This is a genomic window from Mucilaginibacter ginkgonis, assembly GCF_009754905.2.
Taxonomy (GTDB): Bacteria; Bacteroidota; Bacteroidia; order Sphingobacteriales; family Sphingobacteriaceae; genus Mucilaginibacter; species Mucilaginibacter ginkgonis.
In genome coordinates this window covers 2,012,860-2,070,530 of record NZ_CP066775.1, presented here as the reverse complement: position 1 = coordinate 2,070,530, position 57,671 = coordinate 2,012,860, and the positions used below count along the sequence as shown (strand labels likewise).

53 protein-coding genes (2 of these 53 only partly in view) are annotated in these 57,671 nt (G+C 44.5%); 21 read left to right on the top strand and 32 right to left on the bottom strand.

Translation table 11 applies throughout. The annotated features are described in order from the left end of the window. Nucleotides 1-377: the end of a M48 family metallopeptidase gene (locus tag GO620_RS09640; RefSeq protein ID WP_157526127.1), read on the top strand. It extends 424 nt beyond the left edge of the window; only the last 377 of its 801 coding nucleotides appear in the window; its start codon lies beyond the left edge, outside the window; the stop codon is at nt 375-377. Next, a complete protein-coding gene (locus GO620_RS09635; protein ID WP_157526126.1) occupies nt 377-1,120 on the top strand; it encodes a YqjF family protein in 744 nt (247 codons plus the stop codon). The genes GO620_RS09640 and GO620_RS09635 overlap by 1 nt, the downstream gene beginning before the upstream one ends. Here the strand turns inward: GO620_RS09635 and GO620_RS09630 are convergent. From GO620_RS09630 to GO620_RS09615, 4 genes are all read right to left on the bottom strand, one after another. Continuing rightward, complete coding sequence (locus GO620_RS09630; protein ID WP_157526124.1) at nt 1,092-2,360, bottom strand: anthranilate synthase component I family protein; 1,269 nt, start codon at nt 2,358-2,360, stop codon at nt 1,092-1,094. The two genes, GO620_RS09635 and GO620_RS09630, sit on opposite strands and share 29 nt — an antisense overlap. A gap of 140 nt (nt 2,361-2,500) precedes the next feature. Beyond that, nucleotides 2,501-3,778, bottom strand: a complete 1,278-nt coding sequence (locus tag GO620_RS09625; RefSeq protein WP_157526122.1) for an adenylosuccinate synthase — start codon at nt 3,776-3,778, stop codon at nt 2,501-2,503. A gap of 108 nt (nt 3,779-3,886) precedes the next feature. Beyond that, complete coding sequence (locus GO620_RS09620; protein WP_157526120.1) at nt 3,887-4,357, bottom strand: Fur family transcriptional regulator; 471 nt, start codon at nt 4,355-4,357, stop codon at nt 3,887-3,889. A 111-nt stretch (nt 4,358-4,468) separates the two neighbouring features. Beyond that, nucleotides 4,469-6,694, bottom strand: a complete 2,226-nt coding sequence (locus GO620_RS09615) for a RelA/SpoT family protein (protein ID WP_157526118.1) — start codon at nt 6,692-6,694, stop codon at nt 4,469-4,471. Nucleotides 6,695-6,779: 85 nt separating this feature from the next. Here GO620_RS09615 and GO620_RS09610 point away from each other — a divergent pair, with 85 nt between their 5' ends. The 3 genes from GO620_RS09610 to bshB1 are packed head-to-tail and all read left to right on the top strand — an operon-like array spanning nt 6,780 to nt 8,620. Next, on the top strand, nt 6,780-7,391 hold the full coding sequence (locus GO620_RS09610; RefSeq protein WP_157526116.1) for a DUF4294 domain-containing protein: 612 nt from the start codon (nt 6,780-6,782) through the stop codon (nt 7,389-7,391). Between the two features lie 3 nt (nt 7,392-7,394). Continuing rightward, nucleotides 7,395-7,901 carry a glutathione peroxidase gene (locus GO620_RS09605; protein WP_157526114.1) on the top strand — a complete coding sequence of 169 codons (507 nt, stop codon included), beginning with the start codon at nt 7,395-7,397 and terminating at the stop codon, nt 7,899-7,901. Beyond that, a complete protein-coding gene (gene bshB1 / locus GO620_RS09600) occupies nt 7,898-8,620 on the top strand; it encodes a bacillithiol biosynthesis deacetylase BshB1 (RefSeq protein WP_157526112.1) in 723 nt (240 codons plus the stop codon). The genes GO620_RS09605 and bshB1 overlap by 4 nt, the downstream gene beginning before the upstream one ends. Here the strand turns inward: bshB1 and GO620_RS09595 are convergent. The 4 genes from GO620_RS09595 to GO620_RS09580 all read right to left on the bottom strand — a co-directional run bounded on the left by GO620_RS09595 (nt 8,610) and on the right by GO620_RS09580 (nt 12,624). Further along, complete coding sequence (locus GO620_RS09595) at nt 8,610-9,050, bottom strand: hypothetical protein (RefSeq protein ID WP_157526110.1); 441 nt, start codon at nt 9,048-9,050, stop codon at nt 8,610-8,612. The two genes, bshB1 and GO620_RS09595, sit on opposite strands and share 11 nt — an antisense overlap. A 156-nt stretch (nt 9,051-9,206) precedes the next feature. Next, the gene (gene lat, locus GO620_RS09590; RefSeq protein WP_157526108.1) at nt 9,207-10,538 is read right to left on the bottom strand and encodes an L-lysine 6-transaminase; all 1,332 of its coding nucleotides are present in this window, start codon (nt 10,536-10,538) and stop codon (nt 9,207-9,209) included. 143 nt (nt 10,539-10,681) lie between these two features. Next, nucleotides 10,682-11,563: a 1-aminocyclopropane-1-carboxylate deaminase/D-cysteine desulfhydrase gene (locus tag GO620_RS09585; protein ID WP_157526106.1), complete on the bottom strand. Its 882-nt coding sequence runs from the start codon at nt 11,561-11,563 to the stop codon at nt 10,682-10,684. After that, complete coding sequence (locus GO620_RS09580; RefSeq protein WP_157526104.1) at nt 11,563-12,624, bottom strand: DUF6588 family protein; 1,062 nt, start codon at nt 12,622-12,624, stop codon at nt 11,563-11,565. Before GO620_RS09580 ends, GO620_RS09585 begins: the two co-directional genes overlap by 1 nt. Nucleotides 12,625-12,736: 112 nt before the next feature. On the opposite strand from GO620_RS09580, the gene GO620_RS09575 reads away from it, so the two are divergent. Both GO620_RS09575 and GO620_RS09570 read left to right on the top strand, forming a co-directional pair. Continuing rightward, a complete protein-coding gene (locus tag GO620_RS09575; protein ID WP_157526102.1) occupies nt 12,737-13,780 on the top strand; it encodes an RluA family pseudouridine synthase in 1,044 nt (347 codons plus the stop codon). Between the two features lie 19 nt (nt 13,781-13,799). Then, a complete protein-coding gene (locus GO620_RS09570; protein ID WP_157526100.1) occupies nt 13,800-14,642 on the top strand; it encodes an aminotransferase class IV in 843 nt (280 codons plus the stop codon). On the opposite strand, the gene GO620_RS09565 is transcribed toward GO620_RS09570, so the two are convergent. The 3 genes from GO620_RS09565 to GO620_RS09555 all read right to left on the bottom strand — a co-directional run bounded on the left by GO620_RS09565 (nt 14,643) and on the right by GO620_RS09555 (nt 17,759). Continuing rightward, nucleotides 14,643-15,434, bottom strand: a complete 792-nt coding sequence (locus GO620_RS09565) for a DUF3050 domain-containing protein (protein WP_157526098.1) — start codon at nt 15,432-15,434, stop codon at nt 14,643-14,645. Nucleotides 15,435-15,514: 80 nt separating this feature from the next. Next, complete coding sequence (fmt, locus tag GO620_RS09560) at nt 15,515-16,432, bottom strand: methionyl-tRNA formyltransferase (protein WP_198173592.1); 918 nt, start codon at nt 16,430-16,432, stop codon at nt 15,515-15,517. Nucleotides 16,433-16,487: 55 nt separating this feature from the next. Continuing rightward, a complete protein-coding gene (locus tag GO620_RS09555) occupies nt 16,488-17,759 on the bottom strand; it encodes an exo-beta-N-acetylmuramidase NamZ family protein (RefSeq protein WP_157526096.1) in 1,272 nt (423 codons plus the stop codon). An 84-nt stretch (nt 17,760-17,843) separates the two neighbouring features. Here GO620_RS09555 and GO620_RS09550 point away from each other — a divergent pair, with 84 nt between their 5' ends. Further along, the gene (locus tag GO620_RS09550; protein ID WP_157526094.1) at nt 17,844-19,064 is read left to right on the top strand and encodes an ABC transporter permease; all 1,221 of its coding nucleotides are present in this window, start codon (nt 17,844-17,846) and stop codon (nt 19,062-19,064) included. On the opposite strand, the gene GO620_RS09545 is transcribed toward GO620_RS09550, so the two are convergent. The 8 genes from GO620_RS09545 to GO620_RS09510 form a co-directional block, all read right to left on the bottom strand. Further along, on the bottom strand, nt 19,065-19,811 hold the full coding sequence (locus GO620_RS09545) for an outer membrane beta-barrel protein (protein ID WP_157526092.1): 747 nt from the start codon (nt 19,809-19,811) through the stop codon (nt 19,065-19,067). It lies immediately after the preceding gene. Nucleotides 19,812-19,814: 3 nt separating this feature from the next. Beyond that, on the bottom strand, nt 19,815-21,188 hold the full coding sequence (locus tag GO620_RS09540; protein WP_157526090.1) for a hypothetical protein: 1,374 nt from the start codon (nt 21,186-21,188) through the stop codon (nt 19,815-19,817). Next, a complete protein-coding gene (locus tag GO620_RS09535) occupies nt 21,185-21,736 on the bottom strand; it encodes an RNA polymerase sigma factor (protein ID WP_157526088.1) in 552 nt (183 codons plus the stop codon). Before GO620_RS09535 ends, GO620_RS09540 begins: the two co-directional genes overlap by 4 nt. Nucleotides 21,737-21,897: 161 nt before the next feature. Continuing rightward, complete coding sequence (locus GO620_RS09530) at nt 21,898-22,338, bottom strand: hypothetical protein (RefSeq protein WP_157526086.1); 441 nt, start codon at nt 22,336-22,338, stop codon at nt 21,898-21,900. 61 nt (nt 22,339-22,399) lie between these two features. Continuing rightward, nucleotides 22,400-23,206, bottom strand: coding sequence for a nucleoside triphosphate pyrophosphohydrolase (gene mazG / locus GO620_RS09525; protein WP_157526084.1), 807 nt, complete (start codon nt 23,204-23,206; stop codon nt 22,400-22,402). A 108-nt stretch (nt 23,207-23,314) separates the two neighbouring features. Next, nucleotides 23,315-23,989 carry a tRNA (5-methylaminomethyl-2-thiouridine)(34)-methyltransferase MnmD gene (mnmD, locus tag GO620_RS09520; protein WP_244139393.1) on the bottom strand — a complete coding sequence of 225 codons (675 nt, stop codon included), beginning with the start codon at nt 23,987-23,989 and terminating at the stop codon, nt 23,315-23,317. Nucleotide 23,990: 1 nt separating this feature from the next. Continuing rightward, complete coding sequence (locus GO620_RS09515; RefSeq protein WP_157526080.1) at nt 23,991-25,325, bottom strand: rhodanese-like domain-containing protein; 1,335 nt, start codon at nt 25,323-25,325, stop codon at nt 23,991-23,993. A gap of 112 nt (nt 25,326-25,437) precedes the next feature. Further along, a complete protein-coding gene (locus GO620_RS09510) occupies nt 25,438-27,489 on the bottom strand; it encodes a M13 family metallopeptidase (protein WP_244139392.1) in 2,052 nt (683 codons plus the stop codon). A gap of 206 nt (nt 27,490-27,695) precedes the next feature. Here GO620_RS09510 and GO620_RS09505 point away from each other — a divergent pair, with 206 nt between their 5' ends. Then, the gene (locus GO620_RS09505; RefSeq protein WP_157526078.1) at nt 27,696-30,353 is read left to right on the top strand and encodes a valine--tRNA ligase; all 2,658 of its coding nucleotides are present in this window, start codon (nt 27,696-27,698) and stop codon (nt 30,351-30,353) included. 85 nt (nt 30,354-30,438) lie between these two features. Continuing rightward, complete coding sequence (locus GO620_RS09500) at nt 30,439-32,412, top strand: ATP-binding protein (RefSeq protein WP_157526075.1); 1,974 nt, start codon at nt 30,439-30,441, stop codon at nt 32,410-32,412. On the opposite strand, the gene GO620_RS09495 is transcribed toward GO620_RS09500, so the two are convergent. Beyond that, a complete protein-coding gene (locus GO620_RS09495) occupies nt 32,392-32,862 on the bottom strand; it encodes a type I restriction enzyme HsdR N-terminal domain-containing protein (RefSeq protein WP_244139391.1) in 471 nt (156 codons plus the stop codon). The genes GO620_RS09500 and GO620_RS09495 overlap by 21 nt on opposite strands. A gap of 67 nt (nt 32,863-32,929) precedes the next feature. On the opposite strand from GO620_RS09495, the gene holA reads away from it, so the two are divergent. Continuing rightward, nucleotides 32,930-33,952, top strand: a complete 1,023-nt coding sequence (holA, locus tag GO620_RS09490; RefSeq protein WP_157526278.1) for a DNA polymerase III subunit delta — start codon at nt 32,930-32,932, stop codon at nt 33,950-33,952. 7 nt (nt 33,953-33,959) lie between these two features. Here the strand turns inward: holA and GO620_RS09485 are convergent, their stop codons facing one another. From GO620_RS09485 to GO620_RS09475, 3 genes are all read right to left on the bottom strand, one after another. Beyond that, the gene (locus GO620_RS09485) at nt 33,960-34,151 is read right to left on the bottom strand and encodes a hypothetical protein (RefSeq protein ID WP_157526073.1); all 192 of its coding nucleotides are present in this window, start codon (nt 34,149-34,151) and stop codon (nt 33,960-33,962) included. Nucleotides 34,152-34,248: 97 nt separating this feature from the next. Further along, nucleotides 34,249-36,429, bottom strand: coding sequence for a TonB-dependent receptor family protein (locus GO620_RS09480; RefSeq protein WP_198173590.1), 2,181 nt, complete (start codon nt 36,427-36,429; stop codon nt 34,249-34,251). Nucleotides 36,430-36,497: 68 nt separating this feature from the next. Further along, nucleotides 36,498-37,052, bottom strand: coding sequence for a hypothetical protein (locus GO620_RS09475; protein WP_157526069.1), 555 nt, complete (start codon nt 37,050-37,052; stop codon nt 36,498-36,500). Between the two features lie 75 nt (nt 37,053-37,127). Between GO620_RS09475 and GO620_RS09470 the strand changes: the two genes are divergently transcribed. Next, a complete protein-coding gene (locus GO620_RS09470) occupies nt 37,128-37,937 on the top strand; it encodes a methyltransferase, TIGR04325 family (protein ID WP_157526067.1) in 810 nt (269 codons plus the stop codon). Between the two features lie 41 nt (nt 37,938-37,978). After that, complete coding sequence (locus GO620_RS09465; protein ID WP_157526065.1) at nt 37,979-38,389, top strand: EVE domain-containing protein; 411 nt, start codon at nt 37,979-37,981, stop codon at nt 38,387-38,389. 120 nt (nt 38,390-38,509) lie between these two features. Here the strand turns inward: GO620_RS09465 and GO620_RS09460 are convergent, their stop codons facing one another. From GO620_RS09460 to GO620_RS17325, 5 genes are all read right to left on the bottom strand, one after another. Then, nucleotides 38,510-39,046 (bottom strand): pyridoxamine 5'-phosphate oxidase family protein, encoded by a 537-nt coding sequence (locus GO620_RS09460; protein WP_157526062.1) that lies wholly within the window; start codon nt 39,044-39,046, stop codon nt 38,510-38,512. Between the two features lie 459 nt (nt 39,047-39,505). After that, complete coding sequence (locus GO620_RS09455) at nt 39,506-40,891, bottom strand: exonuclease domain-containing protein (protein WP_198173589.1); 1,386 nt, start codon at nt 40,889-40,891, stop codon at nt 39,506-39,508. Between the two features lie 484 nt (nt 40,892-41,375). Next, complete coding sequence (gene yidC, locus GO620_RS09450) at nt 41,376-43,193, bottom strand: membrane protein insertase YidC (RefSeq protein WP_157526060.1); 1,818 nt, start codon at nt 43,191-43,193, stop codon at nt 41,376-41,378. Nucleotides 43,194-43,211: 18 nt separating this feature from the next. Continuing rightward, a complete protein-coding gene (locus GO620_RS09445) occupies nt 43,212-44,822 on the bottom strand; it encodes a CTP synthase (protein WP_157526058.1) in 1,611 nt (536 codons plus the stop codon). 233 nt (nt 44,823-45,055) lie between these two features. Continuing rightward, nucleotides 45,056-45,178: a hypothetical protein gene (locus GO620_RS17325; protein WP_262895005.1), complete on the bottom strand. Its 123-nt coding sequence runs from the start codon at nt 45,176-45,178 to the stop codon at nt 45,056-45,058. Nucleotides 45,179-45,187: 9 nt separating this feature from the next. Here GO620_RS17325 and GO620_RS09440 point away from each other — a divergent pair, with 9 nt between their 5' ends. Then, nucleotides 45,188-45,718 carry a transposase gene (locus GO620_RS09440; RefSeq protein WP_157526056.1) on the top strand — a complete coding sequence of 177 codons (531 nt, stop codon included), beginning with the start codon at nt 45,188-45,190 and terminating at the stop codon, nt 45,716-45,718. 271 nt (nt 45,719-45,989) lie between these two features. On the opposite strand, the gene GO620_RS09435 is transcribed toward GO620_RS09440, so the two are convergent. Beyond that, nucleotides 45,990-47,324 (bottom strand): peptidoglycan DD-metalloendopeptidase family protein, encoded by a 1,335-nt coding sequence (locus tag GO620_RS09435; protein ID WP_157526054.1) that lies wholly within the window; start codon nt 47,322-47,324, stop codon nt 45,990-45,992. Nucleotides 47,325-47,755: 431 nt separating this feature from the next. Here GO620_RS09435 and GO620_RS09430 point away from each other — a divergent pair, with 431 nt between their 5' ends. Both GO620_RS09430 and ccsA read left to right on the top strand, forming a co-directional pair. Then, a complete protein-coding gene (locus GO620_RS09430; RefSeq protein WP_157526052.1) occupies nt 47,756-48,166 on the top strand; it encodes a cytochrome c maturation protein CcmE domain-containing protein in 411 nt (136 codons plus the stop codon). Nucleotides 48,167-48,169: 3 nt separating this feature from the next. Beyond that, nucleotides 48,170-50,644: a cytochrome c biogenesis protein CcsA gene (gene ccsA, locus GO620_RS09425; RefSeq protein WP_157526050.1), complete on the top strand. Its 2,475-nt coding sequence runs from the start codon at nt 48,170-48,172 to the stop codon at nt 50,642-50,644. 121 nt (nt 50,645-50,765) lie between these two features. Here the strand turns inward: ccsA and GO620_RS09420 are convergent, their stop codons facing one another. The 3 genes from GO620_RS09420 to GO620_RS09410 all read right to left on the bottom strand — a co-directional run bounded on the left by GO620_RS09420 (nt 50,766) and on the right by GO620_RS09410 (nt 53,683). Continuing rightward, nucleotides 50,766-51,128, bottom strand: a complete 363-nt coding sequence (locus tag GO620_RS09420; RefSeq protein WP_157526048.1) for a DUF2200 domain-containing protein — start codon at nt 51,126-51,128, stop codon at nt 50,766-50,768. Between the two features lie 14 nt (nt 51,129-51,142). Continuing rightward, nucleotides 51,143-52,141 (bottom strand): N(4)-(beta-N-acetylglucosaminyl)-L-asparaginase, encoded by a 999-nt coding sequence (locus tag GO620_RS09415; RefSeq protein WP_157526046.1) that lies wholly within the window; start codon nt 52,139-52,141, stop codon nt 51,143-51,145. 204 nt (nt 52,142-52,345) lie between these two features. Beyond that, nucleotides 52,346-53,683, bottom strand: coding sequence for a dihydroorotase (locus GO620_RS09410; protein WP_157526044.1), 1,338 nt, complete (start codon nt 53,681-53,683; stop codon nt 52,346-52,348). 357 nt (nt 53,684-54,040) lie between these two features. Between GO620_RS09410 and GO620_RS09405 the strand changes: the two genes are divergently transcribed. The 5 genes from GO620_RS09405 to GO620_RS09385 form a co-directional block, all read left to right on the top strand. After that, a complete protein-coding gene (locus GO620_RS09405) occupies nt 54,041-55,381 on the top strand; it encodes a DEAD/DEAH box helicase (RefSeq protein ID WP_157526042.1) in 1,341 nt (446 codons plus the stop codon). A 100-nt stretch (nt 55,382-55,481) separates the two neighbouring features. After that, nucleotides 55,482-55,754, top strand: coding sequence for a hypothetical protein (locus tag GO620_RS09400; RefSeq protein ID WP_157526040.1), 273 nt, complete (start codon nt 55,482-55,484; stop codon nt 55,752-55,754). Nucleotides 55,755-55,760: 6 nt separating this feature from the next. Next, nucleotides 55,761-56,090, top strand: a complete 330-nt coding sequence (gldC, locus tag GO620_RS09395) for a gliding motility protein GldC (protein WP_157526038.1) — start codon at nt 55,761-55,763, stop codon at nt 56,088-56,090. Between the two features lie 3 nt (nt 56,091-56,093). Further along, complete coding sequence (locus GO620_RS09390) at nt 56,094-56,510, top strand: hypothetical protein (RefSeq protein WP_157526036.1); 417 nt, start codon at nt 56,094-56,096, stop codon at nt 56,508-56,510. Between the two features lie 115 nt (nt 56,511-56,625). Next, nucleotides 56,626-57,671 carry the 5' end (the start) of a response regulator gene (locus tag GO620_RS09385; protein ID WP_157526034.1) on the top strand. Its footprint extends 2,398 nt past the window's final position, so only the first 1,046 of its 3,444 coding nucleotides appear in the window; the start codon lies at nt 56,626-56,628; its stop codon lies off the right edge, out of view.

Genomic DNA, 57,671 nt, shown 5'->3' with positions numbered 1-57,671 from the left:
CAATTGCACACCACTCAGCCGAACGTATCTCCCAACAATATGTTGCGCAAGGTATAGGCGCGGCTATCGGTACTGCTGCCAACGTTTCTAATAACCGTACTGTAGGCATCGTTAACTCGCTATATGGCGTTGGGGGGCAATTGGTTTTGCTAAAATACTCCCGCAACCAGGAAAGCGAAGCCGATAGGTTAGGTCTAACCTTTATGGCGCTTGCCGGCTATGACCCGCACATAGCCGTAGGTTTCTGGCAAAGGATGGCTGCCGCAAATCCCGGCAACGGAACACCTGAGTTTTTGAGCACGCACCCGGCTGATGCTACGCGTATTGCGGCAATTCAAAACGAATTGCCGGAGGCGATGAAATACTATCATCCTTAATGCGGCAGAAACGCTTCTTGACAGCACGTTGGGACAATCTCATTATGATGAATTATGAGGTAGACCCTAAGGTTCTTCAAAAACATTTACCGCCTTTTACCGAGCTTGATCTGTGGGAAGGCAAAGCCCTTGTAAGTGTTGTAGGTTTCCTTTTTGCCGATACTAAGGTTTGGGGTATAAAATGGCCGTTTCACGTAAATTTCGAAGAGGTTAACCTTCGTTTTTATGTGAGACACTTTGATGGCAAAGAGTGGAAACGAGGCGCAGTTTTTATTAGTGAAATAGTGCCGAAAAGAATCATCCCTGTCATCGCTAACACCATTTACAATGAGCATTACATAGCAATGCCAATGCGGCATTCCATCAAAGTTGAAAGTGACAGATTAACAAAGTATGTTTACGGATGGAAGTTTAAAGGAGAATGGGCGGAGATAGCCGTGACCGTTGACTGTGATTATACAGAAATGCTGCCTAACGGGCCTGAGCAATTTATTTTTGAACATTACTGGGGCTATAATAAACTTAATGATTTGCAAACGCTGGAGTATGCTGTCGAGCATCCATCATGGCAGGTGGCAAAAGTGGTTGACTATAAACTAACGATGGATGTAAGCGCGACTTACGGGGAAGATTTCGTACCATATTTAAGCAAGCAGCCATTTTCTGTATTTTTTGCAAAAGGCTCTGAAGTGGTGGTGAGGGTTGCAGGTAAAATTACCGGGCCCGCAGTACGCGGCGTATAGCACCGATTTTTAACAAGCACTCCTGATACTCTGCCTCGGCATCCGCGCTGTGGGTTATCGCGCTCCCTGTATGGAATGACAAGTATTTTTTTGATGCATTATATAACAGCGTGCGGATAACTACATTGAAATCAAAGTCTCCATCGGGGCTAAAATAACCAATGGATCCTGAGTAAATACCCCGTTTGCTTACCTCGAAACTTTCCATTAATTGCATCGCGTTCACCTTTGGCGCACCGGTCATGCTGCCCATAGGGTAGGCCGCTTTGATGGCTTCTATAGCCGAAACATTTTCGTCTATATCGCAAGTTACCGTTGATATCATCTGATGCAAGTGTTCGAAAGTATATAAGCCAAAAAGTTCTTCCACTTGCACAGTTCCCCGTTTTGCGCAGGGCGTTAGGTCATTCCTCACCATGTCTACAACCATCACATTTTCCTGCTGTTCTTTAGTGTTGTTAGTCAGTTGTTGCTTCATTACAGCGTCATCAGTCGCGTCTAAGCCACGGGGAGCGGTGCCCTTTATGGGTTGAGAGATCAATTTATTATCACGCTTGGCTAAGAATCTCTCCGGCGAAGCACAGATCGCATAATGATCATAATATTTGAAAAAGCAAGCGAACGGATTTGGTGATAACTGATTGAGGTCATCAAAAACCTTTATCGGATCAATAACAACATTATCAGCGTAAAACTCCTGGCAGAAGTTAGTGACATAAATATCGCCGCGGGAAATGTGTTCCTTAACAAGGTTGACCTTTTGGAGATAATCTGGTTTGGTTAAACGCGATTTTATATCAACCGGCGTTGTCGGCTCCTCAGCTTGTAATTGATAATTGTTGATCGTATCAAATATCTCTTCGGTTTTGTCGCTCAATATTTCAATTTCACTACCGTGAATCCTGATCAAATGTTGAGGAACAAAAAAATAAGCTTCGGGAAAATCAAGGCCGTCTAAATTGTCTGATTGAAGATTCTCTAGCTCGTTCTTAAGATCATAAGTTAAAAACCCTGCGCGCCACTCCTGCGCATTTGTTTTATGAAATTGTTGCAATTGATCGAACGCGTTACCCACTTTAGCCGTTAATTCGCGTTTTACACCAGCCGCTATCAGCGCATCAAATTTTGAATACTTATCAGCAAATGAGTTAGAATCCAGGTAACAGCACACCTCAAAAGAAGATGCCCATTGCAAGGCTTTCTTTTTAAACAGGGTGATATCGTTTGATGTAAATATCAAAGGCTTTAAACTTTGTCATTGCGTGAATGAAGCGATCAGGCAGCGCGGTGTTATGCTGCGGGTCTCGAAGCATGAGCGAGGGCTATCACACCATACTTCGACAGGCTCTTATGACAGCTTTTCGTGTCGCTTCAGAAATCTTAATTCAAAACCAAAGTCTGCATCCTGTCCGGGCCTACAGACAAATATTTCACGGGAACACCAAGTTCGCTTTCCAGAAAATCGATATAAGCTTTTAGTTTAGCAGGTATCTCTTCCAATTCTTTTATTCCCGTCAGGTCTTCATTCCAGCCATCAATTTCTTTATAGACGGGTTCTGGTTTTATTGTAATAATATCATACGGCATGTAATCTATGGTCTCTCCACGATATTCATAGTGCGTGCAGGCATAAATGCTTTCAAAGCCGCTTAGCACATCTGCTTTGGTCATAACCAGTTGAGTTACGCCGTTTAACATGATGGCATATTTTAGTGCCGGCAAATCAATCCAGCCTGTACGGCGCGGGCGACCGGTAGTGGCGCCAAACTCATGGCCGATTTTGCGCAGTTCTTCGCCGGTCTCATTGTCTAACTCGGTAGGAAAAGGGCCGCCGCCGACCCGGGTACAATAAGCTTTAAAAATGCCTATCACATCGCCAATTTTTGATGGGGCAATGCCTAACCCGGTGCAAGCGCCGGCAGTTGTTGTGTTTGATGACGTGACAAACGGATAAGAACCAAAATCTATATCCAATAATGCACCTTGCGCACCCTCGGCCAATACTTTTTTACCTTCTTTAATATAATTATTTACCAGGTGCTCTGAATCTACCAAAGGGAATTGACTGATAAAATCCAGCGCCTCAAAGAACGCGGTTTCACGCTCACTAAAGTCAACCACTTCGCCGTAAAGCGACTGCAGCATTGAAGTATGTTTAGCAACTAATTTTTGGTATCGCTCCTTGAAATCCGGTAAGGTGATATCGCCGATGCGCAGCCCATTACGGCCTGTTTTGTCCATATAAGTTGGGCCTATGCCTTTTAGGGTAGAGCCAATCTTGCCTTCGCCCATCTTCTTTTCCGAAGCTGCATCCAACAATTGATGGGTCGGCAATATTAGGTGGGCTTTTTTTGCGATTAGCAAGTTTTTCTTGGCTAGTAAATCATGGCCGGCTTCTTTTAATTTATCAAGCTCCCTTTTTAAAGTAATCGGGTCGATCACCACACCATTGCCAATAAGGTTCATGGTATTTGGGAAAAATATGCCTGATGGTATGGTGTTCAGCACAAATTTTTTGCCATCGAACTCTAACGTGTGGCCCGCGTTTGGTCCACCCTGGAAACGGGCTATCAGATCATAGTCGGCCGCAAGTACATCAACTATTTTGCCTTTACCTTCGTCGCCCCACTGGAGGCCTAATAAAACATCAACTGCCATTTAATCAAACGTGTTGGTCATGCCATCTTGTCAACATAACCGTGAGTATTTTTATTGGGAATATTTAAGAACTGCAAATAAAAGCCGAAATAAATATAACAGAATTAATTACGAAACCCTTCTGTCGCAATAACCGGCTTTTAGGCGCTCACAGCCGGCATATAAATTTAACGAATGGTGCTTCACTTCAAACTGAAGGATCTCACCCATCATAGACTGTATCTGCTGTATGCGCGGGTCGCAAAACTCAACAACTTTACCGCAATCAAGACAAATGATATGGTCATGCTGTTTATAACCATAAGATTTTTCAAACTGCGCCATATTTTTACCAAACTGGTGTTTAGTAACCAGATCGCACGATACCAAAAGTTCCAGAGTATTATAAACGGTAGCCCGGCTAACGCGGTACTTTTTATTTTTCATGTGAATGTAGAGCGACTCTACATCGAAGTGATCGCTTCGCGAATAAATTTCTTCGAGGATGGCAAAGCGCTCGGGGGTTTTTCTCAGACTTTTATTTTCAAGGTAGGCCTCGAAAATCTTTTTTACCATCGTTATGGTTTCCTGCTGGGCCATATTAATTATTTAGCATTCCAAAGGTATAAAATTGGTTTTATAGTTACTGTGTTGGTAAGTTATAGAGTTACCAATATGTAAACCAATTAGCATCATTAGTTCCGACAAACTTTAAGAAGCTTTTTCAACCGGCGCTGAGTCGAAGCGGGTTACAGAGGTGATACCTTTAACAGTTTTTAAATGTCTTATCAGGTTATCCAGGTGTTCACGGTCGTTTACGTAAACCATAATAGAGCCTTCAAAAATGCCGTTATCGCTATCTACAGTGATAGAGCGCATATTTACTTTAAAATCTTGCGATATTACAGTTGTTAACTTGTTGATCAGTCCCACATCATCGATACCGGTAATACGCAGGCCGGTGAGGAACGCTAATTCATGCTGATTGGTCCAGCGGGCTTTTACAACACGATAACCATAATTAGACATCAGTTTAGTGGCATTAGGGCAATTGGTACGATGAATTTTGATGCCGTCGTTAATAGTAATAAATCCGAAAACATCATCGCCGGGGATAGGATTACAGCAATTGGCCAGTTTGTAATCTATCTTCTGCATATCCTCGCCAATGAGGAGTATGTCGCTGTCTTTGGTTTTTATACTACGAAGTATACCCTGAACCTGGTCATTATCGATCTTATCCTGTGGCTTGTTTTCAATACTTTTTTCGGAAAGCTGATAATCCTTCAGGTCTTTCATGTCGATAAGACCCTTAGCTACATTAAAGAATAGATCTTGTGTCGACGGCAGCTTAAAGAAGTAACTCAGTTTATGGATGTTATCTGAGTTATAAGTGATTTTTAAACTTTTAAGCTTGCGTTCTAAAATTTCTTTTCCGTCCTCGGCTATTTTACGTTTCTCTTCTTTTAATGCCGATTTGATCTTGGCTTTTGCTTTTGCAGTAACCACAAAATTCAGCCAGTCTTCTTTCGGCACTTGCTTACTTGAGGTGATCACCTCCACCTGGTCGCCGTTCTGTAATTTGTGACTTAGCGGTACCAGTTTGTGGTTCACTTTAGCGCCAATACAGCTTGCACCGACATCTGAATGTATCTCGAAAGCAAAATCGAGCGCTGTAGCGCCTACCGGCAACTGCAGCAAAGCGCCTTTCGGCGTGAAGATGAAAATCTCTTCAGAGAAGAGGTTCATTTTAAAGTCGTCTATAAAATCCAGCGCATTGCTTTCAGGGTTGCGCAGCATATCACGCACTTTTTGTATCCACTGGTCAAGGCCGTTATCTGTAGTGGACTCTTTATATTTCCAATGCGCGGCGAAGCCTTTTTCAGCAATTTCATTCATGCGCTTGGTGCGTATCTGTATCTCCACCCATTGACCACGCGGACCCATTACTGTAGTATGTAAAGATTCGTAACCATTAATTTTGGGTGATGATATCCAATCGCGTAACCTATCCGGGTTTGGACGATACAAGTCTGTAACAATTGAATAGGCCTTCCAGGAATCTGATTTCTCATTTTCAGGCGCACTGTCCAAGACTATCCGGATGGCAAATAAGTCGTATACTTCCTCAAACGGAATAGATTTTTTTTTCATCTTATTCCAAATAGAGTGAATGGACTTTGGCCTTCCAAACACTTCGGCGTTTAAGCCTTGCTGCTCAAGCACTTTTTGTATCGGGCCAATAAAGTCCTTAATGAAACGCTCACGCTCGGCCTTTTTTTCGTTCAGTTTGTTTTTAATGAATTGATAAGTTTCGCTTTCCATATATTTCATAGAAAGGTCTTCCAATTCAGATTTTATAGCATAAAGCCCCAGGCGATGGGCAAGAGGTGCATATAGGTATACCGTTTCTGAAGATAGCTTTAATTGCTTGTCGCGCGGCATAAACTCCATGGTGCGCATGTTGTGCAGCCTGTCTGCCAATTTTATAAGGATCACCCTTACATCGTCCGCCAGGGTGAGCAGCATCTTCCTGAAATTTTCTGCCTGTAAAGAACTGTTAGTATCAAATACGCCTGAAATTTTGGTGAGGCCGTCAATGATCTTGGCAACCTTTTTACCAAACTCGCGCTCGATATCTTCAAGCGTAACATCGGTATCCTCAACAACATCATGGAGCAAAGCACATACGATGGAAGTTGTGCCTAAACCTATCTCTTCTGCTGCTATCTGCGCTACCGCAATTGGATGATAAATATACGGTTCGCCAGATTTGCGGCGCATATCTTTGTGACTTTCTAAAGCCATATCAAAAGCCATGCGTATCAGGCGTTTATCACCTTTCTGCAATGACGACTTACACGCGCGCAGCAAAGCCCGGTACCGTTTAAGAATCTCTTTCTTTTCCGCTTCTAAGTCTATCACCAGTTCCTTCATAAACAATAATTCGTAGGGCTATAAATATTGCACCATGGATACAAAAATCACACACAATTAGCGTTATTTTGTAATAGTTAAAAATATGAAACTTTTTGCGCTTTTTGTGTTCCTTCTCGCGGCTGTTACGCTAACTAAAGCACAGAATATGCCAGCGCGCCCTGTTACGGGTAAAAATGACACAATTAAAACGTACCTCACTAACTATAACGGCGAACTTATTCCGTGGATTGTAACTCCGGAGATCAAAATAGTTGATACCCGAATTTTCGCCAGCGAAGCCGACAGGCAAGCCTACTACCGTTTGAGATACAACGTGTTAAAGGTTTGGCCTTACGCCAAATTTGCTGCATCACGTTATGAGCAATTACAACGCGATCTGGCGCTTACGGGTGATAAAGACAAGCAGAAGGAATTACGCAAAGCTTGTGAAGATCAGATTAAAGAACTTTTTAACAGAGAAATAAAGAACCTCACCATAACTCAGGGTGAAGTTTTGATTAAACTAATTGCACGTGAAACGGGCAATACTTCTTATACGCTTGCTAAAGACATGAAAGGCGGATTTCATGCTTTTATGTATCAATCTGTAGCCCGTGTTTTCGGGCATAACCTTAAACAGGAGTATGACCCCCGCGAAGAACATGATATTGAGGCTATCCTTTTTCAGGCCGGCTATACATCTAACTTATACTAATACATGCACGAAGGCACCATCTACAACTTTGATGTAGAGCAGCTTAACGGAGAGAAAGCCAGCTTAGAAAAATTTAGAGATAAAGTACTCCTGATAGTAAACACCGCCTCGCAATGCGGGTTTACACCACAGATGGCCGACCTTGTTGAATTGAAAAAAGCAATGGCCGGTAAGGATTTTGAGATACTGGCGTTTCCTTCTAATGACTTTGGCAACCAGGAACCTTTAGAAGGAAACGGTTTACATGCTTTCTGCGAGAAGTTTGATGCCAACTTTCCGATGTTTAATAAGATGCGCGTCCGCGGACCGTATGCCGATCCGCTTTTTAAATTTTTATCGGACAAAAAACAAAATGGCAAAGTAGGGGCGGCACCTAAATGGAATTTTCACAAATACCTGATAGATAAGGACGGTAAAGTGCGTGACTTTTTTTACCCATTCACCAAGCCTAATACGACAAAGGTTAAAAAGAAAATAGAACAACTGCTTAATCAACCTGTATCCTTATGAAACTAGATATCCTTGTACTTGCCGCTCATCCGGACGACGCCGAATTAGGCTGTGCCGGAACCATTTTAAAGCATGCAGCGATGGGTTATAAGGTTGGTGTCATCGACCTCACCCGCGGCGAATTAGGCACACGGGGTTCTGCAGAGATCCGCGACAAGGAGGCTGCTGCAGCGGCAGAAATTTTAGGGTTAACTGTACGTGTTAACCTTAGCTTGCCCGATGGATTTTTTGAGAATAGCCGTGAGCATCAGCTGCCAATAATCTCTGCGATTAGACAGTATCGGCCCGAAATTGTAATTACGAACGCTTATCACGATCGTCATCCCGACCATGGCCGTGCCAATAAAATTGTTGAAGAGGCTTGCTTCCTTTCAGGCTTACGAAAAATAACTACAGAAATTGATGGCGCAGGCCAAACAGAATGGCGGCCAAAACAAGTATTGCACTTTATACAAGATCGCTACATTCATCCGGATATCGTAATCGATGTTACCGAGTTTTGGGAAAAGAAAATTGAAAGTATATATGCCTACGGCTCGCAGTTCCACAACCCTGAATGGGAAGACGAGCCGCAGACTTATATTTCCACACCGGAATTCATACACGTAATTGAAGCACGTGCCCGCGAGTTTGGGAAAAGCATCGGCGTAAAATTCGCCGAAGGTTTCACCTCACTTAATATATTAGGCGTAAACAGTTTGTTTGACCTTAAGCCTTAGCGCCCGGTTTCACGTACTCAAAGCGGTTGTTATCCTGACTGCGCAATCTCACTAATCGGTTTTCCTTTGCCAGTTTTAACAAGATGCCTGATAATTCTGAAGTCTTAAAGTTCGATTCGTAATGGTCATGGCAATACTCGGCAATGTCAGATATGGTACGCGCCTGGGTAAAGAAGTCGCTTGCCAGCAATTGGTATAAGATTTTGGTGGCGCCGGGTTTTTTCTTCACGTGTACATAGCCGCCATTGCCTGTTGCAGGCTTGCTCAGCCTTTTTTCGGCAGGGACATAACCTTCAGGACGATCTTCATCAACCATCAGGTCTAATAATTTCTCAATGATGCGCAGTTGTACTGCTTCAGATTTAAATGCATTCACAACATCAGTTATCTCTACTAACTGTTGCTTAAGTTTGTCTGTGTTTTTACTCATAGGGCCAGGGAGAAATATTACTTATAATTATATACTTGGTTCTAATTGAACTATCAACTATAGAGGTATAAGTTTATGAACGTGCAAGTATATGACGTTATTTTATAACATTAAATACAACGCGTACAAAAAACACAAAGTAGCAAGATTATTACACTATAGCAAAGCCAGTATATCACGCATCACAGCTAAGCCTTCGTCTATGTGGTTTTGATCCATGATGAGTGCCGGCCTAAATCTTATGCTCTTATCACCGCAGGCAAGAAACATCACATTTTTGTCCATGCCTATGCGTACAAATTTGTCCCGAACTGCCCCATTAGCGAAATCGAAAGCCGTAAGTAACCCCCGGCCACGAACATTGGTTATCGCATTATTCTCTTTTGAAATGTGTTTAAGCTGTCGCTGCAAATAATTGCCTACTTGTGCAGCATTGCTACACAGATTGTCGTCGGCAATGATTTCTAATATTTTTCCAGAGCGTACCATATCTGCAAGGTTGCCGCCCCAGGTTGAATTGATGCGCGATGGTATTTTAAAGACGTTATCTACAACCTCGTCCACCCGGTTACTTACTAAGATACCGCACACCTGCATTTTTTTGCCGAAGGCTAAAATGTCCGGCCGCGCTTTTTCTCCGAAATGTTCATGACACCAAAATTTACCTGTAAGGCCGACACCGGTTTGCACTTCGTCATATATCAGCATGGCCTCGTTCTCGTCGGCCAAAATGCGCAGTTGCTCTAAAAATTCCTGACGAATATGATTGTCGCCGCCTTCTGACTGGATAGGTTCAATGATAATTGCGCAAATGTCGTCGGGGTTATCCGCAAACGCCTTTTTAATCTCTGCTATAGATTTTGCCTCGCGGTCATAAAGCTCTTGCGGATTTGATTCTAGTGTTTCGAAATTGATATAAGGCGTACTGACCCTTGGCCAGTCGAATTGTGCGAACCACTTTGTTTTTACAGCTTTAGTATTAGTAAGGCTAAGGGTATACCCTGTGCGGCCATGAAACGCGTGTTCAAAATGTATTACCTTATGGCCTTTTTCTGTTTGGTAGCCTTTAGCAAAGTTCTTTTGTACTTTCCAGTCCATGGCGGTCTTTAGAGCGTTTTCTATCGCCAATGCGCCGCCGGAAATAAAAAAAGCATGTGGCAAATAATCAGGTATGCCAACTTTTTCAAACACAGATACAAAATTGGCGTACTGCTCTGTGTAAATGTCAGAGTTAGATGGATTGGTTAGTGCCGCTAATAAAAGGTCTTTTTTAAAGGCCTCGTCGTGCGCCATTTTAGGATGATTGTAACCTAATGGCACCGATGCAAAACAGGTAAAAAAATCGAGCAGTTTGCGATTATATTTAGAATCATAGATATAAACGCCTTGACTTTTTTCCATGTCAAACGTGAGATCAAAGCCGTCGGCAAGGATATGTTTGCTTAACACGGATTGTACATCGGCAGGTGAAATTTTTGGCTTGATCATAGGGATGGGCTTTAAACAAATCTACAAAAAAGCCTCAAAACAAACCGTTTTAGGCATATTTATACTCGTTTGTGAAAAGTATGTTTAAATAAACTAAACCTGTTTTTTGAACCGAAATGATTTTCGGTCGGTACTGAGCTATGTCAAAACTTATCGCGCATGCCGAGCAAACCTATCAATCCGCCTGTATGAATGGCAAGAATGCTGCTTTCGGGGGCAAAGGTATCGCGCTTTACCATGTCATAAAATGCGTACATCATTTTGCCGGTGTACACTGGTTCAATTAAAATACCTGTCCGCTCAATAAATGACTTTATGAAGTCTGTTAACTCTAGAGTCGTTTTTGCATAGCCGCCAAAATGATAATCGGTATGAAGTTCGTACCTGTATTTACCTTCGAGGTATCCGTCAATGTCATCTTTTAAAAATTCACCACCCTTTAAGGCCGATACCACGTGAATCTGGGTAGGCAGATCTTTAAGTCCGTTAAGGATGCCTGCTGCCGTAGTGCCTGTCCCTGCTGCGCAAAAGATATGGTCATAAACATTCGGAAATTCTGCAACCATTTCAGCGCATCCTCTTGCCCCCAGCGCGGATGCGCCGCCTTCGTCTATAAAGTAAGCTTTACTATCGCCTCCAAAATGCTTTTCGAAAAGTGCCGGTTTGTCGCGGTAGCTCTCCCTGTCAGTGAAGATCAATTGCATGCCATGCAAACGGCATAAAAAAAGCGTATCGTTTGTTACCTCCTCGCCGCGAACAAAGCCCGTACTCGTGAATCCAAATTTGGCTGCGGCTGCAGCTGTGGCGATGACGTGATTTGAGAAAGCGCCCCCGAATGTAACAAGGTGGTTCCGGCCGTTTTGTCGGGCATCGCAAAGCACATACTTTAATTTACGCCACTTGTTGCCGGAGATAAAAGTATGAATCATATCATCCCGTTTGATGAAAACCTTTAGACCCTTTGCGTCAAATAAATCGTCATGTATCTGCTCAACCGGGCTAGAGATCTCGTCAAATTCTATCATTAGAAACTTAGACCTATGCCTGCATTGGCCATGTTGTAGGATTGTGAAAGGCTATACGACGCATAAAACCGAAAGAAAGCCAGATCGAGCTGAAAACCTAAATCGCCGCGCACACCATCTACGTTTGAATTGGTTATGTTTACAGGGTTATTGTAAGAGGTGTAAAATTTCTGTCCTGTAACAGGTACCGCGCTTGACGTTATAGGGTAATTACCCAGTAAGCCAACCTCGGTTTTGGCAGTGTTGTAGCCAACAGCCACAAAAGGCGTAAACACCAGAAATTTCTTTGACAAAATCGCTTGCACTAAAAAGCTGTTGATGTGCCCGTCTATCTTCTGATTGCGGAAGTCTGTAGACTGCTGCGCGTTAAGCGGCTGCGCGCCACTTTCGGGTTGTACGTTAAGTCCTTTAGAGTAATTCAGCCTGCTGTACCCAAAAGCAACAGAAAGATCAAATGGCACAGGGTGTTTTAGCGAATTAAAATCCTGTGCAATATTATGTTTTAAACCAAAGCCAAACATACCAATTGTGCCGATATCATCACTGAATTTTACATCGGGAATATACCGAACGGTAACATCAGTGTTTTGCACAAGCCCTACCGTCGCCTGTAATTGAGGAGCCGCGGTAAAACTAAGCTGACCGGATGGCATATCAAATGAGGTCACTTTATTGCCGTTATCATCAAATACATTCATGGTTGGCCCGCTTAGGTTTTTGCTACCGTTAAATGTTTGGGCAATAGTAGCGCTACCTGCAGGTTGAACATGGTTTGACAAGCCAATTTTTGTTACGTCAAAAGACTTGTCTGATACCGGTGGAGTGATATACGACGCTGTAATGCGGACGTCGAAATGTAAGAAGCCTTTAGTTTTTGCAGTGTTGGTCCAGCCGCTGTTAAGACCGAAACCTAGTCCTTTAAAAAGGGGATTTGAGTATGCATTGATCAGTTTGGTTGCGTCTGCAGGGGTGGAACGGATCAGCTGGTCAAAGCCGTCCTGGGCACGTGCCCCAACGGCGATAAACATCAGAAATAAGAAAGCGTATAAATTTTTTTTCATATCAATAAGTTGAATTTGGTGATAAGTCTAAGTGAATGTGGGGTTTGTGACGCGAAATTATCACAAATTACGAGAATAATCAATTAAGGCTAAAAAAGGTATTTTTGCAGCAATGTCGCAACAACCCGAACTGATTGAGCAAGAAGAGCAGGACCTTTATGAGCATTTTCGCATAATAGTTGATAAAGGACAGTCATTATTGCGGGTTGATAAATTTTTGATGCACCGTATTGAAAATGCTACGCGCAGCCGTATCCAAAACGGTGTAGAGTTGGGTAACGTGCTGGTGAATGACAAAGCTATAAAATCCAGCTATAAGGTTAAGCCAAATGATGTAATCTCTGTGGTATTACCGCACCCGCCGCGCGATACAGAAGTTTATCCCGAAAATATACCGCTTAATATTGTTTACGAGGATGATGATGTGCTGGTGATCAATAAGCCGGCCGGTATGGTGGTACACCCCGGGTATAATAATTACAGCGGCACCCTGGTAAACGGGTTGGTATTTCATTTTCAGCAATTACCGGTGCTGCCGGGCAATGATGGCCGCCCCGGACTGGTACACCGCATTGACAAGGATACCTCAGGCTTGTTACTGATCAGCAAAAATGAACGTTCAATGGCCTGGCTGGCGCGCCAGTTTTATGAGCATACCATTGCCCGTAAATACGTGGCGTTGGTTTGGGGCGATATAGAAACAGACGGTACCGTTACAGGTTACATAGGCCGCAGCGTAAACGACAGACGCGTAATGTCTATTTATGATGATCCAGAAAAAGGAAAGTGGTCTGTAACCCATTATAAGGTCCTTGAGCGGTTAGGTTATGTAACTCTAATAGAGTGCCGCTTGGAAACTGGGCGTACGCACCAGATACGCGCCCATATGAAACACATTGGGCACCCGTTATTTGCCGATAATACCTACGGCGGCGACCGCATTATTAAAGGGACCGTGTTTGGCAAATACAAGCAATTTGTGGAGAATAACCTTGCATTAATGCCGGGCCAGGCGCTGCACGCGCAAACTCTTGGCTTTTTGCATCCATCAAAAAAAGAACGTATGAATTTTGAAGCGCCACTGCCACAGAACTTTGAAACAGTGATAGCCAGGTGGCGTAATTATATTGCAGTAAATACAAAAGCAAACGATTGATCTTTTTGTTATCGATACAATGAAGCCCCTTTTTATTGATCTGAACGGAGATATTTTACCTGCTGATACCAAAACTTTTACTGCTGCAAACCGCGCCTTCAGATACGGAGATGGTTTGTTTGAGAGTATGCGGATCATTAAAGGAGAATTAAAGTTTGCCGACCTGCATGCTGCCCGTTTAAAAGCGGGAATGAAAGCCCTTAAGCTGGACGGCTATTCGCAAATGGACGACTGGTTTATCCGAGAGAAAGCGAAGAAATTAGCCGCTACAAATAAGATAAAGAACGGAAGATTACGGTTGTCTGTTTTCCGCGATGCCGGCGGATTATACACACCATCTGGTAATAGGAGCGCTTATATACTGGAGATCGAGCCAATTATTGATGATACCTATGAGTTAAATAATCGCGGCCTGATCATGGACGTATATACAGAAGTGACTAAGCCCATAAATGCGTTGTCGAACTTCAAGACCAGCAACGCTTTGCTTTATGTTTTGGCCGGCATTTTTAAAACAGAAAACAAGCTTGACGAAGCATTTATCTTAAATCAAAATGGCTTCTTATGCGAAACCATCAGTGCTAATCTGTTTGTATGGTACCAGGAAAAACTTTACACTCCGGCTTTAACAGAGGGTTGCATCAGCGGGGTGATGCGCAATGTTGTAATCAAAATTGCGGTAAGTTTAAATATCCCTATGGTGGAAGCGCAGATAAATCCGCACATACTTTATGAAGCTGACGAGGTGTTCATCACCAACGCGTCTCGCGGTATTCAGTGGGTAATGGGCTTTGGCGTAAAGCGATATTTTAACCGCCTTAGCAAAATGTTGTCTGACGAGTTGAATAAATATAAAGAGTGATTATGTCAATAAAGCCTTTGTTGAAATCGCTGTCTCGACGCTATTCCATAAAGCCAACCTTTGTTGCAAAGCTTTAATAACTGCTGTTTCTGCTTCTGCCCATTTAGTATTGTCATCACCGCAAAGTTCGGCCGTCATCTCATAAGCCAGGTGCGAGTGGTGGTCGCCGTCGACTTCTATGTGGCGCTCTAAATAATACACCAGAATATCCGCCTTACCCGGGAACTGTTTGTTGAGCTCTTTTACCAGACTGATAAACATTCCGGGGATAAGATCCTCCCGGCCAAAAGTAAACACGGCAGCTATGACATGTGGTTTTTCGTCATTAATGACCTTGAACGTATTTTGCACAAAGCTTTTTACTCCTTCTGCAACACCGGCTTCTTCGAGTGCCATGTTAATGCCCGCGTGTTTTAGAAAATCAAGAAATGAGTTGATCTGCGCAGTGTTTGCACCGGCTTGCTCCATAGCCCGCAGGTATAGTTCAAAGTGGCTGCAACGGTTGCCGTTTTGGTCAACATCGCTCTCTTCACCGGCCACAATCTCATTAATCAAATAACGTGTATTGGCATCACCAACAGGCACCCAAGGTAACTTTACGCAGGTTAGGTTAATCTGAAGCGCCTTTAATAGAGACATGAAATCCCACACGGCGAAGATGTGGTGTTCCATAAAAACATGCAGATCCTTAAGCGAATTTATATGTGCATAAAGTGGGTGTTCTGTAAGTTTCTGACGGTGTATAGCAATTGCTTCTTTTAGCTTTTGAATTCCCGGGTGTACAGTGGCCATGTGCGTTTTATGAGCAGCAAAGATAAAGCGAATGTTTACTTCAAATAGTTGTAATTGAGTTGATGACGAACTTGTGAGGATTACAATTTTACGCCCCTTAAAAACTCGTCGATCTTCATTCGCTTCTTACCTTCCAGTTGTACATCTGAAAGGGAAATATAGCCATCCGCAGCAGCAAATTTCAGGTAAGTTTTATTATCAGTTTGATAGCTGCCTGATTTGTCTAATCCCGGTGAACTGTCTATGTCGGCTGCGTAAATTTTCAGAATTTTATTATTTAGTAACGTATATGCCACTGGGTAGGGGCTTAATCCGCGGATGAGATTGAATATGTGTTTAGTAGGTTTGTTCCAGTCTATTTGGCAATCTTCCTTAAATATCTTTGGCGCATGTTTCAGTTCTGATGCTGTGTGGACTGTAGCTTGCGGCAACTCTACATATCTGCCGCTTTCAACAGCTTTAACAGTTCTTACCAAAAGGCCTGCCCCTTTGTCCATCAACTTATCGTGCAACGTTCCTGCATCAAAACTATCATTCAATCTTACTTTCTCGGTGAAGAGAATATTTCCTGTATCAATGTCTTTCTGTAAAAAGAATGTGGTCACGCCTGTTTCTTGTTCGCCGTTGATAAGTACCCAATTAATTGGCGCGGCGCCACGATATTGTGGCAACAGAGACGCGTGCAGGTTGATCGTGCCTTTGGGCGGCATGTTCCAAACTACTTCCGGCAGCATCCTAAAGGCAACCACCACCTGCAAATCGGCCTTCAATGCCTTAAGCTGATCCAAAAATTCAGGATCGCGCAGTTTTTCGGGCTGAAGTATTTTCAAATGATTTGCTACCGCGAATTTTTTAACCGCAGATTGGGCCAACTTTTGTCCCCTGCCTGCAGGCTTGTCGGGCGCTGTTACCACGCCAACAATGTTGCAGCCTGCATCTATTAAGGCTTCTAAAGATGCTACAGCAAATTCGGGCGTGCCCATAAATACAATTCTCATAGTTTCGGCAAGATATGTGTATTCGTTATTAGTGTCTTACAGTTTATTTGCACGCTTACTCATAAAGTAAATATTTAGCGCGTATCTGTTTAAAAGCGTCCAGCCCGGGCTGCCATGTGCGCCTGATCTGGGCCTCTGTCAACCCGGATCTGATCTGTTTTTCCAATTCATCCGTACCAGCTAGTTTAGTAAAATAGGCGTTGAAGTAATGCGTTTGGTCAGGGTAGTTTTTATAAAGCAATATCAGCCAGTTCAAATTGATATGGCCGGATTTCTCCAGTTTCACCATATCATAATCGCGCAAATCTATTCCGTAGCAAAGGCGGTCTTTCAGTGGCGGGTTATCGCTTATACCAGGAATACTTTGCGGCGTAAAAGTAAATTTGTAAGTGCCTTTAAAGCCGGGGTGGCCAACAACAGTAAAAGGGTATTCGGTACCACGGCCAAGGCTCAAGACCGTGCCTTCAAAAAAGCAAATGCTTGGATAAAGTAAAATGCTTTGCGGTGTATTTAAATTTGGCGACGGGTTAATGGGTAGATTGTACAATTGCTTGTGGTTGTAGTTTGCCACCTTAATGATCTTAAGTTTGCATTGTGCTTTATTTTTAAGCCAACCTTCGCCATTTATCATTTGCGCGTACTCGCCAACAGTCATTCCATGAGCGACCGGTACAGGGTGCATACCAACAAACGAGCGGAAGGCGGTATCTAAAACCGGGCCATCAACTATGTTGCCGTTTGGATTTGGGCGATCAAGGATCATCAGCTCAATGTTGTTTTCGGCACAGGCCTCCATCACATAATGCAACGTGGATATGTAAGTGTAAAAACGCGCGCCCACGTCCTGTATATCGAAAATAATTATGTCGATGCCTTTAAGGTCATCAGCTGTTGGCTTAAAATGTTTGCCGTAAAGCGAGATAACCGACAATCCGGTCTTTTCATCAACAGCATCATTCACTTTAGCGCCTGCGCTGTTATTACCGCGAAAGCCGTGTTCGGGACCGAAAAACTTTTTAACATGGATGCCCAACTTTAGCAAACTATCCCCGCTTGGCGTAAGGCTTTTGCCGATAACAGACGTTTGATTAATAACCATCCCGACATTCTTACCCTTTAAGTACTCAACATAAAGTTCCGTTTGATCTGCACCCGGAATTATGTTAGAACTAAATTTCGGTTCTAAATGTAGACGGCTGCCGCGATGGTGCCGGCTTACCGAATGGTGTTGTGCATGCCGGTTAACTTTATGTTTTCGTTTTTGCTTCGCGTCTGCCAAAATACACAGGCAGATAAGAAAGGGCAAAAAGCAATATATCTTTCTCATTGTATAAATCTCAAAACAATTGCACGCGGGCTTGTTATAATAAGCAAAACCGCATATTTGCGAAAGTACTAAAACATATCCGATTTGAGTTTTTCGTCGTTTGTTGCCGCCCGCATTTCATTTAAATCTAAGCGTACCTTCTCTAAACTGATCGTCCGGATTGCGATCATTGGCATTATGCTGGGCTTAGGTGTAATGATACTTTCCCTGGCCATAGTGCGGGGTTTTAAAGAAGAGATCACCAACCGCGTTCGTGGTTTTTCGGGAGACATACAGATCATAAAATTCGACCTTAATAATTCTTTCGAGAACTCTCCTGTTGACGAAGATCCCGCTTTTATGCAGCGGGCATTAAAAGTCAATAATATCAAGCACATTGTGCCTTATGCTATAAAACCGGGAATTATTCGCGCTAACAATGAAATAGAGGGTGTAGTCATTAAAGGCATCGACAGCACCTATAACTGGGACTTCTTTAAAACCACCATGGTTAGCGGCAAGATCATTAATTTTAAAGATTCTGTCGCCTCCGATAAACAAATTCTTATATCGCAGCATACGGCAGACAGGCTCAAACTTAAGACAGGCGATAGCTTTATCATGTATTTTGTGCAGGAGCCGTTGCGCAAAAGAAAATTCACCATTGCAGGGATATTCAACACCGGTGTTGATGAGGTAGACAAGACTTATGTTATTGGCAGCCTTTCACTCATAAGGCGGCTAAACAACTGGAACCCGGCGGCAATTGGCGGGTACGAAGTACAGCTTAAGAATTTTGAGACCATACAATCCACATCTTACCAATTGGGCAACGTATTGCCAACAAAACTTAGGTTATACACTGTGAATGAAACTTACCCAACCATTTTTGAGTGGTTAAAGTTGTTGGATGTAAACGCGCAGATCATGTTGGTGCTAATGGTGGCAGTAGCGGTAATCAATATGATATCGGCATTGCTCATTATGATCCTTGAGCGAACAGCCATGATAGGCATGTTTAAAGCTTTCGGGGCAAGCAACTGGTCCATACAGCGCATATTTTTATATAATGCTGCCTACCTGGTAGGTGTGGGGCTGTTACTTGGCAATCTCTTCGGCATCGGCCTCGGGCTGTTTCAGTCGCAAACGCATTTCTTTAAGCTTGATCAGGCATCGTACTACATGAACTTTGTACCTGTAGCTATCCGCGCTACAGACGTTTTGCTTCTTAATGCCGGTACGCTGGCGGTTTGTCTGCTGGTGCTTATTGTGCCGTCTACCCTGGTAAGCCGGATATCTCCGGTCAAAGCTATCAGGTTTAAATAACTAAAAAAGCTTATAGTTAAGCCCCAATTGCAAATATTGGCTATATATTGTTCCTTGAATGGGGTAGCCAAAAGCGTCTTTATCGCGCCTTAAATTTATAAATCCATGCGCGTAACTTGCTGTAGCACCAAAACGGTGATAATTCACGCTAAATCCGGTTTTCAAGCGCCAGTCGGTGTCCTTAATATATGCTTGGGCGTTGCCTAAATAAACCACCGGCGGATGATAATAAAAATCATTTGTAATTTTTTGTTCTGTTTTGATCTCAGCTATGAACCCCGCTTCTGCACCCAGTAAAAAATCTACACTAACTTTTTTTCGTTTTAACCTGTAACCTAAAAGCGGACTAACGGATATTTCTTTAATTGTTGTGGTGCCCGTGCCTATAGAGGCATTATAATCATACAGAGGCGCAATAAAACTTGTAGCGCTTGAAGCACTAATGTTGCTGTAGAAATATAGAGGAGCATAAACAGAAGCGCTGCTTTTAAACACGTCATACGCAGAAGTAATATTAAACATGAATCCATCTTTATCAACCAATTTCAAATTGAGTTGAGCACCCAAACCTGCAGTGAGTTTTTTCCCGAATGTTTGGTTTGAGCCGCTATATACCTGCGTATTGCTGCCCGTGCCACCGTAGTTGTAAACGTTGCCACTAATTCCGGCAGTAAGCTCGAGTTTTTGCCCTTGTGCAATGTGAACCATCGCTAACATTCCCAAAAAAGAAAATAAACGTTTTATCATGTTTTATTTTTTTAAGTTACCTATACCAAATTTTAAGTTAATACCACTTGCACCAAACTGAATGTTTTGCGAGCCTTGCCCGCCAAGCGGATATTTTATGAACGGCTCAATTATGAGCCTGTTGTTCCCCACCGGATAACCGACACCAAATGAAAAGTTAAGCGTACGGGCGAAATTAAATGCGCTGAAATGACCGGTGCTGTTGGTCTGAGTAGACGGCGCAGAACCGGAGAAGCTGTTGAACTGTACTGTGGAAATGTACGTTTCATTGATGAACGTACCGGAGCTAAAACCCGCTGAAATAAATGCGTCAGTTTTTGTAGGGCTAATCTGATATTTTAAATTGACCGGTATATCCAGCCCAAGCAAACTTGCCCTGTAGTTATTCACCGATGCGTTGACACCTAAGAATGACGTATTCGCTGTGCTTAAACTTGCAGCGGCCGGATCTGCACTTATTGCATAAGTTGCTGCAGCTGATGCTAGGTGTGTGGGAACGGAGCCATTTTCATAGCTTAACGTATTTTGAGCGATCGCTATTCCCGTAGAAAATTTAAAGTTTTTACCGAGTTTAAAATCAGTAGTAACGCCTGCGCCAACGTTTACTTGCGCATTACTACCTTTGGCATAATTAAAGTAGGTTGCAGCGTAAGGGCTCACAGAAACCAGGCTCCCTTTTTGGTTTTTCAAATTAATATCGGGCGTCTTAGCCTGACGCGACTTATCATCAGCCATCATTTTCAAAACCGGGTCAGCGGGTTTGATGTTATTAAGAGGCTTTTCTGTTGCGGCTAAGGCAACTTTAGTTGCCTGGCTATCTGTAGTTACTTTGCGGGCAACAGCAACACCGCTATAAGCATCTGCTGGCTGAGCATCATTTACCTTTAAAGATGTCGCAATGTTCCTTTCGATGGTGGGGGGGATCTCTTCTGATTTGGATCTCAGCTTCGTTCTGTATGGCGAAATTTTAAAGCTACTCGCTGTTAAATTTTGATAATCCTTATATCGGTCCGCTACGTGATTTACGGTTGGTTTAGTAACCGTGCTAACATGATGACTGGTATGCCGCTGGGTTACAGCGCCTGCAAGTTTAATGGAATCAGCACCAGACAGGCTTGTATAAGTTTGTATTTTGTGTAGCTGCTTTGATGGGTGATGGGCTACCGGTTGGGAGGTTGGCTTAGTAAACCAAAACAATGCAATGAACATAAGCAGAACTGCTGCTGCACTATACCACCAAAAAACGCTCTTGTCTCTTTCTTTCTCCGGGAATTTTTCGCGCAGTAAAGCCCAACCCTCATTAGCAAAGGCATCATTGTAGTTGTCAAAGACATCAACAACGCGGTTTTTAAGTTCTTTATCTAACTGCTCGCTCATGCGCGGGTTGCTTCTGTTTTAATTATCGTTCTAAGTTTTTCTTTCGCCCTGCTCAAGTACACTCTTGATGAACTTGCCGGAATGTTGAGTGCTGATGCTATTTCTTCATGATCATATCCATCTATCTCATACATATTAAAAATGGTACGGTGCAAAACCGGCAACGTGCCCATAAAGGCGAGAATGTCGGCGGCACTTAAATTGGCAATGATGTTGTGGGGCGCAGCAACCGTCACGGCGTCATCCAGTTCCAAGTTTAGCTGATGCTTCATGTCCTTACGGCGACGGTCTATAGCTGTATTCACAACTATAGTCCGCAGCCACGCTTTAAAAGCTTTATTAACGTCGTAGTTGTTGATTGACTTAAAGATCTTTATAAAAGCGTCGTTCACTGCTTCCATGGCATCGTCCCGATTATAACTATAGCGCAAACTCACGCCCATGGCGTAGCCATAGAACCGCTTATACAGTATCTCCTGATGTTTAAGACTGTTCTTTTTACATTGACTGATCAGTACTTCATCAGCAATGTCCCGGTTGTCACGCATTAATATTGGTCAGGATCTGGTGCCGATGTTGTTTCTTTTAGGCCTTACGGACAAAAGGGTAAAAATGATACAAAAGACTTAAAATATTTTATTGGGCGTTGCAAAGCAATAAAAAACCCCGCCCATTGAAAGGGGCAGGGCTAAATATCAAGCATTGTAGCTTATTGTTTCTTTAAATCGTACTGATAAAAAATGCTATCGACAGAGCTTGTGGGGTTTGCCATCTTAAATACAGAACCATCAAACACGTAAGCATATGTGCCTGCTAAATGTGTTTTTACAGGTGTGCCCGTTTTTGGATAAGTACTATCTACAAAATAGATAAAGCCGGTAGTCACTTGAAACGCTCCCTTACTGCCCGCATGTATAGTAGTGGTATCGGCGGTAACTTTATAACCACTATCAGTTGACATGGTCATTCGAAAATTAGCTTTCATAGTATCCATTTTTCCGGACGTCATGTTTTTGTGGATTTTTCTAAACTGGCCGGTAAAAATCCCTGTTGGTACAGTTATTTGATTTGGGGTGTCGTTTGAATTTGACGGTAAGCAGCTACCAAAAAACATTGCCGCAAATGGCAATACGAATAATAATTTACGCATAGACTTCAATTTTTTACAGTTACGTGCTTAAAAGCTTAAACGCAACACATGTGATCTTATTTTATAACTTTTTTGCTTCGTTCCAGTAGACATCCATTTCGGCGAGGGTCATATCATGCAGATCTTTGTTAGCCGCTTTTGCCTGCGCCTCGAGATGTTTAAACCGTTTGATAAATTTTAAATTTGTTTTCTCAAGCGCATTCTCCGGATTTATGTCTACAAACCTTGCAAAGTTAATTAATGAAAATAGTAAATCGCCAAACTCGCCTTCAGCCCGTTCCGCGTCGATCGGCTCGTCGTCCTGCCTGTTAAATTCCGCTTTAAATTCATTTAGTTCTTCTTCAACCTTTTCCCAAACCTGGCTTTTGTTTTCCCAGTCGAAACCTACTCCACGGGCCTTCTCTTGGATCCGCGATGCTTTCACCAACGCGGGCAGGGAAGAAGGTACCCCGCCAAGAACGGACACATTCCCTTTTTCTTTAAGCTTAATTTTTTCCCAGTTGCGTTTTACTGCGGCCTCATCATCGGCTTGTTCGTCGCTGTAAATATGCGGGTGGCGATTTATCAGTTTATCGCAAATGCCATTAAGAACGTCAGTAATATTAAACTGATTGGTCTCTGAAGCAATTCGCGCGTAAAACACCAGGTGCAGCATAATATCGCCCAACTCTTTACGCACCTCATCGGTATCCCCGGATAGGATAGCATCAGAAAGTTCGTAAGTTTCTTCGATGGTAAGGTGGCGCAGACTTTCCATAGTTTGCTTTTTATCCCATGGGCAATTTTCGCGCAGATCATTCATGATGGTTAGCAGTCGCTCGAACGAGCCGGCGGCCGTAGCAGAACTTACAGGAGGGGTGAGTGCCATGGTGTAAAGTTAGTTATTTGTAACCAAGTTAATGGTTATTGGCTTGCTTGTGATAACAGCAAAGGCCATCATTAAAAGACAACTACACCTTACTCAATCAGCTATTCACTAATTTGTTGCTCTGAGCATCTCACGCTTACCGGCCGCGCCGGGAAGTTTTTCGATTTTAAAGCCAAGGCCTTTTAACATGCGTTTTAGATCGCCGGTGATTGCGTAGGTAACAAGCACACCACCCGGTTTCAGAAATTTCACTGTGTGGCTTATGGCTTCGGCGTTCCACATTTCTGGTTGATGCGCAGCGGCAAATGCATCAAAGTAAATAATGTCAAAAAGCTGCGCGCTACTAAATTTCAGCAACTCGACAGGAGCGATATTCAGCTTTATCTTTTGAGCAATCTCAGTGTTAGACTGAAACGCATGGAGATATTTGTCCAAAAAATTTTGCCAAATGTCAGTTGACAGATATTGGTCGTAACCTGTCTGTCCGATCAATTGTTTACTAAGGGGATAGGCTTCAATTCCAACATAATTTAAGTTAACATTGGTTTTTATGCAATGATTAGCACTAAGCAAAAAGTTAAGCCTTGTGCCGAAACCAACTTCAAGAATATTTACCCCAGATGCGCCGCTAACTGATAAGAAATATTGTAAACCAGCCTCTACAAAAACATGCCTGCTCTCTTGCAGGGCACCATTGCGCGAGTGGTAATGTTCGCCAACCTGCTCATTCCAAATGGTTTTAGACCCGTCAGCAGTGTCAACTATTTTTAATGTCTGATCCAATTTACAGGTACGCTGATATGGCCTCGCCCAGGTCATAAACCGGGACCGTAGTTATCTGAGATGCAATAATACTGCTCGCTGTTGCCGAGCGGTAACCTGCGGCGCAGTGTACTACAATGGATTTTTCTGTAGGTATACTGTCTATTCGTTGGCGTAGTTCCGGCAAAGGAATAGTTACCGCATTGCTAAACACTAATTTCTCGTTGATCTCGTTCCAGTTGCGAACATCAACAATCGTATATGTATCTGGATTGGCATTAAAATCAGAATGATCTAACTCAGGCGATTGGTAGGTTGAATTGTCCGGTCGTAATAAAGCGCCGGCAATGTTTTTTTCGTAACCTATCTTAGCTGTGCGGGCGATAGCATTATTTAGATTTTCTTCGCTGTCAGCTATCAGGTAAAAGCGCTCATCGGTATTTAGCACTGACCCCAACCACGTTTCAAATTTGCCGTTAAGCTGTATGTTGAAGGCGCCCTTTAGGTGGCCGCTTTTAAAATCCCGCTCGGTGCGGGTATCTACCACTACGACACCTTCTGTCAAACGGGCATTGTTCGACAATCTTGGAACTGCTGCAACAGCGGCTTTAAAATCAGGCGCGCCGTTCTTATTAAGCTCTACATCGTAGCCAAAATATTGCGGCATAAATGGCTGATCAGACGTCATTAGCTTAATAAACTGTAACTCGTCCATCAGTTGTAAAGCATAATTCTCGCGCAGTTCTTTACCTATGGTTGTCTGCAGGTAAGGGCTCATGCTTTTACCGCACAGCGAGCCGGGTCCATGCGCCGGATACACTACGGTATCCTCAGGTAATTGCATCAATTTATTGCGCGTACTTTGATACAGGCTTCGTGCCAGTTCTTCTTTCTTAGCCGTGATGTTGCCGGCGTTTTCCCGTAAGTCGGGGCGGCCTAAATCTCCTGCAAATAGCGTGTCACCGGTAAAGATCGTCGTCAGCTGGCCGCCTTCATCTTCCAGTAAAATACATATCGAGTCAGGGGAGTGGCCGGGCGTATTGATAGCTTTTAAGGTGATATCACCCAATCTAATTTCGTCGCCTTCATCAAAAGTCTGGTGCGGGTAATTGGCTCCTGCCAGTTTACTTACATAAATAGTTGCACCGGTTTGTTTGTGAATTTCTAAATGCGAACTAACAAAATCTGCGTGTGGGTGAGTTTCTATTACACCGGTTATGTCTACCTCGTGCTGGAACGCCATGTCATAATAAGGCTGCGGGTTGCGCATGGGGTCTATAACCATCATCTTGCCTGCGCTGATAATTGCATAAGATGCATGTGCTAGGCTTTTGTCGTAAAACTGGTGTATGAACATCTACGACAAAGATAAAGGTTTAGAAAATCTACGCGGCATGGTTTAGTGAACAATAAAAAAGCCGCCCCATTTATCGGGGCGGCTTTGGATTTAAAAATTAAGATAATGGTTATTACCAGATCTTAATACGGTCTGCCGGTGCTTTGTAAAGCTTATCACCCGGTTTAACATCAAACGCGGTATACCATGCATCTATGTTCGTCAATGGCGCGTTGGCACGATATTGTTCAGGAGAGTGCGGGTCTGTCAAAATGCGTGATGCAGCAGTTTCGGGGCGCTGTTTGCTACGCCACACTTGTGCCCAAGACAAGAAGAAACGCTGATCTGGTGTAAAACCGTCGATCTTAGTATTGCTGTGTCCTTCTTTAGTTTTCTTAAATGCTTCGTACGCGATATTTAAACCACCAAGATCGGCAAGGTTCTCGCCTAAAGTAAGGCGGCCTTTAACATGAATGGTATCCAAAACCGTGAATTGGTCGTATTGATTTACCACTAAATCGGCACGGGTTTTAAACTTGTCCGCGTCAGCTTTGGTCCACCAGTCGCGCAGCGTGCCATCGGCATCAAACTGTCGGCCCTGGTCATCAAAACCGTGGGTCATTTCGTGACCTATTACCGCGCCTATACCGCCATAATTAACCGCGTCATCCGCGCCAAAATCAAAGAACGGGAACTGCAATATCCCTGCAGGGAAGGTGATCTCGTTATTTGTAGGGCTGTAGTTGGCGTTAACCGTCGGCGGCGTCATGTTAAAACGTTTCTCGTAAGGTTTGCCCAAGTGGCTAATGCTTTCGTTATAACGCCATTGCGATAACCTGCGCAAGTTGCCTGCATAGTCATCACGTGTAAACGTTAAGCCGGGGTAGGTTTGCCATTTATCCGGGTAAGCGATCTTTACACCAAACGCAGACAGTTTTTTAAGCGCGCGTTGTTTGGTTTCGTCGCTCATCCAATCAAGGCGTTTAATACGGTCGCCCAAAGTGATCTTCAGGTTATTTACCAGGTTCACCATATAGATTTTAGCCGCAGGCGGGAAATATTTTTCGATGTAAAGCTGGCCCAACAAATCGCCGATGCTGCCGTCAACCAAAGCGGCAACACGCTCTGTGCGCGGTGCCTGCACTTGCTGGCCGCTTAGCACGCTGCTGTAAGCAAAGCTTGCTTTAACAAAAGGCGAGCTCAGTGTATTAGCCGAATTACGCAGTATCTCCCAGGTAAGGTAGGTTTTCCAATCGTCCACAGAGATCTGTGTAAGAATGTTATCAGCGCTTCTAAAGAACTCCGGCTGGCGTACAAGCACGCTATCCTGGCCGTTCACCTTCATTTGCGGCATCAGCACAGCCCAGTTTAAGTGAGGTGTGGTGGCACTAAAATCGGCGACAGAAAATTTGTTGTAGGTTTTGTTAGGGTCGCGCATGGCAATACGGCTCATTTGAGCGCCGGCCAATTGCTTCTCTATGTTGAAAACGGTCTCGGCATTACGTTGCGATGCTGCAGCGCCTGTGCCTGTAAGTTGGAATAGGGTAGAGATGTATTGTTTAAAAGCAGTCTGTACTTTTTGGTTACGCGCGTTATCTACCAGGTAGTAATCACGGTCGGGCAGGCTGGTGCCGCCCTGGTTAAAGCTTACAATGTAGCGGGTAACATGCTTAGGGTCCTGGCCTACACCAAACCCGAACAGCGGGCTGCCCAAAGCATTTGCACGCTCATAAGTGATTTCATTTATTACACCACTGAGGTTAAATATCTTGCTGATGCGCTCCAGATCAGGTTTTATCGGATCGTAACCGCGGCGCTCAATTGCAGCAGTATCCATTCCGCTATTGTAAAGATCGCCTACACGTTGTTTAACGCTGCCTTTTGGATAGGTTTTACCGCCTGCATCTTTCAGGATCGTCAATACTCTTTCGGTATTTGCCTGGTGCAAAATGCTGAATGAGCCCCAACGGGTTTCTTTTTGCGGGATCTCGTTTCTTTGAAGCCAGGTACCGTTAGCATATTCATAAAAATTGTCGCCAGGTCTTACACTTGGGTCCATGTTGGCCTTGTCGATGTACTTCCGGGGCGCAGGTTTCTTAGGGGCATTCTCAATGCCGCCTGCAAACGCGTTTGCAGACAGACATACCGCTGCCGCAATGGTTAGTTTAGTTATGGGTGATCTCATCATTTAGTTGTTAAAAGGGTTTCAATTAACTACTTATAAGGCAGTAATGCAAGTAACTAAACTGTTACCTTTTGTATAGTCGGTCAGTGAGGGCATTAGGGAGTTGGTGAATAAGTGATTGAGTGGTATAATATCAAATGGGTTTTATTACCGAATTAAAATTCCCCTTTAGGGGGATTAAGGGGGTTTTGTTATTTTTGCCCGCTATGAGTATTTCTAAAACATATCAGCCAAAGGATGCAGAGGCTAAGTGGTATAATTACTGGTTAACAAATGGTTTCTTAAGGTCTGTGCCTGATGAACGCGAGCCTTATACCATTGTAATACCACCGCCAAACGTTACCGGGGTGCTGCATATGGGCCATATGTTAAACAATACCATACAAGATGTACTCATCCGCCGTGCACGCATGAAAGGCAAAAATGCATGCTGGGTACCCGGTACAGACCATGCCAGTATAGCCACAGAAGCTAAGGTTGTTGCCATGCTTAAAGAACAGGGCATCAACAAAAAAGACCTAAGCCGCGAAGAGTTCCTGAAATACGCATGGGAATGGAAAGACAAGTACGGCGGCATCATACTGGAGCAGCTGAAGAAATTAGGCGCATCATGCGATTGGGACCGTACCCGTTTCACGATGGAAGATGACCTGTCTGACGCCGTGATCGACAGCTTTATACACCTCTACAAAAAAGGCTGGATATACCGTGGGGTGCGGATGGTAAACTGGGATCCGCAAGGCAAGACCGCTGTAAGCGATGAAGAAGTTATCCGGAAAGAGGTTAACCAAAAGCTATATTATATACGCTATGCGATAAGTCAAAATAAAAACAACTCTGAACCGGCAACTGACAACTTTCTCACTATTGCCACTACCCGTCCCGAGACCATTATGGCCGACGCGGCGATTTGTATCAACCCTAATGATCCCCGTTTTACACATCTCAAAGGTCAAAAGGCGTTCATTCCGCTGCTCAATAAAGAAATACCCATTATTGAAGATGAGTACGTGGATATGGAATTTGGTACCGGTTGTTTAAAAGTTACACCTGCTCACGACCTGAACGATTACAACCTTGGCCAAAAGCATGGCTTGGAAAGTATCGACATTTTGAATGATGATGGCAGCCTGAATGAACGCGCACAGATACTTGTGGGCGAAGACCGTTTTGCGGCACGTAAAAAAATAGCTGTAATGCTTGAAGAGGCAGGTGCGCTGGAGAAAGTAGAAGAATACAAATCCCAAGTTGGTTTTTCTGAACGGACCGACGCCGTGATAGAGCCTAAATTATCTATGCAATGGTTTTGCAAGATGGATGAGATGGCTAAACCTGCACTAAACGATGTATTAAATGGTGATGTAAAACTAATCCCCGAAAAGTTCATCAACACGTACCGCCATTGGATGGAAAATGTGCAGGATTGGTGTATAAGCCGCCAATTGTGGTGGGGGCAGCGTATCCCGGCGTGGTATCTTCCAAACGGTAAGTTCGTTGTTGCCAAGACTGCTGAAGAAGCTTTGGTTGAAGCTCAACAACTGATAACTGATAATAAACAATTGACAATTGCCGACCTACGCCAGGAAGAAGATGTGGTAGATACCTGGTTCTCATCCTGGTTGTGGCCGATATCTGTATTTGACGGATTTAAAAACCCTGACAATGCCGACATTAACTATTACTATCCTACTAATGACCTGGTAACCGCTCCTGAGATATTGTTCTTTTGGGTAGCCAGGATGATAATGGCAGGGCATGAGTTCCGCGGGCAAAAACCGTTTACCAATGTTTATCTAACAGGTATCGTTCGGGATAAGCTAGGCCGTAAAATGTCAAAGTCGTTAGGCAACTCGCCCGACCCGCTTGGGCTGATCGAAAAATATGGTGCAGATGGTGTGCGTGTAGGCATGTTGTTAAGCTCGCCCGCCGGTAACGACCTGATGTTCGATGAAGGCTATTGCGAGCAAGGCCGCAACTTTGGCAACAAGGTATGGAACGCGTTTAAACTTGTAAAGGGATGGGAGATTGACCAAGATCTTTCTAACCCCAATACTGTCGCGATACAGTGGTTTGAAAGCAGGTTCAATGAAGCATTGCAAGAGATCGAAGACAACTTTAGTCAGTACCGTTTATCGGAAGCACTGATGGCTACTTATAAACTGGTGTGGGACGATTTCTGCGCCTGGTACCTGGAGATGATCAAGCCTGCTTATCAGCAGCCGATCGACGCGGAAACTTATAAAGTAACGGTCGAATATTTCGAGAAGATCTTAAAGCTTTTACACCCGTTTATGCCCTTCATAACAGAAGAATTATGGCATGACGAACTGTTCGGCGAACGTGCCCCGACCGACTGCTGTATTGTGGCAGAAATGCCCAAAGTTGGGGAAATTAATCCAACGCTTTTGCAGCAGGTAGAAACTATTAAGCAAATAATTTCAGGCATACGAAATATTAGAAATAGCAATCAAATCGCGCCAAAAGAGGGTGTCGATCTTGCCGTAAAACTTAATTCTACTGTCGAACTCGAAAGGTATTTTAACATCATTAGAAAGCTTGGCAACGTTCAGGATATCAGGTTTGTCAAAGAAAAATTGACTCAAGCCGGGTCATTTATGGTTCTTACAGATGAGTATTATGTGCCTTTGCAGGCTAAGTTAGACCCTGTTGCAGAGCAGGCACGCCTGCAGAAGGAAAGCGAATACCTAATGGGTTTCTTGAAATCTGTGAACGCGAAACTGCAAAACGAAAAGTTTATGCAAAACGCCAAACAAGAGGTGGTTGATAACGAACTGAAGAAGCGCGCCGATGCCGAATCGAAATTAAAAGTTGTAAACGAAGCCCTTGCAGCTTTGGCAAACTAATTGTAATATTGAGATTGCTTTGACCTCAAATGTCCCCTATAAACTGATGTGTTTTGCGGACATTTATTCCGGTTGAATTTAAATTATGGCTACCAAAGCGGGCTTATTTAATTTTTCATTAAAGAAGATAATTAACCCCCACCAGTCTGTTTTAGACCAGGCGCGTGTGAGTTTGCTTTACTATGCCTTAATCTTTTCATTCTTTGCTTTCTCGGCAACAACGGTAGTTCTGTTCTTACAATCCCAAAAGGGCGATTACAGTTACCTGCTATACGTCGGTATTTTAATTAACCTGATTTTCGCGGTGCTGTTTAAATACCTTACAGCAACAGGCGACTGGAAATCTGTGTCGCACGTGTTACTAATTGTTGTTACGGCGTTCAATATCAGCAATCTATATATTATTTCGCAGGTTGTAGATATCGTATGTATCCAGCTTATTCTGATAGTTATCCTGGCTAGCTTTTATACGGTAGGGCAGCGTTATGGCATGTTCTACTCTATGATAAATTTGGTGCCTACCATGGCCTTTATGGTGCTGCGCTACATGCACATGTATCTCATTCCGATTAAGCCGGAGGCCATTAATCCATCGATAACCATTATGGTTATCCTGATCAACTTTATCCTCATCATCTTTATTCATAGTCATTTTTACTCAGCTTTCTTAGGCAACATCAAACAGCTTTGGTCTACCAGCGCGGCACAGTCTAAATTAAATTCCGAGCTGGAAGTTGCCATCCAAAAGGCGGAGCAATCAACCCAGGCTAAGTCGGACTTCTTATCGACCATGTCGCACGAGATACGTACCCCGCTGAACGCGGTAATCGGGATGACCAACCTGCTGATGATGGGTACCCCGCGCGAGGATCAGAAGGAAAACCTCGAGATCCTTAAATTCTCGGCAACGAACCTGTTATCGATCGTTAACGACGTACTCGACTTTAACAAGATCGAGTCGGGCAAAATATCTTTTGAAAGTATCCGCTTTAACATTGCCGAGTTGCTTGATAACATTTGCGGTGCACAGATCATCAAAGCGAACGAGAAAGGCTTAAGTTTCCAGATTAAGATAGACGAGGTCTTGAAACAACGTACAGTTTTAGGCGACCCAACGCGTATTACCCAGGTTATTTTCAACCTTGTTAGTAACGCCATCAAGTTTACTCAAAAAGGAAATATCTGGGTTACTGTTACCTGCCTCGATAGCACTGCAAACCGCCTGTTGGTTAACTTTTCTGTAAAAGATACAGGTATTGGTATCAAGAAAGATAACATGGCGCTAATCTTCGAAGCGTTTGCGCAAGAGTCTATGTCCACTACCCGTCAATACGGTGGTACCGGCTTAGGTTTGGCCATTGTTAAGCGCCTGCTTGATCTGCAACACATTGACATTGTAGTAAACAGTAAGGAAAACCGTGGATCTGAATTCTCATTTAAGATGGAATTCGAGATCGCCGCCAAAGATTCGCAGCAGCGCATCATGACCTTTACACCGCCGCCTCCTGCACCTAAGCTGGATTTGAACGGTACGGGCATGAGTCCAGCACTTCCCGAAATTAATACCGGTGCGCACGTTGTTGGGGTTCCGGTCCCATCAACAATAAATAATCCAATACCTCCTGTACAGGAACCTGTTGCAGCTGCACCGGTTGAGGAAGTGCAGGATTCGTTGTCACATGTGCGTGTTCTTATTGCAGAAGACAATATGGTGAATGTGATGCTGATGAAAAAGCTATTATCTAAATGGGGAATCACGCCCGTGTTTGCGGAGAATGGCGCCGTTGCGGTTGAAGAGATGCAGAAAGCCAATTTTGATATTGTGCTGATGGACTTGCAGATGCCTGTATTGAACGGCTTTGAAGCAACTTCTCAGATCCGTGAAATGTCTGACCCTAAAAAATCAGGCATACCAATCATCGCGCTTACCGCATCTGCATTGCTGGACATTAAAGACCAGGTATATGCTGTAGGTATGAATGATTATGTATCCAAGCCGTTTAAGCCCGAAGAGCTTAAAGACAAAATGCTTGCCTTGTTATCTGTTCCCCAAGCCTGAGTTGTAGGCAGGGAGCTCTTCTAGAAACTTATAATTCTTTTCTTCGAAATTGATTTGCGCCTGGTAGGTAGTAAGTCCGTTTGTAACCACTAACAGTTGCACCTTGTGCACCATGTTATAATTTGCAGCCTGCTCAAATACTTTTTGGTCGATGGGCACGCCCGGCGCTTTACATTCTACCAGGCCTATCTTTTGCCCGTTGTTGTTATGCAGTAATATATCGCTGCGGCGCTGCATGCCGTGTAGCTTAAGCCCGCCTTCTACTTTGATCAATGATTTTGGGTAGCCTTTATGGCCGATCAGAAACCGGATGAAGTGCTGCCGTACCCATTCTTCCGGTGTGACGAGGATTTCCTTTTTGCGGATCTCATCGAACATGAAATAACTGCCGTCACGCTCGGTTATTTTAAACGGATAGGGAGGTAAATTTAACGGCTGCAATACGTTCACCCTGCGAAATTGCTGATAATGCGCGCCAAATCCTAATGCATAAATCCGTAAATTGGCAGGAAGTTTTATGACAGCCCAGGATATCCTTAAAGATCTTAAAAGCCGCAAATTTAAACCTGTTTACTTACTGCACGGCGAGGAACCTTACTTCATTGATGTGGTGAGTAACTACGTTGAACACAACATCTTACCCGATGCCGAGAAAGGTTTTAACCAGTCTGTTTTTTATGGCAAGGATACTGATATCATGACCGTTTTGGGTGCTGCCAAACGTTACCCCATGATGGCCGATTACCAGGTTGTGCTGGTCAAGGAAGCACAGGACATGAAATGGGGCAAAGAGGATGACGATAAAAAAGGCATCAACCCGCTGCTAAGTTATCTGGATAATCCCCTGCCAAGCACCATCCTGGTTTTTTGCTATAAGTACGGCAAATTTGATAAACGCAAAAAAGCATACAAAGCGATAGATAAAAACGGGCTGATCTTTGAATCGGCGGCACTTTACGACAATAAGCTGCCTGCCTGGATAAAAGGCTACGTGACGTCCAAGAGTTACAAGATCGCGCCGCAGGCATCCGCGATGCTGGCCGAATACCTAGGTAACGACCTGTCTAAAATTGCCAATGAATTAGATAAGTTAATGCTGAACATCGCGGCCGGTCAGGAGATATCTTTAAAAGAGATTCAGGATAATATTGGTATCAGCAAAGAATACAATGTGTTTGAGTTACAAACCGCGCTTGCCCGCAAAGACGTTTTCAAAGCGAACCAGATCATCAACTACTTTGATGCCAATCAAAAGGCAAATCCAATTGTGGTGGTATTGGCAAACCTTAATACCTTTTTTACCAAGATACTGCAGGTCCATTACCTGAAGGATAAATCGCAAAACGGTATCGCACGCGAATTGGGCATCAACCCATTTTTCGCAAAGGATTACGAGGCGGCGGCACGCAGCTTTGACTACGGCAAAACGATGAACATCATTAGCCTGCTGCGCGAATGTGATCTGCGTTCAAAAGGGGTAGACGGCGGTGCGCCGCACGGCGAGTTGATGAAAGAAATGTTATTTAAGATCTTGCACTAACCTGTGTCTATTCACCCGTGTCGGGCCTGAAATCCAGATCAAATTCCAGATCGTCCTGATGATATTGATTGATCTCTCCCGAATTAAGTTTCACCTCGATCGCGTCATCTTCACTAACCTGGTTAATATTCACTATGCCTTTTTCGTCGGTAGCCGTAACTATTACTGCGTCGCCGTACTCAAATAATCCGTCTCTCATAGTATCACTAACCACCGGTTACCGCGAATGTTTAATTAAAAAGAAAACCCTTCCGCTTTAGCGAAAGGGCCTCTTTAAAATGACTTAGTAAACTAGTTTATATCTTTATCCCTACACCGATATTAAATGTGCGCCCCTCGGCAGGCAGGATGCCGGGGCCGGGATACATGTTAATGCGGCGGGTAAAGTATTTAGCATCAAACATATTATTGATGTTGCAGGTAAACTGGTAATGTTTCAGGAATGAATATTTAAACGCCAAATCAAAAACATGATACGCCGGCACTATACCGCTTGCGCCAATCGCGTTAAATGTGGTGTTGTTGGCATCGCTAAAGTTCTTACCCACATAGCTATATTGCAGGGTAGCGGTTATATGCCTGTCCAGGTAAGTTAAACCAGCGCGGTCAATCCACTCCGGGGTTCCCTCGGCATAGTTTCCGGTAAGCGGCAGGATTTTACCGCCCTGGCTATACACGCCGCTTATGTAGCGGGCATGGTCATACTGGAAGGAATTGAACAACCTGATGTCGCTTACTGATGAGTGGTTGAATGAACGCAGCAGCGATACCTCAGTAAACGCCTCGATACCTTTGGCAACCATGTTACCAATGTTGGTCACATACAGGTACGAGATATTACTCGCATTGGTAAGCGTTAAATTACCCACACGGTTGCCGTAATAAACGCGAAACAGATTAACGTCGTAACTAAAAATATAACCTACGCGGCCACGGTATCCCAGGTCGATGTCATAGCCCTTGCTGTCTTTAAGATTGGGGTCGATCACGCTGAACTGGTCGGCAGGGGTAACGCTCGCGTAAATGTATGGCCTGTAAGCCTGTGAGATGTTGCCATAAAGCTGTCCGTTAGCAGTAAGCTGATATTGCAGGCCTGTACCGAACAGGGGGAAACTGCGCTGACTGTTATAATTTACAGGAAACGTCCGGTTATTTACAACGCCATCTAACGAGGTTTTGATCAGCTCATACCTGAAGCCCGGCGTTACCGAGAATTTAGGTGTAATGCGGAAAATATTTTCCGCGAAGGCGGCATAGTTATCTGTATGCAGGTTAACATCTATACCATAAGGCTGCACAATGCTCAGGTCGAAATCTGTGCCGGTGGTGCCAATGCCTTTTTGCCTGCGATTGGTTGTTTCGGTAAAATAGCGCACACCGCCGGTGAAGGTGCTCATCATATCGCCCAGTTTATAATTATGCAGCAGGCGGGCTTCTGCGGTAAAGCCTTTGTAATAGTCGCGGTCAACCTGGCGGGGGTTGTAGCTTTTTAATGCAGTGTTTACCGTATCGGGCACGTTGGGGTTGGCAATAAATTGCACACTGTTTCGCTGACCGATAATGACATGGCTGATAATATTCAATTTAGTGTTAGGGTTAAAGTTGTAATTAAAGATCAGCGCCGGGATGTTGATCTCTGGGTTAAAGAAGTTCCTGAAACGGGTTGCCTGCCTGTTGTTGGCATCAAACTGGGCATCTGTTAAACCGCCGGCTATCTGCTGGCGATAATCCATCCTAGAAAATTCTAAAGCTATAGTGCCTTTGGCATTAAATTGATAAGCTATGTGTGCATAATAAACCTTGTAGCTAAAAGCGGCATCAGGGCGCCATCCGTCACCGCTGCGGTTAGAATAATAGGCGTAATAACTGATCTTTCCGCTGGTGCCGCTGATAGCATTGTACGAGTTAAAGAAATTGTTTGACCCTGCGTTTTGATAACTTTCAATGCCGAATTTCTTTGTACTGTCGGGCCCTTTCATGATCATGTTAACCATGCCGCCAAACTGGCTGCCATACTGCAACGCTGCAGATCCGCGCACTATCTGCACTTCCTGAACGCCAAGCAAAGGTTGGGTATAGTGGTTCTCGGGGTAGCCAAATATGTCAGAGTTGGTATTATAACCATTCTGCCTGAAGTTTGTCTCGATAGAACGATGCGTATCCGTACCGCGGGTGCCGATGTTTAGTTGCAGCCCTGCACCGTCCATCTCCCAAACGTTAACGCCTGGTACTTGCGCAAAAAGCATACGGGCGTTGTTTCCGGCTAAGTTTGCTTTGCCTTCTGTTGGTAACACCAAAAAAGTTTTTTTACCGGCGTTAATAGTAGTACCCGTTACATCGGGAAGGTGTTTTGCCCGTGTTTCGCGTATGATCACGCTATCAAGCTCAATGCGTTTTTGTGTTTTATCCTGGGCCGATGCAGTTAAGCCGATAGCGCACAGCGTAGCAAGGATATATATCTTGTAAAAGAATTTCATACGAATATTTTGAATAAAGAGAATAGCCATGGCAAAGCCATCGCTGTTAAAAAGGACTGATAAAAATTTTAGGAAAGAAATCCTTCGGGCGGGCGTGCGGCAGTATTTAAGACGCCGGCCAGCAATTTAGCGTTTGTTGCAGGCAATTTTTGGATGAATATTTCCTGCTGCGGCAACGAGATAGTTAGTCGTTGCGCAATACCATCAATAAGCAGGTTGACGCTTTTAACCGGAATGTTTTGTTTCTTCTCGTTAAAAGGTGCATCACTTACCTCTTTGGCGCAGATCACATTAGCCTTCAACAAACGGGTAGTTTTATAATTGGGCACACACATTACATAGATGGTGTCGGTGCTCATTTTCATACGCACATAGTTATAGGCCCCTTTTTCTAATTCTACGGTACCGCTTACATTCTGGTAGCCGCGCCAACTGTCTATGCCGGGTAAACGCACCGGGATCTTTATTTCGACCAGGTCGGCTTCGTTGTATTTATTGCTGCTGATCTGTTGTTCGGCCAGTTTATTTGAATGATAGATGACCAGCTGAAAAGCCAGCAGGTAACCGCCAAGATTATACAGCGTTACTAAAAGCAGTAATATGGCAGCGGCCCTTTTCATCATCAGCTGCAAAACTATTTAAATCAACGCTTATTAACAATCACTAAGCCATATATTTGGTCATTAAGCATTACCTGTATGGCATTAAAGAAAGGCGAATTTGTACCGGCCATTGTAAAGCGCATACTGCGCCATAGCTTTAAATATGGCTGGCATGGGCGCTATCAATCCTGGCAGCAGGCACTAAGTAAAACAACGGGCTACAATGCCGGCAGCGTTTTACAGCGAGTGCGTGCCGCTGCTGCCGAAGTGAAAAATGGCCGTGCCGTATACGAGCGCGATGCCATCACTTATGACCACGTTGAAGTAGCCTATCCGCTTTTGGCCACCTTGCTTTGGATAGCTTCGCTTAATGGTAACAATTTAAGCATTATAGATTATGGCGGATCGCTGGGTACCTCTTACCGGCAGAATTACCCGTTTTTGAAACACCTTAAAACGCTGCAATGGGGTCTGATAGAGCAAGAGATGTTTGTTACCGAAGGGAAGGCCAATTTTGAGGATCAGCATTTAAAATTCTATTATAATTTAGAAGAATGCCTTGCAGCGCAGGCCAATCCGCAATTGTGGTTATTCAGCAGTTCGCTGCAGTACATGGAAAAGCCCTACGAATTACTGCAACATGTTAAGGACAGCGGCATTGAGTTCTTTATGATAGACCGGACAGCTTTTATTGACGAACCGGACGACCGCCTGACCATTCAAAGCGTTCCGCCGGCGTTTTATGATGCCTCTTACCCTTGTTGGTTCTTTAGCGAAAGCAAGATGAATAACTTTCTGGCTGATACCTTCGAACCGGTTTACGATTTCCTTTCAGGCCAAAAGGTCGTTTTAGGACTGGATGAAATGGATTATAAAGGGAGGTTGTGGAGAAGGAAGCAGTTTTGAAATTGAATGATTTTGTAGATTTGCCGCAACACAATTAGTACATGAAACACTGGTTAGTAAAATCTGAACCCGAAAAATATAGCTGGGAAAAATTTAATAAAGAAGGCCGCACCTTTTGGGATGGCGTGCGCAATTACCAGGCACGCAACAACCTGAAAGAAATGAAGGAAGGCGACCTGGTGCTGTATTACCACAGCAACGAGGGAAAAGAGGTTGTGGGTATTGCGAAAGTGGTAAAAGAAGCCTACCAGGATCCAACTACAGATGATGCCAACTGGGTGGTGGTAGACCTGTCGCCTGTTGAAACATTAAAAAAACCGGTGACTTTGCAGACCATAAAAGCAGATGCTCAATTAAAAGATATCGGTCTGGTGCGCCAGGGAAGGCTGTCTGTAATGGGCGTAAAAGCCGAAGAGTTTGACCGCATACTTGCTTTAGGAAGCGGGGAATAGTTAGCTTAAAAAAAGTCATGCCGAACTTGTTTCGGCACCCCATCTGATTAGCAAACTCGATTACTGAATTGCTTGTGAGATGCTGAAACAAGTTCAGCATTACTATTTATAATTGTCTAGTTATACTTCCAGCGTACCTTCAACAGAATCGTCGAGGGTTTTGCCAATGGCGGCGCCGATAGCCATTTTAGCGAAAGCTACAACAGCGCCATGTTTATTATCCCAGTAGTAACCTTCTAACGGTTCAACTTTTACGACGGTGATACGCGGGTCGTCTTCACCTTCGGTGAACCAGGTTTTTAATACAGGCTCCCAAAGTTCTTTGATCTTCTCTTTGTCGCGGCTTATTTCTGCCTGACCGTAAATATTCAGGAAGCCCGCGTGTGCAGAACCCTGGAAAAGTAAGTGCACGAACGGGTCGTGGCTTACCTCGTCATTTTTGTGACTGTCAGACGCGCTCAGGAACCAGAAGTTGCCTTCATCGTCGATCTTTTGAATTGACATCGGCCTTACAGAAAGCGGAATGCCGGTTTTAATGTTGGTTACAAAAAAGCACGACTGCGCACCCTCTGCCAACTCTTTTATTTTCTTTTTGGCCTCTTCGCCCTGAAGGTTTTGCATGTTGTCTTCAGGCTGATTTTGATTAATGCTATCCATAATTTGGTTGATGTTGTTAAGCACTAATAACCGATGCCAAAGTATATTGTGTGAAAATTTTTTAAGTTAATAGATAAACGTCTTCTATGTCATTCAGAGCACAGCGAATGCCGATAGCTATCGGGATCAAACCTGTGATTGCCGCACATGCTAATGCCGCATTTTTGTGCGTTAAAGTTTGTGCCAACATTAATTTTTTTTCAAACGTCAGCGCGCAGCTTCGGTGATAAATTGCTGCGGGCACTAGGCCTGTGGGGTTGAGGGCCAAAGCAGCAATTTTGCAGGGCAAAGGCTTGTGCGGCAAAAGAAGCCTTGCGCTGACTTGGCATTTTTGGTTCTTTTGTTGCTAAGACAAAAGAACGAAGCGCTAGCGGCTAATGAGCGCAATTATTTCCAAACAAAAAAATATCCGATACGTCGCAAACGTAAATGATTTGCTACGACAACACATTTTATACGCTAAACTGCCACAACCGCCCTTTCAAACATCACCTTCTTATGAGGATGACGCTCGGCATAGTTGATCACCAGGTTGCGGATGTAGTCATTACCCGGGTAGGGGGTAAGGATGTTTTTAAGATTGGTATAGTTATCTACATCAAAGTAGTGCGATACATAGCCCATGCCATAAAAGCGGCCCTCTTCAATCAATATGCAGCTGTGCTCCTCATCGTTACGGCCCTCATCGCGTATAGCGAAAGTCGGCAGGTTTTGCTTCAATGTTTTAAGCGCGGCAATCACACGGGTGTTATAGTCAGAAACCTCTTCGCCACCGTTACAGGCACAATCTTGGCCAGCAGCACTCGTGCAAGGCTGATCGTTTTGCTGGATGAAGCACAGTTTAGGGCAAAGGCCATGGTCTTCTACCAGGTGCAACAACAGGTTACGGCCTTCGAGCATAGAACCGCAGGTGTGCACAGGTAAACTGTACTTGCGGCGCTTATCCACCGCAAGGCGGATGTAACCGCGCTGGTCTTCATAAGTATACAATCCGAATGCAAAATCAAGGTTCTTCTGCGAGCGGTTATAAGCAGGCCACAACCGCTTGATGTCGATACATTCCTGTATAAAGGCCATCAGCTCGTTACCGCACTCCTGGAAAGTAATGCGATGAATATTTTTCATGAACTCCTGTCGCTGGTGGCCCGAGTTATTGCCTGTAAAATGGCTGCAGACCCGCTTCTTGATATTCACTGCCTTACCGACATAGATCACCTTGCCTTTGCTGTCGTGAAAGTAATATACCCCCGCGGTGTAAGGCAGTCTGTCAATATCACTTTTAGGAAGGTTTGAGGGTAGCACCTGCTCGCGCGAACGCTGTTTCAAAGCCGCCGGAATGTGTTTATTAGTGTCGCTGTTGAGTAGCAGTGTAAATAAAGTGGCAGTAGCCTCGGCATCGCCGGCCGCGCGGTGGCGCGCATTGTTGACGATACTTAAATGTGCGCACAGTTTACCCAGACTGTATGACAGCATGCCCGGCAATATCTTTCGGCTAAGCCTAACAGTGCAAAGCTTGTTGCAATTCAAATCGTATCCGGCAGATGCCAGGTGATATTTTAAGAAAGAATAGTCGAAATTAACGTTGTGCGCTACAAAGATCTTGTCGTGCAGCAACTCGTAAATTTCGTGGGCAACGTGCTTAAAATAAGGCGCCTCTGCCACCATCTCGTTACTGATTCCTGTAAGCGCGCGGATATAAACCGGGATCTCGCGGCCGGGGTTAACCAGCGTTTCGAAACGCTTTACAACACGCTCGCCATCATGCACGCAAATAGCCACTTCGGTAATGCCATTCGCGCTGGCATGGCCACCTGTGGTTTCGATATCTACAATTGCGTACATCATGTGCCGGGATAACAAATGTAAGTAATTGCTAATAATGTTAGTTGTCGATGAAGGAAAAATATTTTACAAGCAATATTCACATGACGATATTAGTTAGGAAAATTAAATCAGAGGCGTTGCATAGTTATATGTAGTGTTATGACTATGTCAGAAAGATTTACGAACAGTTTATTGTGTAATCAGATAAAATATCTTGGCGTTACCCTCCTTCGTCGGGTCGCGCTTTCCACTCTTAGTCCTCATTCCGCTGCGCTCCACTGCGGGCTATCCGTTTCAATCGCTAACGCAATTAATAACCCCGTCATTGCGAGACCCAGCGGGTCGTGGCAATCCCCGACTTAATAAACTCAATAAATTGCTTGGACACGCTTAACATGACATATAATGTTATCCTAATGAGATTGCTTCGTCGCTTCGCTTCTCGCAATGATGTCTTTGTGAATTAGACCACAAAAAAAGCCTCCCGGAAACGGGAGGCTTTTGCTTATTTCTTTTTCTGCTGCGCCTGCGCCGCTTGCTGTGCGCGCATAACCTCTTCGAGGCGGGCGCTAAAGCCTGTTTTCTTTTTTTTGTCTTCGGGCTTGTTTTTGTTTTCCTGAATCTGCGCGTGGATCTTTTTATCATCCACCATCAGCCTGATCACATATTGCTGTGCAAAGGTCATCATGTTGGCCAGGAAGTAGTAATAGTTCAAACCGGCAGGGTAGCTGTTCAAAACGCCAAAGAAGATCAGTGGAGAAATGTAACCGATGTATTTCATCTGCCCGCTTGCGCCCGATATCTGGTTATTGAAGTAGGTGTAGATCAGCGTTGAGATGGTCATCAGCAAACACATGGCGCTAATGTGGGTCCACCCTAAGATCGGCAGCGGAGCGAAAGTCAACAACGTATCGTACGTTGAAAGGTCATGCATCCACAAGAAACTCTGTCCACGCAACTCAAACAAGCTTGGGAAAAAGCGGAAGAATGCGATCACTATCGGCATTTGTAACAGCAAGGGTAAACAGCCACCAAGCGGATTTACACCTGCTTTACGATACAGCTTTAAATATTCCTGCTGTAAAAGGGTAGGGTTGTCTTCGCCAACTTTAGCTTTAATGTCGTCCATCTCGGGCTTCAGCACACGCATTTTAGCCATAGACAAATATGACTTGAATGTAAGCGGCGATAACACCAGTTTAAGAAGGAATGTAAGCGCAAGGATAATGATACCCATGTTCCAGCCAAATTGCTGCAGGAAGTTGAACACCGGTAATACGGCAAAGCGGTTAATATATTTCAACGGTCCCCAGCCCAGGTAGATCAGTTTCTCTAATTGTAAACCATCATCCTGTTTTTTAAGCACATCAAACTTGTTAGGTATGAAGTAGAATTCCATCGGGAAACTACCCTGCCCATCGGCCTGAACGGTTACATCGGCTTTCATTTGCTTAATGTCTGCCGAAGCCAAATCTGTGCTTTGCGCTACCGTAGTTTTACCGAAGCCGCTTTTCGCAGTCAGTACGCTCGAGAAAAAGTGCTGCTTAAACGCAACCCAGTTTAGCTTTTTATCAGTTGGCAGCTGCTTTGTATCATCCTTAGTTTCTGTCAGGTAATCAACATCACCATCTGTATTGTGGTAATAAACGCCCGAGTATTGGCGCTCCATTTTGATGTCTTTCTCCAGTTTTTTAAGGCTGGCATCCCAGTTTAAGGTTATGCTTTCGCCAATGTTGGTTATACCTTCAACACCGGTCGGCTTAACATCAAGAGCAACTTTATAGCCTTCGGAAGGTAGCGTATAAACATAGTCCACATATTGTGTAGGGCTATAGCTTAGGCGCATAGTTAAAGCGCCGTTCTGATTGCTTACCGATGTGAAGTGGAGGTCATTGGTATTCAAAACCTTGCCGCCTGCCTTAAATTTAAAGCCGAAGTGGTTATCCTTGCCATCGAACAAAACCAAAGGTTTTTTATCAAAGGTTTGGAAGTTGTTTAGTTCTGCCGAGTAGATGCGGCCCCCAACAGTGCTTACCTGTAATTTAAGGTCCTTATTTTCTAAAGTAACCAGTTGCTCTGTACCCACGGTAGCCGCGCCAAAAGGCGTTTTAAGCAATGCAGAATCAACTGTTGTATTATTTTTAACGGCCAATGCAGTGTCCTTTACAGCCGGGGTTTTATTTATCCCTATGCGGCGAAGCGAATCTGCATGCGCGCGTTCTTTTTCTTTTTTTATTTCGTCTTTAGAGGGTTGAAGCAAAAAGAAGGAACCTACCATGATCAGCATGATCAGGAAAAGTCCCGTAAACTGGTTTCTATCCATTATCGATGTGTCGTACTATTAAGCCTTGCGGGCATAAGCCAGCGAAGCGGCGACAAAGTTAACAAAAAGTGGGTGAGGATTAGCAACAGTTGATTTTAATTCGGGGTGGAACTGCGCGCCGACAAAAAACGGGTGGTTTTTAAGTTCTACAACCTCAACAAGGCCATTTTCGGGGTTTACGCCCGATGGTACCATGCCTGCCTTTTCATAGTCTGCCAGGTACTTATTATTAAACTCGTAACGGTGGCGGTGGCGTTCCATAATATGCTGCTTGCCATAAATGGCGGCAGCCTTAGTGCCTTTTTTAAGGTCGCAAGCCTGTGCGCCCAAACGCATGGTACCACCTTTGGTAGTAATGCTTTTTTGCTCTTCCATCATGTCAATCACCGGAAATTGCGTATTGGGGTTCATCTCTGTACTGTTTGCGTTTTCCAGCCCCAACACATGGCGGCCGTACTCAACAACAGCGCATTGCATGCCTAAACAAATGCCAAAGAACGGAATGTTGTTCTCGCGCACAAAGCGGATAGCTTCTATCTTACCCTCAAAGCCGCGCTCGCCAAAACCAGGTGCAACCAATACGCCGTGTAAGCCGCGCAGGCGCTCAACAGCATTGCCAACAGTCAATTGTTCCGAGTGGATGTAATCTACCCTTACCTTACATTCGTTTTTAGCACCGGCATGTACAAATGCTTCGATGATGGATTTATAAGCATCGGGCAGTTCAACGTATTTTCCCACCAAACCAACACGTACTTCTGCAGTGGGGTTTTTTAAGCGGCCTAAAAAGTCTTTCCAGTTTTCCAGGTCGGGCTCGTTTTTATTAGGTAACCTAAGCTTGCTCAACACGGTTTTATCCAGTTGCTCTTTAAGCATCAGCAAAGGCACATCGTAAATAGTAGAGGCGTCTATCGATTCTACAACCGCGTTTACGTTTACATTACAGAACAGGGCGATCTTTTTGCGTATATCCTGGCTAATGTGATGCTCTGTACGGCACACCAAAATATCCGGCTGGATACCATACTCCAACAGCATCTTAACAGAGTGCTGCGTTGGCTTGGTCTTTAATTCGCCTGCCGCGGCAAGGAAAGGGATGAGGGTCAAGTGGATCACCAGCGAATCATGCGTACCCGATTCCCAGCGGAACTGGCGCACCGCCTCTACAAAAGGCAGCGACTCGATGTCGCCTACAGTACCGCCAATTTCTGTGATCACAATATCATAGTCGCCGCTTTCGCCCAGAATCCTGAAATTGCGTTTTATTTCGTCAGTAATATGCGGCACTACCTGAACGGTTTTACCCAGGAACGCGCCCTCGCGCTCTTTGCTGATCACATTTTGGTAGATACGGCCGGTAGTGATATTGTTGGCCTGCGAAGTTGGCGTGTTTAAAAAACGCTCATAATGGCCCAGGTCAAGGTCGGTTTCTGCACCGTCTTCGGTTACATAACACTCGCCATGCTCATACGGGTTTAATGTCCCGGGGTCGATATTGATGTAAGGATCGAACTTTTGGATGGTTACGCGGTATCCGCGTGCCTGCAGGAGTTTGGCTAAAGAAGCCGATATGATCCCCTTCCCTAATGACGATGTAACGCCGCCCGTAACAAAAATATATTTGGTCATGATTTGCTTGTGTACGGGATACAAAAGTAGGAATATAAATTGCGTTTTGCGGGGGTGTGGAGAAAATGGTTGGATGTGGATAGTGATATCTCTTATTTGTTATTCTCACTTAGTTCGGCGTTTTTTAATAAGAGTACCTGATTTATAATGCTTTTCAAGTGAGGAAAATACCTAAGAATGTAAAAGCTAAACAAAACAGGGCGTTACCCTGCTGCGCAGCGTCGGGCTTTCCACTACAAGTCCTCACCCGCTGCGCTGGTTGCGGGCTTTACGTTGCAATCCCTAACGCGGTCTTTTTCAAGCCCGCCATTGTTGATGTTCCCGCCGTTGTTGGTGTTGTCACCAACAACTCGCATTTTAGTGTCATGGCTGACATAAATTTCGACCATCATGCACAATTTTTTACAGTTACCATATTAAAATGGCATTGTCTGCTAGAAGACAATAAATTCAAAGACGTAATAGTCAGCAGCCTGCAGTTCCTAAAAGAGCGTGGTTACATAGAGGTGTATGCGTTTGTCATAATGCCAAACCACATCCATCTAATCTGGCAAATTCAAGACGGCTATTTATTGAGCAGCATACAACAACGGTTTTTGAAGTTTACCGCACAGAAAATGAAATATATTCTGTTAGACAGTGAGGACCCGAAACTCGATTTCTTTAAAGTAAATGCGAAAGACAGGCTCCATCAATTTTGGGAAAGAAATCCATTAAGCGTTGACCTTTGGTCGCCGGCTGTATTTGAGCAAAAGTTAGACTACATTCATAACAATCCGCTGCAAGACAAATGGCAACTGGCTACAGAGACTAAAGATTATCATTATTCTTCTGCAAATTTTTATGAATCCGGTTTGGATCATTTTAACTTACTTACTCACCATAGGGGTATCTGATGTTGACTTATAGTTGTCACCAAGAACCCGCATTTTAGCACGTGGCATAAAATTGATTTTTTGTTGTTGGTAACAACACCAACAACGGCTCAAAAATATCTGGTTATTGTTAGCGTACCACCAATAACGGCTCAAATGACAAATTCCAATATGGCTCCCTCTCCTTCGGAGAGGGTTGGGGAGAGGTCAATACAAAAATGCAAAAGCATTGACTATAGTGATAGTTGCGGAATCTGCCAATGCCTATGGTCAGTAATGCAATGTTTCGTGTCTACCTCATCTCCACCCATCCCACAACATCGCCCGACTTTACAAGCTGATAACCCTTGTAAAATCCTAAAACGTCCATTTTATCAGCAACAGAGATTGTTTTCTTTCTTGCGGCGGCGGTGTCCGGCGCGTCTAATACAGTAATAGCGTTTTTTGCAGTGGTCGAACGCAGGGTGTTGCCCGCCCGCAAATTAGCGGCGGGTGTAAAACCTGTGTACCCGTCAGGCGTGATAATTTTGTACCATCCGTCTGTTGCGGCTACGGCTGTGAGTACCGAATTCTGCGGAAAGGTTGCAATGCTTAGCGCTTTATCATTTGGTTCGACGTGTAGTTTTGTTGTTTTCGACTTCACTTGCAACGTGCCGTTTAGCAAATCCAAACTTGCTGTAACCGGCTTTGGTTGTTTTACTTCTCGGTCTACAAATGCCAGCGGGTCTATCGCCCCGCTGCCGGTATAAATGCCAAAGTGTAGATGTGTCGGCCCGCCGGCGGCGTTTCCAGTATTGCCCACCAGGCCTAAAGTGTCACCAAGTTTAACGGCTTGCCCGGTTTGCGCTATTTGCTTCGACAGATGCGCATAATAGAGGTTGTAGTCCGCGTCATCGGGGCGCATAAAAACCACCAGTCCGCCCAATTTATTTTCGCCTACATTGGTGATGGTGCCATTCGCGGCAGCTATCGCCGGGGTGCCTTTAGGTGCAAAAATGTCTATCCCTTCGTGCCTCCGCTCGCCCGCGTCACGGTCGGCCCCCCAAAAACTTTCAATATGCGGCTTGCCAACAGCCGAAACAGGGAACCCAAGCGACGGCTGCGAAGTGATGGTAAGGGTATACTCGCCGCTCTTCAACAATTCGGGCTGCAGGCGTAGTATATATTTCCCGGTTTCACTAACAGATTGTTCCAGGATGCCTGTGGTAGTGTCGGCAGAAGATAAAAGTTTAGGATTAGTGCCAGCATTCTCTTTCCAGAGGTCGGCGAAGATCATAAAACCTTTAACCGGTTTATGGGTCAGCGTTACACGTATCTTTTGTCCGCGTTTGACGTCGAACCTAACCGCCGAGGCCGGGACCTTAACAGCATCAAAGTAGCCTACTTCTTTATAAGACAAGGTAACATTAAGCACATTAGTAAAAGCACCATCTGCGCTTTGCAGCCATTTTGTACCCATGGCCGATCTGTCGAGCCCGGCATCTTTAAGCCTTTGCGCATACTGGTCATGCGGCGACAGCTTTTTAAATATCGCCATCGGACCCGACACCTTACTGCAAGAATTTTCCATCAGCAACGCTGCCAAAACCAGCCACACCAAATGCGATCGCCATAACACTCTTACCATATGGATTGAACGATATATAAACACTAAAAGTTTTGATACACTACGGTATCCCCGCTTGCGAAGGATTTTTGAAAAACTGCGTAAACTGGCTGTAAAACAGCTGCTGACATAGCCTTGCCAGTGTAACACCTGAAACACTCCATGTTACATTTTTCCGGAAAAAACAGCAAATCTGAAACACTGACATGATTATGCTTGATTGATATTCAACCAATTACCATGCTGACAAAATCTTGTCAAATACCAATAAGTCAGTATTACTAGAGAAACTGTCACATGTTACACCTGTCCATCAGCTGACGGAATAGCAAGGCGGGTAAATCCGCATCCTATTTTATACCAATTCTAAATAAGATATACGCTTTGTAATAAAGATTATTCGCCATCCGTTTTGTATTTTTGTCAATCCATTCGTACAGAAGAGGTAATCCATGAAAAAAAGCGCTATCATAGGTATCATTGTTATTGCCGTGGCAATTGCCGTGATCATCAGCACATACTCAAGCACCAGCACTTACGGCAGTTTTACAGATGCTAAAAAGACCGAAGCGCCTCTACAGGTGGTAGGGCATCTGGTAAAAACTAAAGAACTGCACTATGACGCGGCAAAAGATGCCAACTACTTTTCTTTTTACATGACCGACAATAAAGGTCAGGAATGCAAGATAGTTTTCAGCGGTACCAAACCGCAGGATTTTGAGCGGTCTGAACAGATCGTCCTTACCGGCCAAATGGTAGGCGCTGAGTTCCACGCTTCGAAAATATTAATGAAATGCCCGTCTAAATACACGCAAGACAAGGTAGAGATCACAGAACACAAGGCTAAGCAAGCCAGCATATAATTAATGGATACAGCTTTTAAGGGCGAGCACCTTTTACCCGGTCATTTAGGGCAATTCTTTGTCATCTTAGCATTCGGTTCGGCACTATTTTCTGCAGTAAGTTTTTACTTCGCAACTGTCGAAAAAGATAACAGCAGCAGGTCATGGCAACTATTCGGTCGCTGGGGTTATTGGATCAATACATTAAGCACCGTTGGCATAGGCGCGTGTTTGTTCTACATTATTTACAACCATCTTTTTGAATACCATTACGCCTGGGCGCACTCATCTACCAAGTTGCCGGTTTACTACATCGTCTCTTGCTTTTGGGAAGGGCAGGAGGGCAGTTTCTGGCTGTGGACGTTCTGGCAAGCCGTTTTGGGCAACATCCTTATCTGGAAAGCAAAGGGCTGGGAAAAACCTGTTATGACAGTGATAGCCCTTTCGCAAGCCATGATCGCGTCTACGCTTATCGGTGTCGAGCTATTTGGCACACGCATAGGCAGCTCGCCGTTTATACTGCTCCGTGAAGCGATAGAGGGCCCGATATTCAGCCGCCCAGATTACCTATCATACATAAAAGACGGCAATGGACTTAATCCCTTGTTGCAAAATTATTGGATGGTGATCCACCCGCCAACATTGTTCTTAGGGTTTGCTTCAATGGTAGTACCATTTGCCTATGGCATTGCCGGCTTATGGCAGCGCAGGTATAAAGAGTGGGTACAGCCTGCAATTACTTATTCATTGTTCGCAGTGATGATCTTAGGCACGGGCATTATCATGGGTTCGTTTTGGGCGTATGAGTCGCTTAACTTTGGCGGCTTCTGGGCCTGGGACCCGGTAGAAAATGCTTCGATGCTACCCTGGATAACGCTAATAGGCGCCGTGCACGTGCTCATAGTTTTCAAGAACACAGGGCATTCATATTTTACAGCTTTGTTTTTGGTATTGATCAGCTTCGTACTGGTATTGTATGCATCATTCCTGACCCGCAGCGGTATTTTGGGCGAAACATCTGTACACGCTTTTACAGACCTTGGCATGAAGTGGCACCTCATAATAGATGTGCTGATCTTCTTGGGATTGAGTATATGGCTTACGGCCTCCCGGTGGAAAGAGCTGCCTATCACTAAAAAAGACGAGGAGACGTACTCGCGCGAGTTCTGGATGTTTGTTGGTGCCATATTCCTGGCGCTGGCTTGCTTCCATCTCATACTGGTAACATCTATCCCGCTTTGGAACTGGATGTTCGGTACCAAACTGGCCCCGCCGACAGAACCTGTAAGACATTATAACGTGATACAGGCAGCTTTCGCGGTAGTGGTAACCCTGCTGATGGGCTTTAGCCAGTTCCTGAAATATAAAAAGACCGATAGCACGCGCTTTCTTATACGAAGTATTATTTATCTGGTATTTTCTGTCATAGCAGGCGGTTTGATCTCTTATGTAACCGGTATTTACCGTCTGCATTTTGTGTTTACGCTGGTGATGATGGGCGCCGTCTACACCATTATGGGCAATGCCAAGGTTTTAGCCGACGCGTTCAGTGGTAAGCTAAAGCTGGCAGGCTCTGCAGTTGCGCACATTGGTTTTGGGTTGATATTGGTTGGCGCGCTTATCGCGGCAGGTACCAGCAAAGTAGTTTCGCAGAACAACAGCGGCATTGGCTTTGGCGACGAGTTTGCAAAAACGTCAAATCCGAAGGAAAATATTATGCTCTATAAAAACCAGCCGGTTAAGATGAATGATTACATCCTGACTTACGTTGGCGATTCTGTAGTAGCACCGAACCACTATTTTAAGGTTGATTATAAGAAATTAGATGCCAACGGAAAAGTAACCCAGGAATTTGTGCTGAAACCGAATTCGCAGGCTAACAATAAAATGGGTTTGGTATCATCGCCGGATACTAAGCATTACCTTTTCAACGATTTGTACACTCACGTTACCATGGCGCCGATAAAAGGCGATCTGGACGAAGAACAGGGCGGCCATAGCGAGGAAGAAGACGACAAAAACTACGAAGCGCCAATAAAACATACTGTTGCTGTTGGCGATACCATCCGCTTCCGCGAAGGATACATGACCCTTAAAAAGATAGTTCACGAAACCAGGCTAAAGGATATTCCTATTAAGGATAAAGATGTTGCCGTAGGTGCCAACCTTGAAGTGATATCGCATGGCAAAACCTATATCGCCGAGCCGGTATTTATGATCAAAGATGGCAATGTGTTCGACTTTGCCCGCAAGGTTGAAGATGCCGGATTAAAATTGCGCTTTACCAAGATCATCCCCGAGCAAAATAAAATGGAGATAATGGTTTACCAGCAGCCCGAAAGCAAAAAGCCATATATCGTAATGCGGGCTATCAATTTTCCGTTCATTAATTTCTTCTGGAGCGGTACGGTAATTATGGTTATCGGTATCCTGATGTCCATCTTCCGCAGAAACGGCGAGTTAGTAAGAGAAGCGGCAAGGGCGGCAAAGAGTAATTAATCTTACGTTTTTTAAAAAGCGAATCCGGCAAATGTGGGAATTGCGTTAACTTTAAGGGTGTCATGCTTTGAGAACCTCAGAATGACACCTTAAGCACCTAAGTCTGCAACCGCATAAGATATCACTTTCTCAAAATCTTTTTCATTAGTTTGCCTTTAGCCAATTCATCTATCAACTTATCCAAATACCTTACCTGTTGCGTCAAAGGCGTTGTAATGTTTTCGACCCGGTATCCGCATATAGTACCTGTAATAAGCCGGGCGTTAGGGTTAAGGGTCGCCTCTCTGAAAAAGGTTTGGAATGTAGCTTTTGAGTCGATAAGCGATTGCAGTCTCTCAGCGTCAAACCCGGTTAGCCAGTAGATCACTTCGTGCAATTCTTCTTTTGTACGGCCTTTCGTTTCAACTTTTGAAACGTAATGAGGATATACCGATGAAAAGGTTATCCTGGCGATCTTTGCATCATGTTCGGGCGTAGTGACCATATGATTCTTTTTTCCTAATAATAGCTCTTGCCTTTGTACACCGCATCCTGCTTTTCTGCATTACAAACTGCATATGTAAATCCCTGCTGAATGGCAAAGGCACCATATTCTCCCTTTTTGTTTATGGCTAAAAAGCCTACCTGTATGTCTTTAGCGGTTTGCGGTTTCTTTTTAATGATGCGCTTAACGGCTTCCTCACAAGCTTGCTGGGGCGAGTGCCCCTGACGCATCAACTCGACTACCAGAAAGCTGCCCACATTGCGTATCACTTCTTCGCCCACGCCTGTAGAGGTGGCACCGCCAACTTCATTGTCTACATATAGCCCTGCGCCAATTATGGGACTGTCGCCTACCCGGCCATGTATTTTCCAAGCCATGCCGCTGGTTGTGCATGCGCCGGAAATATTGCCTTTCGCGTCCAACGCCAGCATGCCAATGGTATCATGGTTATACTTGTTTCCGGGTTTATAGTTGTTCTCGCTATTGATCTCGGGTTTGTATTTAGCCGTCTTCAACCACTCGTGCCAGGCCCTGTCAGACTCGGGTGTGAGCAGTTTTTGTGCCTTAAAACCATTCTCAATCGCAAATTGCCGAGCGCCATCGCCAACAAGCATTACATGCGGGGTTTTCTCCATTACCAAACGGGCAACGGATATCGGGTGGTCAATATCTTCCATTCCGGCAACAGAACCGCAGTTGCCCTGGTCGTCCATAATGCAGGCATCAAGTGTGACATGACCGTCGCGGTCGGGGTAGCCCGCCTTACCAACCGAGTGGTTATTCAAATCTGCTTCGGGGATGCGCGCGCCTTGCTCAACGGCGTCTAAAGCCTGGCCGTTATTTTTCAATACCTGCCAGGCCGCGGCATTGGCTGCCACGCCGAAGTCCCACGTTGATATCACGATGGGATAGCCTGATGTAGGTAGCGGTTTTGCTAAAAGATTTTTTGGCAAAGCAGCAAGCGACGCGCCTGCTGCGGTCAATTTTATGAATTTACGGCGGTTAAAGTTCATGCCGTAAGATAGGATTTATAAGATGAAACTTGAAAAATTCAATCCGTCTTGGATTTTGGAGGCGTTAAGTAATTTGTTGTATACTACTTTTTTGGGCGTTTCCCCGATTTCATCGGGGCCGCGCTTTCCATTTCAAGTCCTCGTCCCGATTTTAATCGGGACTGTGGGCTTTCCATTTCAATCGCTAACGCGAGATTCGATAACCTATCTTCGTGCAAAGGTCATTCGCGAACCGGTAGTCCCATCTATCAATTTGCCATTCTCATAAACCAAGTTACCTGAAACGATAGTATGCGTAATTGACGACTTGAAAGTGTCGCCTTCAAACGGGCTCCATTTACATTTGTAAAGAATGTTATCCTCATTTACGGCCTGCGGTTTCTTTAGGTCGACCAATACCAAATCGGCAAAATAGCCTTCGCTTATAAAACCACGCTTCTCAATTTGAAAACAAACAGCAACGCTGTGGGCCGTTTTTTGAGTTATTTGTTCGAGCGTGATTTTGCCTTGGTGGTACATTTCCAATAGAGCGGGCAGTGCGTGCTGCACCAGCGGTCCGCCGGATGGTGCCTGTAAATAGGGCTGCTGTTTTTCTTCCAGGGTGTGCGGCGCATGATCTGTCGCTATAACGTCTATACGGCCGCCCAGTACCGCTGCTAAAATACCTTCTCGGTCGTGCGCGGTTTTAACGGCGGGGTTCCATTTAATGAAATTGCCCTTTGCTTCATAATCTGCATCGCTAAACCACAGGTGATGGATACAGGCTTCGGCAGTGATGCGTTTCTCTGCCAGCGGGATATTGTTGTCGAACAAGTGCGTTTCTTTTTCCGTAGAAATGTGCAGAATATGCAGCCTTGTTCTGTGTTTTTTGGCGAGGTCGACTGCCATGGATGAGGATAAATAGCAAGCCTCTTCACTTCGAATAATGGGGTGATATTTTACCGGAATATTATCTCCTAACAACTCTTTATAATGGGCCAGATTGGCTTTAATGGTCGCCTCATCTTCGCAATGGGTAGCTATCAACATTGGCGATCTGCTGAAAAGATCTTCCAGCGTAACGGGGTTGTCAACCAGCATGTTCCCTGTCGATGATCCCATAAATACCTTTACACCACACACTTTGGTGCTGTCAGTTTTCAGCACTTCATCCAGGTTACTATTAGAAGCACCCATATAAAATGAGTAATTGGCCAGCGAATTTTTGGCGGCTATTTGATATTTGTATTCAAGTAATTCTTGCGTGAGCGTATTAGGGACCGTGTTCGGCATCTCCATGAAAGATGTAATGCCGCCTGCCACCGCAGCGCGCGATTCTGTAAAGATATCGCCTTTGTAGGTGAGCCCGGGTTCGCGGAAATGCACCTGATCGTCAATCATGCCCGGCAGCAGGTGCAAACCTTCGGCATCAATAACATTGTCAGCATGAGAATCGATGTTGCTATCGATTCTGGCTATCACTCCGTCCTTCACCAGAATATCAGCTACAAAAATTTTGTTCTCGTTAACAACAGTGGCAGATTTGATGAGGATAGAAGGCATGAGGCAAATATAGGAAAAAGCCTCACCCCAATCCTCTCCGAAGGAGAGGGAGCGAGCCAAGCTGCGTTAGGAATAGCAGTGAAAAGCCCACAGCGTAGCGAGGACTTGTAACGGATAGCCCGACCCGTCCCGATAGCTGTCGGGACAGGGGAACGCCAAAATCTTGATAATTAACATCAGGCTCTTTTCGTTGCAATCCCAAACATTCTATGGAAGTATCTTTGTCTAACAATTCCATATCTGGGTACACCTCATTCTTATACTACACCAAAAATTTAAAAACACATCTTATAGATGTTTAGATCCATCTCATTACACAATTTAAGACAGGGTTAGGAATTTCGTATCTTTGCGCCCATGTCTGCAGCCTTCGAAGATTTTAAATTTAACCGCCAGGTTTTGAATGCCATTACTGATGCCGGTTATACAGAGGCAACGCCGATACAGCAAAAAGCCATTCCGCCAATATTGAACGGTCAGGATGTAATGGGGGTAGCGCAGACGGGCACGGGTAAAACTGCTGCTTACGTGCTGCCCATGATCATGAGGCTAAAGTATGCGCAAGGCGAGCACGCCCGCGCGCTCGTTATAGCCCCAACCCGCGAACTTGCAATCCAGATCGAGGAGAATGTTAAAACCTTCTCGGCATATACCGATCTGCGTACTGTTATCCTGTATGGCGGGCTAGGTCCCAAAACGCAAATAGAGCAATTGAACAAGGGTGTAGATATCATTGTTGCTACGCCGGGCCGTTACCTGGATCTTTATCTGGCAGGTCATATCCAAACTAAACCTTTGCAGGTTTTGGTGCTTGACGAAGCTGACAAGATGATGGATATGGGCTTTATGCCGCAGATAAACCGCATTTTAGAAGTTGTTCCGCGCAAGCGGCAGAACCTGCTGTTTTCGGCTACTATGTCTGATAAAGTGCAGCAACTGTCTGCTAATTTTTTGGAATTCCCAACAATGATCGAGGTTACGCCGCAGGCTACGCCGGCGGCTACGGTAACACAGTCGGTATATGTTGTGCCGGGTGTAAAAACAAAGATCAATCTGCTTCGCTGGATATTGGATAACACCGAAGACATTAAAAAGATGATCATCTTTTGTAAAACCCGTGTTTCGGCAGAAGATGTTTATAAATTTCTTGTACGCAAGTACGACGATACCCAGGTAAAAGTACTGCATGCCAACAAAGGGCAGAATACACGCATAAACTCTATCAACTCATTTAAAAATGATGAGGTGAAGATATTGGTGGCTACCGATGTGGTTGCGCGCGGTATAGACGTGAACGATGTGAGCCACGTGATCAACTTTGACGTACCGGTGGTGATAGAAGATTACGTGCACCGCATTGGCCGTACGGGCAGGGCACTTAATCTTGGCGAAGCTATAACCTTTTGCAACCCGGCCGAGAATTACTACCTGCAGAAGATTCAAAAGCTCATCAGGCAAACCATCGAAGTAAAGCAAATGCCCGAAGATGTTTTTGTTGAAGCCATTAGCTATGACGAGCGCCAGGCACAGGCCCGCGAGATAGACATGCAGAAGCGTAAAGAAAACCCTGATTTTAAAGGTGCTTTCCACGAAAAGAAACTGGAAAATACCAAAGAGGGAGCCGATGCAAAAAAGGCTTACATTAAAAAGTTGAAAGACGCTTCAAAGAAGAAGTATTATAAACCTAAAAGAAAATAGGCCTCACCCAGCCCTCTCCAAAGGAGAGGGCTTCAAAAAAGAGGTCACGATCACAACAAATTCAAACCCTCCCTTTTAGGGGAGGGATAGGGAGGGGCTAATGAAATTCAAACTAACACCACTAAACTTTTGTACGGCCGCGTTTCTATTCATTGCGGTATACGTGTGGATCTATGGCGGGGCAACTGTGGCAAGCAGCGGTGTATATAACCACCTGTCAGCTGCCATTGGCTGGATATTTTTGCTGTTTGCGGTAGTTGTGTCATTCCTGGATATAATTTTCCGCAATTACTTTAAGGAACTTAAAAACGTATGGTGGGTTGAACTAAGCTTTATAACTTTGACGGCCATTATCTTTTTACTGGTTAAATAACACTGAATGAAAACTGCTGAAATTAAACTCACTATAGACCTTGACGACCATAATGTTCCCGAAACCATCATGTGGGAGTCGACCGACTCGAAGGAAAAGGAAGCCTTGCCCGTAAAGTCGATGATGCTGGCTTTGTGGGACGATAATTATAAGAATACGTTGCGCATTGACCTTTGGACAAAGGACATGCCCGTAGACCAGATGAAACGTTTCTTTTACGAAACGCTAATGACCATGGGCGACAGTTTTTTACGCGCCACCGGCGAGGAAAATATTGTTGAAGACCTGCGCGACTATTGCGCACACTTTGCAGAAAAGATGGAGTTAAGTAAGTAACACATGCGACGCATACTTGCACTGCTTGGTTTTGTACTGGTTATAGTTGGCACTTACTGCCCGCTGCTGAGGCCGTTCTACCTTTTCGACTGGAATTTGTATGCGGTGAATAAACCTTATGGCGTTGTGATATTTGTTGTCGCGGTTGGAGGTATCGCTTCATTTAAGCCGCAGCTGCGCAGGGCTATTGCCTGGACATTATTTCTGCTGATAGTCATATTATATGTTGGCGCACTTGTTAAGGTACATACCTCGTTCAGCTTTATTCCATTCAAAAATATCTCGGCCAAATTATCGCACCTCATAAAATTCAGGTGGGGCTGGTCAGTGTTGTTCGGCGGCAGTTTCCTGGCAATTATCGGCAGCCGTGTTGATACCAAACAAGTTGTTTATAAAAAGGTGCCGCCGCCATCTGTCTAAAAATTACAAATTTCGCTTTCTCCCAACTCTACGTTTAATAATTACGTATACTTGACTGTGAAAACAAATGTGCGGGCTTAACACCTGTACGTATTGATTAAACTCTACTTCAACCATGCTAAAATTAAGTTTCAGGCAGCAGGTGCTTACCGGCTTCGCGATCGCAATTATTCTTGTTTTTGTTGTCGGTATTTTCTCTTACACCAGTATCCGTCAGCTGCAAAGCGACCAGGAAAAGGTTAACCACAGCCAGCAGATCATAAAGTCGTCGCGCCAGGTGCTGCAATATTTGATAGATGCAGAGACGGGCGCGCGCGGGTATTTCGCTACAGGCGAAAGCGAATTCCTGGAACCCTTCCACACCAGCGAAGCTAATATTGCTCCCGTATTGGCCGGCCTTAAAACGTTGTCGCAAAACGATGAGGTAAGCAGTAAAAATATCGACTCGCTGGTACAATCTGCTACAGAACGCCTCAATATCATTCGCGACAATATTACCGACCGTAAAGAAAAAGGCTTGCAATACCTGGTTGATAATAAGCTGATGCAAAACGGTAAAAAATCTATGGACCATATCAGGAAGCTGATCGCGGCTATAGATGAGATGGAAAGCAAGATCCTTACTGCCCGTAAAACCCGGACAGAGGAAGCAGCCACCTTCACTATTATGACCATTGTTGGCGGCTCATCTATTTTCCTGGTCATTATCATAGTACTGTTCCTTTACATCCAAAAAACATTCGATCAGCAAAAGAAAATAGAGGCCGAGATAAAAGATGCTAACGGCCAGTTAGAAATAATTCTTGGCGAGAATGAAGCAAAGAATTGGCTGCTTACAGGTGCCGGCCTGCTGAATGAGAAAATGCAAGGGCAGCAAAAAGAGCAGGAACTTGCAGACAACGTGCTGGCAGAAGTGTCTAATTACACAAAAGCCATCAGCGCTACTTTCTACCTGTTTAATGAAGACAGGGACGAACTGGAACTGTGCTCATATTACGCCTTCCACGATTTAAGCAAGATCAAGAAAAACATAAAACTGTCTGAAAGCTGGTTAGGGCAGGTTGCCAAAGATCAAAAGGCAGCAACCATTAAAGGCAGCCTGAACCAAAAACTCGAGTTGGAAACTTCTATCATCAGTCAGGAATTGTCAGAGGTATTTAT

Bases quoted from the DNA above. Each gene is read 5' to 3' on its own strand.
- GO620_RS09485 (WP_157526073.1), bottom strand. From the start codon at position 34,151: ATGAGAGACGGATTATTTGAGTACGGCGACGCAGTAATAGTTACGGCT.
- GO620_RS09400 (WP_157526040.1), top strand. From the start codon at position 55,482: ATGAAATTCAAACTAACACCACTAAACTTTTGTACGGCCGCGTTTCTA.
- GO620_RS09405 (WP_157526042.1), top strand. From the start codon at position 54,041: ATGTCTGCAGCCTTCGAAGATTTTAAATTTAACCGCCAGGTTTTGAAT.
- GO620_RS09430 (WP_157526052.1), top strand. From the start codon at position 47,756: ATGAAAAAAAGCGCTATCATAGGTATCATTGTTATTGCCGTGGCAATT.
- GO620_RS09555 (WP_157526096.1), bottom strand. From the start codon at position 17,759: ATGAGAAAGATATATTGCTTTTTGCCCTTTCTTATCTGCCTGTGTATT.
- ccsA (WP_157526050.1), top strand. From the start codon at position 48,170: ATGGATACAGCTTTTAAGGGCGAGCACCTTTTACCCGGTCATTTAGGG.
- GO620_RS09505 (WP_157526078.1), top strand. From the start codon at position 27,696: ATGAGTATTTCTAAAACATATCAGCCAAAGGATGCAGAGGCTAAGTGG.
- GO620_RS09530 (WP_157526086.1), bottom strand. From the start codon at position 22,338: ATGCGTAAATTATTATTCGTATTGCCATTTGCGGCAATGTTTTTTGGT.
- GO620_RS09540 (WP_157526090.1), bottom strand. From the start codon at position 21,188: ATGAGCGAGCAGTTAGATAAAGAACTTAAAAACCGCGTTGTTGATGTC.
- GO620_RS09605 (WP_157526114.1), top strand. From the start codon at position 7,395: ATGCACGAAGGCACCATCTACAACTTTGATGTAGAGCAGCTTAACGGA.
- GO620_RS09455 (WP_198173589.1), bottom strand. From the start codon at position 40,891: ATGATGTACGCAATTGTAGATATCGAAACCACAGGTGGCCATGCCAGC.
- GO620_RS09620 (WP_157526120.1), bottom strand. From the start codon at position 4,357: ATGGCCCAGCAGGAAACCATAACGATGGTAAAAAAGATTTTCGAGGCC.
- GO620_RS09585 (WP_157526106.1), bottom strand. From the start codon at position 11,563: ATGATAGAATTTGACGAGATCTCTAGCCCGGTTGAGCAGATACATGAC.
- GO620_RS09635 (WP_157526126.1), top strand. From the start codon at position 377: ATGCGGCAGAAACGCTTCTTGACAGCACGTTGGGACAATCTCATTATG.
- GO620_RS09470 (WP_157526067.1), top strand. From the start codon at position 37,128: ATGGCATTAAAGAAAGGCGAATTTGTACCGGCCATTGTAAAGCGCATA.
- GO620_RS09435 (WP_157526054.1), bottom strand. From the start codon at position 47,324: ATGGTAAGAGTGTTATGGCGATCGCATTTGGTGTGGCTGGTTTTGGCA.
- GO620_RS09460 (WP_157526062.1), bottom strand. From the start codon at position 39,046: ATGGATAGCATTAATCAAAATCAGCCTGAAGACAACATGCAAAACCTT.
- GO620_RS09480 (WP_198173590.1), bottom strand. From the start codon at position 36,429: ATGAAATTCTTTTACAAGATATATATCCTTGCTACGCTGTGCGCTATC.
- GO620_RS09535 (WP_157526088.1), bottom strand. From the start codon at position 21,736: ATGCGTGACAACCGGGACATTGCTGATGAAGTACTGATCAGTCAATGT.
- GO620_RS09440 (WP_157526056.1), top strand. From the start codon at position 45,188: ATGGCTGACATAAATTTCGACCATCATGCACAATTTTTTACAGTTACC.
- gldC (WP_157526038.1), top strand. From the start codon at position 55,761: ATGAAAACTGCTGAAATTAAACTCACTATAGACCTTGACGACCATAAT.
- GO620_RS09415 (WP_157526046.1), bottom strand. From the start codon at position 52,141: ATGAACTTTAACCGCCGTAAATTCATAAAATTGACCGCAGCAGGCGCG.
- GO620_RS09615 (WP_157526118.1), bottom strand. From the start codon at position 6,694: ATGAAGGAACTGGTGATAGACTTAGAAGCGGAAAAGAAAGAGATTCTT.
- holA (WP_157526278.1), top strand. From the start codon at position 32,930: ATGACAGCCCAGGATATCCTTAAAGATCTTAAAAGCCGCAAATTTAAA.
- GO620_RS09545 (WP_157526092.1), bottom strand. From the start codon at position 19,811: ATGATAAAACGTTTATTTTCTTTTTTGGGAATGTTAGCGATGGTTCAC.
- GO620_RS09500 (WP_157526075.1), top strand. From the start codon at position 30,439: ATGGCTACCAAAGCGGGCTTATTTAATTTTTCATTAAAGAAGATAATT.
- mazG (WP_157526084.1), bottom strand. From the start codon at position 23,206: ATGGCACTCACCCCTCCTGTAAGTTCTGCTACGGCCGCCGGCTCGTTC.
- GO620_RS09610 (WP_157526116.1), top strand. From the start codon at position 6,780: ATGAAACTTTTTGCGCTTTTTGTGTTCCTTCTCGCGGCTGTTACGCTA.
- GO620_RS09420 (WP_157526048.1), bottom strand. From the start codon at position 51,128: ATGGTCACTACGCCCGAACATGATGCAAAGATCGCCAGGATAACCTTT.
- GO620_RS09625 (WP_157526122.1), bottom strand. From the start codon at position 3,778: ATGGCAGTTGATGTTTTATTAGGCCTCCAGTGGGGCGACGAAGGTAAA.
- GO620_RS17325 (WP_262895005.1), bottom strand. From the start codon at position 45,178: ATGCGAGTTGTTGGTGACAACACCAACAACGGCGGGAACATCAACAAT.
- GO620_RS09475 (WP_157526069.1), bottom strand. From the start codon at position 37,052: ATGATGAAAAGGGCCGCTGCCATATTACTGCTTTTAGTAACGCTGTAT.
- GO620_RS09510 (WP_244139392.1), bottom strand. From the start codon at position 27,489: ATGAGATCACCCATAACTAAACTAACCATTGCGGCAGCGGTATGTCTG.
- GO620_RS09445 (WP_157526058.1), bottom strand. From the start codon at position 44,822: ATGACCAAATATATTTTTGTTACGGGCGGCGTTACATCGTCATTAGGG.
- GO620_RS09595 (WP_157526110.1), bottom strand. From the start codon at position 9,050: ATGAGTAAAAACACAGACAAACTTAAGCAACAGTTAGTAGAGATAACT.
- GO620_RS09570 (WP_157526100.1), top strand. From the start codon at position 13,800: ATGAAGCCCCTTTTTATTGATCTGAACGGAGATATTTTACCTGCTGAT.
- yidC (WP_157526060.1), bottom strand. From the start codon at position 43,193: ATGGATAGAAACCAGTTTACGGGACTTTTCCTGATCATGCTGATCATG.
- GO620_RS09390 (WP_157526036.1), top strand. From the start codon at position 56,094: ATGCGACGCATACTTGCACTGCTTGGTTTTGTACTGGTTATAGTTGGC.
- GO620_RS09410 (WP_157526044.1), bottom strand. From the start codon at position 53,683: ATGCCTTCTATCCTCATCAAATCTGCCACTGTTGTTAACGAGAACAAA.
- GO620_RS09575 (WP_157526102.1), top strand. From the start codon at position 12,737: ATGTCGCAACAACCCGAACTGATTGAGCAAGAAGAGCAGGACCTTTAT.
- bshB1 (WP_157526112.1), top strand. From the start codon at position 7,898: ATGAAACTAGATATCCTTGTACTTGCCGCTCATCCGGACGACGCCGAA.
- GO620_RS09465 (WP_157526065.1), top strand. From the start codon at position 37,979: ATGAAACACTGGTTAGTAAAATCTGAACCCGAAAAATATAGCTGGGAA.
- fmt (WP_198173592.1), bottom strand. From the start codon at position 16,432: ATGAGAATTGTATTTATGGGCACGCCCGAATTTGCTGTAGCATCTTTA.
- GO620_RS09515 (WP_157526080.1), bottom strand. From the start codon at position 25,325: ATGTTCATACACCAGTTTTACGACAAAAGCCTAGCACATGCATCTTAT.
- lat (WP_157526108.1), bottom strand. From the start codon at position 10,538: ATGATCAAGCCAAAAATTTCACCTGCCGATGTACAATCCGTGTTAAGC.
- GO620_RS09580 (WP_157526104.1), bottom strand. From the start codon at position 12,624: ATGAAAAAAAATTTATACGCTTTCTTATTTCTGATGTTTATCGCCGTT.
- GO620_RS09565 (WP_157526098.1), bottom strand. From the start codon at position 15,434: ATGGCCACTGTACACCCGGGAATTCAAAAGCTAAAAGAAGCAATTGCT.